Here is a 56,575-nt window from a genome sequence, read left to right on the forward strand (position 1 = left end):
CAGCGGCACACTGCGGCGAGAGCCCAGCCGCACCACCTCGCGCTCCTGCAGGACGCGCAGCAGCTTCACCTGCACCGACAGCGGCAGGTCGCCGATCTCATCGAGAAACAGGGTGCCGCCGTTGGCCTCCTCGAACCAGCCGGCGCGCGCGGCCAGGGCGCCGGTGAAGGCGCCCTTTTCGTGACCGAACAACTCCGCCTCGACCAGGCTCTCGGCGAAGGCGCCGCAATTGACGGCGACGAAGGGGCCGGCATGGCGGTGACTGAGCGCATGGATATGCCGGGCGATCAGTTCCTTGCCGGTGCCGGTTTCGCCGATCACCAGCACGCTGGCGTCGCTCGGGGCGATCTTTTCCAGGTGGGCGAGCAGGTCGCGCGACTTGGGATCGGCGAACACCTGGGCCGTTGCCCGGTAGCGGGGCACCTCGGGTGTGCGCGTCAGGGTCAGCAGGGTCATCGCGGCTCCTCAGGAGTAGAAACTGGGGGTGGGCAGGGTGTCGTTGAGGGCCCAGTCGCCCAGCTCGTACAGCTTGTAATCGACCGGATCGTGCAGGGTCTGGGTGCGCAGGTTGCGCCAGTAGCGATCCAGGCGCAGTGCGCCGGCAGTGGCGCGGGCCCCGCCGACCTCGAACAGGCGGCTGGCGAGATCGAGGCCGTGACGACTGGCGGCGACCTTGGCCGTGGCGATGGCGATGGCCAGTTCGCCCCGTGCCGCGGCGGTCAGCGCCGTGCCCTGCTGCCAGGCCTGGGCGAAGGCGCCGTTGGCGCGCTCCACCAGCAGCCGACTGCTCTCCAGGGCCACCCAGAATTCTCCGTAGTGGCGCAGGATGTAGGGGTCTTCGCTGGCGCTGGCCGCTGTGGACTTGAACCAGGGACGTGCCTGGGTGGTGGTGTAGCGGCGCGCCTCGGCAAAGGCGCCTTCGGCCAGGCCGAGAAAGATATTGGCGAAGATCAGCTGGGCCAGCAGCGGCCGCAGGCAGGCGAAGGGGGTGCTCAGCGGGCCGGGATCGAGCAGCCATTCCTGGTGTTCGACCCGTACGCCGTCGAAGCGCGCGCTGCCGCTGTCGGTCTGGCGCTGGCCGTTGTTGTCCCAGTCGTCGAACAGCTGGATGCCGGCACGGCCGGTGGGTACCACGGCGATCAACAGGCGTCCGCTGTCATCGTTTTCCAGCGCGGAAAGCAGCAACAGATCCGAATCCAGGGCGCCACTGCAAAAGCTCTTCTGGCCATCCACCTGCCAGGCATCGCCGCTGCGGCGGGCGAGGGTACGGCGATCCAGGGGATTGAGGGCATTGCCCCAGAACAGGCCATCGTGCGCGGTGCCCTCCAGCCAGGGTCGCCACTGCGCGGGCTGGCCGAACAGCTGGGCGGTGGCCAGCAGCAGGTGATGGAAGCCGAAGACGTGGGCCAGGGAGCTGTCGACCCGGGCCAGTCGCCGCACCGCCTCCAGCGTCTGTTCCCAGGAGGCGCCGAGGCCGCCCAGTTCCGTAGGAATGCTCAGGGCCAGGAGACCGCTCTGGCGCAGAGCGTCACGCTCGGCCTTGGGCGTGCCGCCCTGACGATCACGTTCCGCCGCGGTGGCAGCGAAGCGCTCCAGCAGGGGAAGGAGGGGGGCCAGCAGGGAATCGGACATGGGGGACTCTTGCAATGGAGAGAGCAGACAGGCGTTAGAACGTAATGCCGGCCAAACCCTGAGTTGAAATATTTTTTTGTTATTAGTTAATGGCCCGCCGCCATCCATCTTGCATTCCGGACATCTGGTCATTGTCCTGCTGACGGCATTAAAGGCCTGACTAATCCCGGTCGATACAGCGGTAACCTAATCTCCCAACCAGGGGCGTGTCATGTTCAACAAAGGCCTAAAACAAGAACTGCAGCGCCTCCGCGAGCAGGTGGACTCCTTCAAGCGGCTGAAGGCCGAGCTCGACGTGGAAATGCTGGGCCTGGAACTGGATGGCCGCGGGTGCATCTCCGCGGTGAACGCCAACTTCGAAAAGGAGATGGGCGTGCGCGCCGCAGATGTGCTGGGACGCCCCCTGGCGGACCTCATTCCGGCGCACGTCCGCAACCAGGAATACAGCCGCCGACTGCAGCAGGCCCTGAGCCGCGGCGAGCCCTACAGCGGTGCCCTGCATCTCTTGCGCGGCGACGGTCAGGAAGCCTGGTTGCGCGGCATCCTGCACCCCTTCCATGACAGCCAGGGCCAGGTGACGCGCTTCCGACTGTTCTGCAACAACCTGACGCGAACCATCGAGACCTCGCGCGAGCACGAGAGCCTACTCAAGGCGCTGCGCCGTTCCACGGCAGTCATCGAGTTCAACCTCCAGGGCGAGGTGCTCGATGCCAACGACAGATTCCTGCAGGCCATGGGTTATTCCCTGGCGCAGATCAAGGGCAAGCACCACCGGCTGTTCTGCGAGCCGGCCGAGGCCAATTCCGAGGCCTACGAGCAATTCTGGGCGCGCCTGCGTCGCGGCGAATTCGTCGTGGATCGCTTCAAGCGCCTGGATGCCCATGGCCGCGACGTCTGGCTGGAAGCCTCCTACAACCCGGTGATCGATGCCCATGACCGGCTGTACAAGGTGGTCAAGTTCGCCACCGTGATCACCGACCAGGTCCAGCAGGAGCAGGCAGTGTCCGAAGCCGCCAGCGTGGCCTTCGAGACCTCCCAGCATACCGACGACACGGCCCGCAAAGGCGCGGCGGTGGCGCAGCAGACGGTGGAAGTGATGCGCGCCCTGGCCACCCAGATGCAGGAAGCGGTGAAGGGCATCGAGGCGCTGGACAACCAGTCCCAGGTGATCGGGACCATCATCAAGACCATCAGCGGCATCGCCGAACAGACCAACCTGCTGGCGCTCAACGCGGCCATCGAGGCGGCCCGGGCCGGTGAGCAGGGTCGTGGTTTCGCCGTGGTGGCCGACGAGGTCAGGCAATTGGCCTCGCGCACCAGCAAGGCGACCGAGGAGATCGTCGGAGTGGTGCAGCAAAACCAGCAACTGGCCGGCGAGGCGGTGACGGTGATCGAGAACGGTCGGCGCCAGGCCGAGCAGGGCCTGGAACTGGCGGGGCAGGCCGGCCAGGTGATCGTGGAGATCCAGGACGGCGCCCAGCGAGTGGTCGGCGCCGTGGGGCGTTTCGCCCGCCAGCTGTCGAACTGATCCGGCGCGCTGAATGCACAACGGCAACCCCAGGGTTGCCGTTGTGCATTCTGGTAGTCAGCCCTGCTTGCTGCCGCCGCCGATCTGCCAGACGAAGGGCGGTTCGCTGCCGTCGATCGCCCAGGCGCCGACGATGCGCTCCTTGTAGATCAGCGGATTGTGCGAGGCGGCGGTACGGGCGTTGCGCCAGTGTCGATCGAGCCCCTTGCGGGTGCTGGTGGCCGACGCGCCCAAGGCATTGAACAGGTCACTGGTGGCCCGCAGCACCAGCTCGGCGACCGCCGACTGCGCCTGGGCCGATTCCAGCTCCGCCGCCACGTTGGCTTCATGCTCGGCGGCGGCATCCCCGGCATAGCGGGCCTCGAAGGCGGCCTGGGCCGCCGCGGCGGCGGCCAGGGTCGCGGCTTCGGCGGCATAGACGAAGGCCGAGGCCTTGCCCACCACCTGCTGCACCTGGGGATCGGCACTGGCCGCGCTGGCATTGCCATGGCTGTAGACCCGCGTGCGCCCGCGCACTTCGCCGGCGAATTCGCGCACGGCGGCCTGGCCGCTGCCGGTGATCACGGCCAGCAGCACCAGCTGGTAGAAGGCGGTCTGGTACTTGAAGCGGGTGGCGAAGTCGATGAGATTCTCGGGCGCCACCCGCACGTCTTCGAACACCGAGGTGCCGCTGGCGGTGGTGCGCTGGCCGAAGCCGTCCCAGTCGTCGGACTGGCGCACGCCCGGCTGGTCGGTGCGGATGGCGGCGATGACGTCGCCGCCGGTGTCGTCGCGCTGGGCGTAGACGTCGATCCAGTCGGCGAACAGGCTGCCGGTGCTGTAGTACTTGGTGCCGTTGAGGCGCCATTCGCCGTCCCGCTGGCTGACCCGGGTGATGACCTCGCCGAGCTTGACCGTGCCGATCTCGGTCCAGGCGTTGCCCACCAGGTCGCCGGCGACGAAGCGCTCGAACCAGACCCGCTGGGAGGTGCTGGCATGGGCGTTGAGGCGGTCCTCGACAAAGGCGAAGTGGCCGCGCAGGGCCTGGGGCAGATTGCTGTCGGCGGCCGCCAGCTCGATCAGCAGCCGAACCAGTTGCGGCAGGCTGGCGCCGCTGCCGCCGAATTCCACCGGCACCCGCACGGCGCCGAAGCCGGCGTCCTTGAGCCAGGCGACGGGCGCATAGGGCAGGGTGCGGTTGCGTTCGCGTTCCAGGGCGCCTTCGGCGATGCGCGCAAAGAGCGGACGGAAGCGGGCGGCCAGTTGTTCGTAGTCGGGGCTGGGCGCAGGGCTGGGCGGCAGATGGCGAGCGGGCAGATTCATGGTGATCCTCGGCGATTGAAAGGTCGACGCCAGAGGCTTTGCAAGAGCGCTGCCAGGGCCTGAAAGGCCGTTTTCTCGGGGTTTGCGGGGCCCGGGGTGCCTGGCCAGCAGCAGGGGTGCCTGGCCACTGTTGCCCGGGCGACAGTGGGGCGGCCGCGCTAGACTGAGCTTTTGCCCGGAGCCCCCATGGACCTCCTGTTTCTCGGCACCTCGGCCGGGGTGCCCACTCGGCGGCGCAATGTCTCGGCCCTGGCCCTGATCGAGGACCAGGGCAAAGACTGGTTTCTCGTCGATTGCGGCGAGGCGACCCAGCACCAGCTGCTGCGTACCCCCTTGTCGGCCGCGGATCTGCGCGCCATCTGCATCACCCATGTCCATGGCGACCACTGCTATGGCCTGCCGGGGCTGTTGGCCAGCGCCGCCATGACCGGACGCAGCCAGCCGTTGGTGCTGATCGCGCCCCAGGCGGTAGCGGACTGGCTCGCCGCCACCCAGGCGCTGACCGCGCTGCACCTGCCCTTCGAACTGAGCTTCCACGCCCTGGAAGACTTCGCGGGCGTCTCCGTCGGGGCCTGGGATATCGACGCCTTCGCGCTTTCCCACCGGGTGCCCAGTCACGCCTTTCGCTTCCGCGAGACCCGCCGGCCGCAGCGCCTCGATCCCGCGGCCCTGGCGGCTGCCGGGGTGCCGCGTGGCCCGCTGTGGGGCCGGCTGCATGGCGGCGAGGATGTGCTGCACGAAGGCCGCCTGCTGCGCAGCGCCGACTTCCTGCAGGCGGCCCATGGCGAACGACGGCTGGTGGTGGCGGGGGACAACGACGCGCCCGCCTTGCTGACAGAGGCCTGCCGGGGCGCTCAGCTGCTGGTCCATGAAGCCACCTATGCCCAGGCGCAGATCGACAAGACCGGGCAGAGCTGGGGCCACAGCAGCGCGGCGGGCGTCGCCCGTTTCGCCGAGGCGCAGGGACTGCCGGCCCTGCTGCTCACCCATTTCAGTCCGCGCTACCAGGCCGAGGCGGGGCGTTCGCCGTCCATCGACGACCTGCGCCAGGAGGCCGCGGCCTGTTACCGCGGCAACCTGCAGCTGGCCGAGGATTTCGCGCGCTTTCGCCTGGATCGCCAGGGCCGGCTGAAAGCCCTGGACCAGAGCGGCGGGGCAGGGGCTGACGACCGGAACCCGATAGGAATTTGAACTCTTTCGGTCTTGTCTGACCTTTGCGCCTTGGGCATAGTGCGAACGTTTATCATTCCAGGATCGATTCGATCCCTCGCACCTCGTCCCTAGGAGAAGCAAATGGCGGTGTCTTTCAACAAGGTCTCGACGCTGGGCGCCATGGCGCTGCTGTCCCTGGCAGTGGCAGCCTGTTCCAATCGCCCGGAGGCACCGACGCCACCGCCACCCGCGCCGGCGCCCGTTGCCGCGCAACCCGCCGCGCCCCAGGCACCGGCCGAACTCAAGCGCATCGAACTGGGCTACGGCGTCTATGAGCTGGCCTACAGCCCGGCCAAGCAGTCGGTCTATGCGGCGACCGCCCAGTTGACCAAGGGCGTCACCGGTGGGGTGATCTATCAGCTGGATCCGGCCACCCTGGCCATCACCGGCCAGATCCACACCGATCTGAAGAACTTCGCCCTGACCACCGATGCCAGTGGCGAGACGCTGTTCGTCACCAACTCTCTGGACGGCGGCCTCAGCCGTATCGACCTGCGCACCGGCAAGGTGGAGAAGCGGCTGAAATTCAACGAGATGGGCCGTGACGGCCATCCGGTCAATCCGCGCCAGGTCATTCTCCACGACGGCTTGCTGTATGTCGGCGGGGTCGGCGATCCGGGCGTGATCTGGGTGGTGGACGCCAAGACCCTGACCCTCAAGGCGCGCATTCCCAATGCCGGCAAGTGGGTGACCGGCCTGCTGTATTCCGAGGACACCGGGCGCCTCTATGCGGCCAACGGCAGCGGCGAAGTGCTGGTGATCAATCCGCGCACCCGCAAGATCGAGCACCGCTGGACGCCGGGCGATGGCGGCAAGTACCTCTTGCTGAACCTGGCCGAGGATCGCGCGAACAACCAGCTGTTCGTGACCGACAACTCCGAAGCCAAGACCGTGCTGGTCTTCGATATCCGCAGCGGCAAGGTGATCAAGCGCCTGCCGGTGGGCGATGCCCTGGCCATCAAGCTCAACACCACCCGCAACGAGCTGTACATCACCCAGCGCGAGACCGGTCGCTTGCTGATCCTCGACGCCACCACCTACGCCGAGAAGAAGGCCTACGACCTCAAGCCCAATCCCAACAGCCTGCTGGTCAGCCCGGATGGCCAGACGCTGTATGCGACGGTGAAGACGCCCTTCGACAAGGAATACATGAACACCGCGCCGGAAAGCGTGGTGCGCATCGACCTCTCCGCGGTGAAGTAAACCGCGCCGCCTGGGCTGCCGCAGCGTCCTGCTGCGGTGGCCCCGGGCTTCCCAATTCCGCTGGCTTGCTCTTGAATGCGGGGGTCCCCCCACCCAGGAGCCGCCGTCTTGTCCGCCACCGATCTCAGCCTGCTGCCGCTGCTGGACGCCTCCTACCGCCACTGGCTCGGTCAGCCGCTGCCGCGTCCGGTCGGCTTGCCTGAGGCCGACGTCCCTGCCTGGTTGCACGAGCGGGCACCCTATACCCTGCTGGCCCACGGTACCGAGAGCGATCCGCTGTTCTGCTACGCCAACCGGCAGGCGCTGAGCTGCTTCGGCTATCCCCGCGCCCAATTCATCGGCATGCCTTCGCGTTACAGCGCCTCGCCCAGGGACCGCGACGAGCGTCAGCGCCTGATGGAGGCGGTGGGGCGCCAGGGCTATGCCTCAGGCTACGAAGGATGGCGCATCGACAAGGCAGGGAAGGCCTTCCAGATCCATGCGGGGGTGGTGTGGAATCTGATCGATGCCGAAGGTACGCGGCGGGGGCAGGCGGCGCTGTTCTGGCCGGATCCGCAGCGGATCGGGCAAGTGGAGTGAGGCCGGATTGTTGGGCTCGGCTGCGTGCGGAAGATCGAATTCGTGGACAAGGCTGCGCCGTTGTCACCCTACGCATGCCCCCGCCGTAGGGTGGAAAACCGCGTAGCGTTTTCCACGCGGGTTAACTGCCCCCTCTCCCTGAGGGAGAGGGTTAGGGGGTGAGGGGGACCACAACCCTCACTCATCCTCGACGATCAGCACCACCAGATCCTTGGGCCCGTGGGCGCCATAGGCCAGCACCTGTTCGATGTCGGCGGTCTTGGACGGCCCGGAGATCAGCAGGGCGTTGGTCGGCATGCCGTCCTGCCAGCGGTGTTGTTGCTGCAACTCGTAGAAGTTGTCCACCACGGTGCTGGCCCTGAGCAGGGCGATGTGCAGCGGGGGCACCAGGCTCATCAGGCGCGGTTCCTGGCGATCCGGCCAGAGCACCAGGCTGCCGGTGGCGGCCAGGGCGCCCAGGGTGCCGGTGAGGCTGGCCGGGGTGTCGTTGAACAGCTCGGCCTTCCATTCTTCCACGGGGCGATCATAGGCCTTCCAGCGCGGTGAGCCGTCGCCCTGCCAGCGCTCCACCAGGCGCGCGCCGTGGGGCGTGCCCGGGGCGATCAGCAGTTGGTCCAGCCCCCGTTCGGCGAGGATGCGCTCGACCAGCGTCGGCCAGTCCGCCGCGGTGGTCAAATGGGTTTCGGTATGCACCGTTTCCATCAGGGTACGCAGGCGGGCGACACGCTCTTCAGGCGGATAGCGCCAGGGTTCGGTCACCAGGGCTTCGTCGAAGGTGTCCGCCAGCGGCTGGGTGCCCTGCAGACTGCCGCGCAGCTTGGCGAGGATGTTGTCGCGGGCGCTCATGGGCGTTTCTCCAAGTGTTCGCGGGCCAATTCGTGCAGCGAGCGGGATGCCGGCCTGGGCGCGCTGTGGTGTTCCGTCCAGGGGCCGAGCTGGCCCGGGGTGAAGCGGCCGAAGCGGGTGGCCAGGTAGCTGAAGCCACGGTAGAGCAGCGGCGAGGTGTAGAGGTTCTGCCAGGCGTGCCAGGTCCAGCGCTCCCGGGCGGAGAACTTGCTGCCCTGGCCGCGCAGCAGGTGCGGCTCGGCTTCGGGGGCCTTGACGTTCTCTTCGCGCAATCGCCGCAACAGCGCCGGAATCGGGATCTTGACCGGGCAGACCTCGCCGCAGGCGCCGCACAGCGAGGAGGCGCTGGGATGATCCGGTGCGCGCTCCAGGCCGACCAGGTGCGGGGTGATGATGGCGCCGATGGGGCCGGGGTAGACCTCGCCATAGGCGTGGCCACCGATGCGGGTATAGACCGGGCAGTGGTTCATGCAGGCGCCGCAGCGGATGCAGTTGAGGGTCTGGCGCAATTCGCTGTCGGCGAAGGCCTGGCTGCGACCATTGTCCAGCAGCACCAGGTGCACCTCGCGCGGGCCGTCCAGTTCCTCGGCCTTGCGCGGACCGGAGATCATGTTGACGTAGGTGGTGATCGGCTGGCCCAGGGCGGAGCGGGTCAGCAGCGACAGCAGCGGCACCACGTCGCGCAGATTCTCCACCACCTTCTCGATGCCGGTCACGGCGATGTGCACCGGCGGCACCGTGGTGGACATCCGCCCGTTGCCCTCGTTTTCCACCAGCAGCAGGGTGCCGGTCTCGGCGACGGCGAAGTTGACCCCGGAGATGCCGATGTCGGCCTCGAAGAATTTCTGCCGCAGCACCCGCCGACCGGTCTGGATGAGTTCGTCGACGTCGGTGGTGTAGGGCTCGGCCAGGTGCTCGTGGAAGAGGGTGCCGACCTGCTGCCGGTTGAGGTGGATGGCCGGCATGATGATGTGCGACGGCTTCTCGCCGGCGAGCTGGATGATGTACTCGCCCATGTCCGACTCCAGGCAGTCGATGCCCTGGGCGCCGAGGACGTGGTTCATGTCCATCTCTTCGCTGACCATGGACTTGCCCTTGATCAGCAGTTTGGCCGCATGGCGCTCGGCGATCTGCTGGACGATGGCGTTGGCCTCGGCCGTGGTCTCGGCCCAGTGCACCTGGACGCCATTGCGCGTGAGGTTGGCCTCCAGGCGTTCCAGCAGCTCCGGCAGCTTGGACAGCGCCCGGGCACGGGTGCGATTGCCCAGTTCGCGCAGGCGCTCGCGCTCGTCGGCATCGCTCATGCTGGCCAGGCGCTTGGTCATCAGCGAATCCATGGCCGTGCGGAAGTTGCGCCTGAGCTGGTCGTCGCCCAGGGCCTGCCGCGCACGGGTCTTGAAGGGAGGCGCTTCGCTGAGGTCGGTGAGGGGGATCTTCAGCATCTCGTTCATGCAGCACCTCCGATACGGCGCCAGAGAAAGCTCGCCAGGTGTTCGCCACGCAGGGCGGCGCGCTGCTTTTCCAGGGCGCCGTTGATGTTCATCAGGCACCCGCAGTCGGCGGTGAGCACCTGGGCCGCGCCGCTGTCCTGCAGGGCACGGGTCTTGTCCGCCACCATGGCACCGGAGATGTCCGGCATCCGCACCGAGAAGGTGCCGCCAAAGCCGCAGCATTCGCTTTCGTGGTCATGGTCGACACGCTCCACGGCCTCTAGCTGGCCGAGCAGGGCGCGGCCGTGCAGGTGGGTCTGCATCTCGCGGCGGGCGCTGCAGGAGGTGTGCAGCGCCACCTTGGTCGGAGCGCCGCGATCCTGGTAGTCGACCTGGCAGACGTGCAGCAGGAATTCCGCGAGCTCGTAGGTGCGCTCGGCCAGATCCTGCACCTGACGCAGGGTCTCGGGTTCGTCGGCGAACAGCTCGGCATAGTGATGGCGGAGCATGCCGGCGCAGGAGCCGGAAGGCACCACCACCGGCCAGGGCTCGGCGAACAGCGCCAGCTGGGTGCGCGCCACGGCGCGGGCCTCCTCGGTGTAGCCCGAGGTGTAGGCCGGCTGGCCGCAGCAACTCTGCGCCTGGGGGAAATGCACGCGCAGGCCTTCGCGCTCCAGCAGGCGGATGCTGTCCATGCCGGCTTCGGGATAGAAGAGGTCCACCACGCAGGTGCCGAACAGATACACCTGGGTCGGCTTCTGCTGCGGATAGGTCCGCGGCGGCGCCAGCGGTGGCGCGGTACGGGTGGCGTTGGGGGCGGCGTTGTAGAAAAGATCGTTCATCAGGCGTCACTCCGGGTTGGCCCGGTAATAAGAGGACCGGCGACGGCCTGAACCGCCGCCGGGAACCACGTGATCAGTGCACCAGCATGCCGGTGAACACATAGGCCTGCGCCAGGGTGATCAACCCGACCAGCACGGCGAAGCCGATGCTGTGGCGCACGGTGAAGCGGAACAGGTCGGATTCCTTGCCCACCATGCCGGTGGCGGCGCAGGCCACGGCGATGGATTGCGGGGAGATCATCTTGCCAGTCACGCCGCCGGAGCTGTTGGCCGCCACCAGCAGGGTGTCGGAAACACCGATCTGGTGCGCGGTGGTGGCCTGCAGCGAGCCGAACAGGGCGTTGGACGAGGTATCCGAACCGGTCAGGAACACCCCCAGCCAGCCCAGCAGCGGCGAGAAGAAGGGGAACAGCGCGCCGGTACCGGCCAGCAGCAGGGCCAGGGTGGTGGACATCCCCGAGTAGTTGACGACGAAGGCGAAGGCCAGCACCAGTCCGATGGACAGGATCGGCTTGCGCAACTCCACCAGGGTCTCCTTGAACACGCCCAGGGCGGTCGAGGGCTTGATGCGGAAGATGGCCATGGAGATCAGCGCCGAGATCAGGATGGCGGTGCCCGAGGCCGACAGCAGATCGAGCTTGTAGACCGCCGGCATGGGCGTCGGCGTGGCCACGATCGGCAGCGTCTTGAGCACCAGCTTGTCCAGGTAGGGCACTGGCACGTTGATCACCAGGGCATAGAGGGCACCGCCGCTGGCGAACAGCGCCTTGAAGGCCTTGGTGGTCCAGATCGTCACCACCACGGTCAGGATCAGGAACGGCGACCAGGCCTTGATCACGGTGCCCAGCGAATGCTCGGGCGGCAGGCGACCGCCGCTGCCGAAGCCCGCGCCGCCGCCCAGCATGGCGGCGCCGCCACCGCCAGCGACCACTGCAGTCGCACCCGCGGTAGCGTGCTGCGGCTGGCGCAGCTTGAGATAGCCGGTGAGGGCGATCATGGCGGCCAGCGACGAGGTGATGTCGGGCAGTTCCGGACCGATGAAGTTGGAGGTCAGGTACTGGAACACGGCAAAGGTGCCGCCGCAGATCAGCGCCGGCTTCCAGGTTTCCCGCAGGCCGCGCATGCCGTCCATCATGAACATCAGCCACAGCGGCACCAGCAGCGACAGCAGCGGCAGCTGGCGGCCGGTCATGGCGCCGATCTTGAAGGCGTCGATGCCGGTCACCTGGCCAGCGACGATGGTCGGGATGCCCAGGGCGCCAAAGGCCACCGGCGCGGTGTTGGCGATCAGGCAGAGCCCGGCCGCCTTCAGCGGATTGTGGCCCAGGCCCACCAGCAGCGCGGCGGTGATGGCCACCGGCGCGCCGAAACCGGCCGCACCTTCCAGGAAGGCGCCGAAGCAGAAGCCGATCAGCAGCACCTGCAGGCGTTGATCGTCGGTGATCGACAGCACCGAGCTGCGGATGATGTCGAACTGGCCGCACTTGACCGTCAGCTTGTAGAGGAACACCGCCGTGACGATGATCCAGGCGATGGGCCAGAGGCCGTAGAGGAAACCGTAGCCGGCCGAGGCCAGCGCCTTGTCCACCGGCATGCGATAGACGAACAGGGCGATGAGCAGGGCGATCGCCAGGGTGAGGGCGCCCGCCACATGGCCCTTGAGTCTCAGACCGGCGAGGGCGACGAAAAAGAACAGAATGGGCAAGGCGGCGACGAAGGCCGAAAGGCCCAGGCTGCCAAGGGGGAGATAGATCTGTTGCCAGGTTTCCATCGGGTGCTCCTTGATTGTTTTTGTAGGGAGGCGGCAGGACGGGGTTGCACAAGATCGCGACCTGTGGCAAAAATTGGTAAGACCAATTTACAAGGGCGACTTCACGCACGTTAAGCGGGGTCTTTGTGCCTGTCAAACCCCTTGATGTGCGACTTTCGTCGGCCCAGCTCTTCCGCCTGGCGGACGGCCGCTGCTGTCCGCAGCATTTTTCGAGGTTTTTCATGGGGTTCGAACCGGTCAAGCAACGTCGTCTGTCCGACGACATCGTCAAGCACCTGGAAGCGCTGATCGCCGAAGGCTCGCTGCGCCCTGGCGAGCGCCTGCCGGCCGAGCGGGTGCTGGCCGAGCGCTTCGGGGTGTCGCGACCCTCGCTGCGCGAAGCCATCCAGAAGCTGATCGCGCGCGGCCTGCTGCTCAGCCGGCAGGGCGGCGGTACCTATGTCACCGAGGCGCTCAACAGCGCCTTCACCGATCCCCTGCTGCCGCTGCTGGAAAGCCGCGAGGAAACCCGCCGCGATCTGCTGGAATTTCGCCACACCCTGGAAAGCGCCTGCGCCTACTACGCCGCCCAGCGCGCCACCGAGCCGGACCTGGCGCGGCTGACCCTGGCCTGGGAGCGCCTGGAGGACTGCTACCGCCGGCGCGAAACCCTCACCCGGGAAGAGGAGGGCGAGGCCGATGCCGCCTTTCACCTGGCCATCGCCGAGGCCAGCCACAACGCCGTTTACCTGCACAGCATCCGCAGCCTGTTCGAATTGCTGCGCCATCACATGGTGACCAACATCGGCGGGATGCACGCCCAACGGGGTGAGACCCGCGAGCGGCTGCTGGAGCAACACCGGGCGCTCTACCAGGCGATTGTTGCGGGGGAAGCGGAGAATGCACGCGAGGCGGCGAGCCGCCATCTGGGCTATGTGAGAGAGGTTCTGGAGGAGGCTGGCGCCATGGCAGGCCGTCTAGCACGGGCCAAACGGCGCGATGAGCTCTAAAAAAAATCTGGCGTGAAATATCATGATGTCATTATGCTAGTAGCATAAAATGAGCGTCCGCGGCTAAAGTTTAGCGTTCCAGAGCTGATAACCCGGTCACACCTTCCCGCCTTCGCTGGCGTCTAGACCGGTACCCTCCTGTGGAACACGCCTCTTCTTCGCCCTCGCTCGTCGACCTTACCTTCACTCCTGCATTGCTCGGTGCATGCAGCACCGGGGCAATCCTGTTCGTGGGCGGCGTGACGCCGACCACCCTGGCCCTGAGTGCCACCCAGGTGGTCCTGGCCGCCGGGCTGGGCTTCTGGCAACTGCGTCACGCCCAGGCGCGCCAGGCAGAGTGCGCCGCCGAGCAGGCCGTGAGCCAGAGCCCCGCCAGCGGTCGAGACGAAGCCCTCGAAGCGCTTTGCGTGGCTGTACTGCCAGTCTGGTCCGAGCAGATCGAAGCCGCGCGGGCCCACACCGAGCAGGAAATCGTCAGCCTGACCAGTCGCTTCGCCGAACTGGCCGACCGCATCCACAGCGTGGCCGGCGCCGATCACGGCAGCGGCGATCGCCTGGTCAACCTCATGGCCAGCAGCCAGAACCAGTTGGACGGCATCCTCCAGGCCTTGCGCGAGGCGCTGTCCAGCAAGGGCGCGCTGCTCAACGAAATCAACGGCCTGGCCGGCCTGACCGAACAGCTCAAGAGCATGGCCAAGGACGTCGGCGACGTGGCGCGCCAGACCAACCTGCTGGCCCTCAACGCCGCCATCGAAGCCGCCCGTGCCGGTGAAGCCGGGCGCGGTTTCGCGGTGGTCGCCGACGAGGTGCGCAAGCTCTCCACCCTGTCCGGCGATACCGGGCAGAAGATCGGCGAAACCGTGGAAACGGTGAACGGCGCCATCGCCCGCACCTTGGAGCTTTCGCAGCTCCACGCCGAGCGCGACACCGGCACCCTGAACCAGTCCGGCGAGACCATCGAACAGGTCATCGGCACCTTTGGCGGCACCACCCGTGACGTGGTCGAGCGCAGCGATGCCCTGGCCGACAACGCCGCAGCCGTGGGCGGCGCCATCGCCGAGGTGCTGGTCGCCCTGCAATTCCAGGATCGCGTCAGCCAGATGCTCGGCCACATCCGTGACGACCAGGCCCGCCTCGAGCGCCTGGTGATCGACCGTCGCGCCCTGGCCGCCAGCGGTCAGCCGCTGCCGACCCTCGACACCCGCGGCTGGCTCGCCGACCTGGCCCGCACCTACACCATGGCCGAGCAGGTCGCCGTGCACCACGGCAAGCGACCGGCCGCCGCCCCCGCCGAATCCGATATCACGTTCTTTTAAGGAAAGCTGTCATGAGCAACAAGACCATTCTGATCGTCGACGACTCCATCTCCATCCGCCAAGTGGTGTCCATGACCCTGAAAAGCGCGGGCTACGACGTCATCGAAGGCTGCGACGGCCGCGATGCCCTGACCAAGCTGGACGGGCGCAAGGTGCACCTGATCATCAGCGACGTGAACATGCCCAACATGGACGGCATCACCTTCGTCACCGCGGCCAAGAAGCTGCCGGCCTACAAGTTCACCCCGGTGATCATGCTCACCACCGAATCCGATGCTGCCAAGAAGGCCGCCGGCCAGGCCGCCGGTGCCAAGGCCTGGATGGTCAAGCCGTTCCAGCCGGCGCAGATGCTGGCGGCGGTTTCCAAGCTGATCATGCCCTGATGGCCCCGGAGGCTGCCCCCATGAACGACATCGTTCGTACCCGCTTGCCCCTTACCGGGCCGCTGACCATCTACACCGCGGCCGACAGCAAGCCGCTGCTGATGGAGCCCCTGACCGCCGGGGTCACCGTGGCGCTGGAACTGGCCGAGGTCGATGAATTCGACTCCGCGGGTCTGCAGTTGCTGCTGCTGGCCCACCGCGAGGCGCAGCGTCTGGGCGGCAGCCTCGAACTGGTCGACCCCAGCCCCGCCGTCACCGAACTGCTGGAGCTGGCAGGTCTTGCCGACTTCTTTACCGCGGCCGCCGCGGAAGGTGTTGCCGCATGAACATGGACGAGATCCTCAAGACATTCATCGCCGAGAGCGAGGAATTGCTGCAGCAGATGGAAGCCGCGCTGCTGCAGATCGAGCAGGCGCCGGATGACGTCGAGCTGATCAATGCCATCTTTCGCGCCGCCCACACCATCAAGGGTTCGGCCGGGCTGTTCGGCCTGGACCATGTGGTGGCCTTCACCCATGTCGCCGAAAGCGTGCTCGACCGCATCCGCAGCAATGAGCTGGCCTTCGACGAGACCCTGTCGGCGCTGTTCCTGGAGGTCTGCGACCACCTCAACGGCCTGATCGCCCGGGTATCGTCCGGCAGCGAGCCGGAGCCCGACTTCCAGGCCGCCGGCGCCGTGCTGGTGCAGCGCCTGGAGCACTATCTGCAGCCGAGCGCCAAGGCGGTCCAGCCGGCCGCCACCGCCCGTAGCCTGGCGGCACCGGTCGATGGTGTCGCCGCCGGCCACTGGCACCTGTCGCTGCGCTTCGGTCCGGACATGCTGCGCAATGGCATGGATCCGTTGGCCTTCGTGCGCTACCTCAACAGCTTTGGCCGCATCGTCAACATCGTCACCCTGACCGACGCCATCCCGGCCGCGGCGGAGATGGACCCGGAGACCTGCTACCTGGGCTTCGAGGTCGCCTTCGACAGCGACGCCGACAAGGCGACCATCGAGGCGGCCTTCGAATTCGTCCGCGAGGACAGCCAGATCCGCATCCTGCCGCCGCACAGCCGCAGCAGCGACTACTGTCAGCTGATCGACGACTTGGCCGAAGAAGACCTGCGCCTGGGCGAGATCCTGGTGCGCTGCGGCACCCTGACCGCCACCGAGCTGGACGAGGTGCTGCGTCGCCAGGCCGATCCGGCGACGCCGCGCCAGCCCATCGGCGAAGCCCTGGTGGAGGCCCAGCTGGTCAATCCGCCGGTGGTGGATGCGGCCCTGAACAAGCAGCGCAAGATCAAGGAGCAGCGCGCGCCGGCCGGCGAAGGCCAGCTGATCCGTATCGACGCGACCAAGCTCGATCAGCTGATCGATCTCATCGGCGAGCTGATCATCGCCGGTGCCGGGACCCAGCTGATCGCCCAGCAGAGCGGTCTGGCGGCTCTGGTGGAATCCACCGGGGTGCTGTCGCGCCTGGTGGAAGAGGTCCGCGACACCGCCCTGACCCTGCGCATGGTGCAGATCGGCACCACCTTCAACCGCTTCCAGCGCGTGGTCCGCGACGTCTCCAAGGAAATCGGCAAGGACATCGCCCTGCGCATCAGCGGCGGCGAGACCGAGCTGGACAAGACCGTGGTGGAAAAGATCGGCGATCCACTGACCCACCTGATCCGCAACGCCATGGACCATGGCATCGAATCCGCCGAGCTGCGCCTGGCGCGAGGCAAGCCGGCCCAGGGCACCGTGGGGCTCAATGCCTATCACGAGTCGAGCAGCATCGTCATCGAGGTCACCGACGACGGCGGCGGTCTGTCGCGCGAGCGCATCCTGCGCAAGGCGACCGAGCGCGGCCTGATCGCCGAGGGCCAGGTGCTGGCCGACAAGGACGTGTTCAACCTGATCTTCGAACCGGGCTTCTCCACCGCCGAGCAGATCAGCAACCTGTCCGGTCGCGGCGTCGGCATGGACGTGGTGAAAAAGAACATCACCGCCCTGCGCGGCAGCGTCGATCTCACCAGCGAGGAAGGCCGCGGCACCACGGTGACCATTCGCCTGCCCCTGACCCTGGCGATCATCGACGGCTTCCTCATCGGCGTCGGCAAGGCTACCTACGTGGTGCCCCTGGAGGCGGTGGAGGAGTGCATCGAGCTGACCGAGGCGGCCAGTGTCCAGGCCAACGGCAACGACTACCTCGACCTGCGCGGCGAGGTGCTGCCGGTGCTGCGCCTGCGCCAGCTGTTCGCCATCGAGGAAGCGCCGCCGCGGCGGCAGAACGTGGTGGTGGTGCGCTATGCCGGCCAGCGCGCCGGTCTGGTGGTCGATCAGTTGCTCGGCGAATTCCAGACGGTGATCAAGCCGCTCGGTCCGCTGTTCGGCCACAACCGCAGCCTGGGCGGTTTCACCATCCTGGGTACCGGCGCCGTGGCGCTGATCCTCAACGTGCCCGGCCTGATAGGAGAGGCCGCGTCTACCAGCGTTACTGCTCCAGTCCACGCTCCCGTGCTGACCTGACCGACAAGGAATTCGAGTCCATGACCGTTACCAAACGTATGTCCCTGCTGGTCCTTTCCGCGTTGCTTGGCATCATCCTGCTGGCAGGGCTGGCTTACTACCAATTGCACCAGGTGTTCGAACGAGCCAATTTCGGCAACGACGATACCGTGCCGGCCATTCTGGGCATCGACGCCGTCGACGCCCATTCCGCCGATGTCATCACCAACATCTATCGCCACCTCGCCGCCGATGGCGAAGCCGCCACCCGGCAGGCCGAAAAGGAACTCGGCGAATCGCAGCGGCTGACCGAAGAGGCGCTCAAGGCCTACGAGGGGCAGATCTCCGACGAGACCGACAAACGCCTGTGGGAAGACGACAAGCAGGCCATCGCCGCGCTTAACCAGCTCGCCGCCAAGGTGATCCCGCTGTCGCGCGCCAGCCTGGATGACGAGGTCAAGCGGCTGCTGGGCGAAAACCAGGAGATCATCACCCATGTCGGGGATGTCCTTGACGCCCATCGCCTCTACAACCAGAAGCTGGGCGCGGAACAATCCAGCCTGGCGGAAGGCACCCTCACTCAGGCCACGCTGCTGTCGATCGGCATCTCCCTGGCCACCCTGCTGCTGATCGGTCTGCTCGGCTTCTTCATCACCCGCAACCTGCTGCGCCAGCTGGGCGGCGAGCCGGCCGAGGTGGCCAAGGTCGCCAACCGCACCGCCGCGGGCGACCTGCCCGATGATCTGCAGCTGCGTGCCGGCGACGAGTCCAGCCTGATGGCCGCCATGCAGCGCATGGTGGTGACCCTGCGCGGTCTCGTGCAGGAGATGAGCACCATGGCCAGCGAGCACGATCGCGGCGAGACCGAGGCGCGCATTCCGCTGGAGCGCTTCCAGGGCACCTTCCGCAACGTCGCCGAGGGCGTCAACGCCATGGTCGCCGGCCACCTCAGCGATTCCGCCAAGGCCATGGCCTGCGTCAAGCGCTTCGGCGAGGGCGATCTGGCTGCGCCGCTGGAGCGGTTCCCCGGCAAGAAGGCGGTGATCAACGACAACCTCGAGCAGGTCCGCGACAACATCCAGCTGCTGGTGGCGGAGATGGTGCAGCTGTCCGCCGCCCATGATCGCGGCGACACCGATGCGCGCATCCCCGTCGAGCGCTTCCAGGGCACCTTCCGTGGCATGGCCGAAGGCGTCAACGCCATGGTCGCCGGCCACCTGAGCGATTCCGCCAAGGCCATGGCCTGCGTCAAGCGCTTTGGCGAGGGCGATCTGTCGGTGGCGCTGGAGCGCTTCCCCGGGCAGAAAGCGGTGATCAACGACAACCTCGAACAGGTCCGCGACAACATCCAGCGCCTGGTCGAAGACGCCAACCAACTGAGCCAGGCGGCCATGGCCGGTCGTCTCGATACCCGCGCCGATGCCAGTGCCCACCAGGGCGATTTCCGCCGCATCGTCGCCGGCATCAACGGCACCCTCGACGCCATCGTGGCGCCAGTCAACGAAGCCATGGGCGTCATGGCCGGGCTCGCCCAGGGGGACCTGAGCCGCACCGTGCGCGGTGACTACCAGGGCCAGTTGCTGGAGCTCAAGGAGTCGATCAACGGCACCGTCGGCAAGCTGAACCAGATCATCGGCGACGTGCGTCTGTCGGCCGACTCCTTGGCCAGCGCCTCGGAAGAGATCTCCGCCACTGCCCAGAGCATGAGCCAGGCCAGCACTGAACAGGCGGCTTCGGTCGAAGAGACCAGCGCCAGTGTCGAACAGATGTCGGCCTCCATCGCCCAGAACACCGAGAACGCCAAGGTCACCGATGGCATGGCCGGCAAGGCCGCGCGGGAAGCCGGGGAGGGTGGTCAGGCCGTCAGCGAGACCCTGGTGGCCATGAAGACCATCGCCGACAAGATCGGCATCGTCGACGACATCGCCTACCAGACCAATCTGCTGGCGCTCAACGCCGCCATCGAGGCCGCCCGTGCCGGGGAGCATGGCAAGGGCTTCGCCGTGGTGGCCGCCGAGGTGCGCAAGCTGGCCGAACGCAGCCAGGTCGCGGCCCAGGAAATCGGCACCGTGGCCAAGAGCAGCGTGGCCCTGGCCGAACGCGCCGGCACTTTGCTGGAACAAATGGTGCCGTCCATCAGCAAGACCTCCGACCTGGTCCAGGAAATCGCCTCGGCCAGCGAAGAACAGAGCAGCGGGGTGAGCCAGATCAACGGCGCCATGCTGCAACTGAGCCAGATCACCCAGCAGAACGCGTCGGCGTCCGAGGAGCTGGCCGGCACCGCCGAAGAAATGAGTACCCAGGCGGAGCAGCTGCAGCGCCTGATGGGCTTCTTCAATACCGGCGAAAGCCGGGTGGTACAGGACCTGGAGCGCGCGCTGGAGGCCTCGCGGCCGAAGGCCATGCAGGTCCCGGGCAAGGCACTGCGTACGGGTACCTCGGGCGTGCCTGACGGCTACGTCCCCTTCGAATCCTGACCCCTATCCTACGGCCACCTGCGGGTGGCCTTTTTGAGACCATCGACATGACCGTCATCAAGAAAATGCTGCTGCTGGTGCTGTCCGCGTTACTGGGCATCCTGGTACTGGCCGGCACCGGGCAATACGAAATCGACCAGGTGTTCCAGGCGGCCAACTACGGCAACGACAACACCGTTCCCAGCCTCAAGGCACTCGGCGAGGTCAATGACAGCCGCTCCGACTACGTGGTGGGCATCTATCGCCACGTGCTGTCGACCAGCAGCGAAGCCATGACCGCCGCCGAGCAGGATCTGGCCACGGCCAAGGAACGCATTGGCCAGAGTCTCGCCAAGTACGAGACGCTGGTCTCGGACGACCGCGATCGTGGCCTGCTGGCCGCCGATCGCGCCGCCTTCACGGCGCTGTTCAACCTGGGCGACCAGGTCATCGCCCTGTCGCGGCAGAATCGCAACGACGACGCCCAGGCTCTGATGCGCAGCCGCACCGACGTGATGCTGGCCATCAACAAGGCCCTCGACGAGCACGTCGGCTACAACGAGAGCCTCGCGCAGCAGGGCGTGCAGGTCGCCCAGAAGACCAAGGTCGAAGCCACCTGGCTGGCCCTGTCCATCGCCCTGGCGACCCTGCTGGCCGTGGCCCTGCTGGGCTTCTTCATCACCCGCAACCTGCTGCGTCAGCTGGGCGGTGAGCCGGCCGCGGTGGCGACCCTGGCCGGCCGTGTGGCCGCCGGGGATCTGCCCGATGACATCAAGCTGCGCGGCGACGACAAGACCAGCCTGATGGCGGCCATGCAGAACATGGTCACCACCCTGCGCGGCCTGATCGGCGAAATGAGCAGCATGTCGGCGGCCCACGACCGCGGCGAAACCGTGGTGCGCATCCCGGCCGAGCGCTTCCAGGGTGCCTATCGCAACATGGCCGAAGGGGTCAACGGCATGGTCGCCGGCCACCTCAGTGATTCCGCCAAGGCCATGGCCTGCGTCAAGAGCTTTGGCGAGGGCGATCTGTCGGTGGCGCTGGAGCGCTTCCCCGGCCAGAAGGCGGTGATCAACGACAACCTTGAACAGGTCCGCGGCAACATCCAGCGCCTGGTCGAAGACGCCAATCAACTGAGCCAGGCGGCCATGGCCGGTCGCCTCGATACCCGTGCCGATGCCAGTGCCCACCAGGGCGACTTCCGCCGCATCGTCGCCGGCATCAACGGCACCCTCGACGCCATCGTCGCCCCGGTCAACGAAGCCATGGGCGTCATGGCCGGGCTCGCCCAGGGCGACCTGAGCCGCACCGTGCGCGGTGACTACCAGGGCCAGTTGCTGGAGCTCAAGGAGTCGATCAACGGCACCGTGGGCAAGCTGAACCAGATCATCGGCGACGTGCGCCTGTCCGCCGATGCCCTGGCCAGTGCCTCGGAAGAGATCTCCGCCACCGCCCAGAGCATGAGCCAGGCCAGTACCGAACAGGCCGCCTCGGTCGAGGAGACCAGCGCCAGCGTCGAGCAGATGTCGGCTTCCATCGCCCAGAACACCGAAAACGCCAAGGTTACCGACGGCATGGCCGGCAAGGCCGCGCGCGAGGCCAACGAAGGCGGCGAAGCGGTGGGTGAGACCCTGGTCGCCATGAAGACCATCGCCGAGAAGATTGGCATCGTCGACGACATCGCCTACCAGACCAACCTGCTGGCGCTCAACGCCGCCATCGAGGCGGCCCGCGCCGGCGAGCATGGCAAGGGCTTCGCCGTGGTGGCCGCCGAGGTGCGCAAGCTGGCCGAACGCAGCCAGATCGCCGCCCAGGAAATCGGCACCGTGGCCAAGAGCAGCGTGGCCCTGGCCGAGCGCGCCGGGTCACTGCTCGACGAAATGGTACCGTCCATCAGCAAGACCTCCGATCTGGTACAGGAAATCGCCGCTGCGTCCGAAGAACAGAGTAGCGGAGTCACTCAGATCAATAGCGCCATGCTGCAACTCAACCAGATCACGCAACAGAACGCCTCGGCCTCGGAAGAGCTGGCCGCGACCGCCGAAGAAATGAGCGGTCAGGCCGAGCAGCTGCAGCGCCTGATGGGCTTCTTCCACACTGGCGAGGGTCGTGCGGTCCAGGACTTGGAGCGTGCCATCGAGCAGACGCGCCCGGTCGCCAGCCGCACGGCCCAGCCAACCCCGCGTCGTCCGCAGATGGCCGCGGGCGGCCTGCCGGACGGTTACGTCCGCTTCCCGGAGTAATGGCGTCATGACAGCCCTGACCCTTGGCGACATCGCCCACGAACACCTCGGCCATCAGCACCTGACCTTCGTGGTCGATGGGGAAACCTATGCGGTGGATACCCTCGCGGTGCGCGAGATCATCGAGTTCGGCCAGCTGACCCAGGTCCCGCTGATGCCGGCCTGCATTCGCGGGGTGATCAACCTGCGCGGCGCCGTGGTCCCGGTGGTCGATCTGGAAGCCCGCTTCGGCGGGCGACCGACCCGGGTCGGCCCGCGGACCTGCATCGTCATCCTGGAAGTGTGCGCCGACGAAGACACCCAGGTGCTGGGCGTGGTGGTGGATGCGGTGAGCGAGGTGCTGGAAATCGCCGCGGCGGACATCCGTCCGGCGCCGGCCTTTGGCAGTCGCCTGGCGCCGCACTTCATCGCCGGCATGGTTAAGTCCGAGGACGGCTTTCTGACCCTGCTCGACGTGGCCCAGGTACTGGATGTGCAGGAACTGGCGAGCCTGGCCCAGGCCGCCAGCTGAGACATCCCCGCCTTGCACGGGCGACGGTAACCGGCGCCTCTAAAACGAAACAGTCGTAACCGGCGCCGGAGGCGCTTCCACCATGCTGAACACTCTTCGCGTCTCGACCAAGCTGGCGATCGGTTTCGGGACCGCCATCCTGATGCTGCTGCTGGTCATGGGCGTCGCCCTGCTCAACATGGGCACCATGAAGGACTCGGCTGACAACATGTCGAAATTCCGTTTCCCCATGACCGTCCAGGCCAACACCCTGGTGCGCAACACCCTGGACAGCGGCCGCCTGATGCGCAACCTGCTGCTGCTGGACGATGAGCGTGCCCTGGCCAAGACCAAGGAAGACATCGCCAAGGTCCGTTCGGGCAACGGCGAGATCCTTGCCGATCTGCAGAAGAAGATCACCAGCGACGAAGGCAAGCAGAAGCTGGCCGCTGCCGTGGATGCCCGTCAGCGCCTGCAGGACAAGTACGGCGAATTCTTTCGCCTGCTGGACACCGACCGCGGCCAGGCTCGTGACTATCTGCTGAACGTCTTCGCCCCCAACAACAACGAGCTGGTGGCCGCCCTTGGCGCCCTGAACGACCTGCAGGCCCAGCGCATGCAGGAAGCTGGTGAAGCGGCGACCGACGCCTATGTAGATGCCCGCAATCTGATGATCGTGATAGGTACGGTGGCAGTCCTGATCTCCATCCTGCTCGGCTACCTGATCACCCGCAGCCTGATCCGGCAGCTGGGTGGTGAACCCGCCTATGCCGCCGAGGTGGTGCAGCGCGTCGCCCGCGGCGACCTGAGCGTCGAGGTAACGACCCGCGAGGGCGATACCACCAGCATGCTGGCCGCCGTGCACACCATGACCACCACCCTGGCGCAGATCATCAGTGACGTGCGCAGCTCGGCCGATGGCCTGGCCAGCGCCTCCGAAGAGGTTTCGGCCACCGCCCAGAGCATGAGCCAGGCCAGCACCGAGCAGGCCGCCTCCGTCGAGGAAACCAGCGCCAGCATCGAGCAGATGTCGGCCTCCATCGCCCAGAACACCGAGAACGCCAAGGTCACCGACGGCATGGCCGGCAAGGCCGCGCGGGAAGCGGACGAGGGCGGCCAGGCCGTGCGCGAGACCCTGGTGGCCATGAAGACCATCGCCGACAAGATCGGCATCGTCGACGATATCGCCTACCAGACCAACCTGCTGGCGCTCAACGCCGCCATCGAGGCCGCCCGTGCCGGCGAGCACGGCAAGGGCTTCGCCGTGGTGGCCGCCGAGGTGCGCAAGCTGGCCGAACGCAGCCAGGTCGCCGCCCAGGAAATCGGTACCGTGGCCAAGAGCAGCGTCGCCCTGGCCGAGCGCGCCGGTTCCCTGCTGAGCGAGATGGTGCCTTCCATCAACAAGACCTCCGACCTGGTGCAGGAAATCACCGCGGCCTCCGAAGAGCAGAGCGCCGGGGTCGAGCAGATCAATGGCGCCATGCTGCAGCTCAGCCAGATCACCCAGCAGAACGCCTCGGCGTCCGAAGAGCTGGCCGCCACCGCGGAAGAGATGAGCGGCCAGGCCGAGCAGCTCCAGCAGATGATGGAATACTTCACCCTGAGCGGTTCGCCGGTGGCCCAGCAGGTCACCCGTCCCGGTGCCAAGCACTCGGGTCCGAGCCTGGCCGAGCGCGCTTCGGCACTGATCGATTCACCCCGGCGTGCGCCCCGTGGCAGCGTGCCGGCCGGTTTCGCCCGTTTCGAGGAGCAAGCCTGATGCTATTGCGCCAGTTTCTGACCTTTCAGCTCGCCGGTGATCTCTACGGCGTGAACACCAGTTGCGTGCGGGAGATCATCGAGTACGGCGCGGTCACCACGGTGCCCATGCTGCCGCCGGCGATCCGTGGCGTCATCAACCTGCGCGGCGCCGCCGTGCCGGTCATGGACCTCGGCGTGCGCTTTCGCAACGAGGTGACCGAGACCTCCCGCCGCAGCTGCATCGTGGTGCTGGAGATCCAGGTCGACGGCGGCCCCCAGGTGTTCGGCATCGTGGTGGACGCGGTCTGCGAGGTGCTGGAGATCGCCGCCGACGGCATCGAGCCGGCGCCGCGCTTCGGCGCCTCGATCCGCACCGACTTCATCCTCGGCATGGCCAAGCAGGGTGCCGGTTTCGTCATCTTGCTCGACATGGATCGGGTCCTGGGCGCAGACGATCTCGCCCAGCTCGCCGCCATGACGGCTGCCTGAGTCGCCGGCCATGGAACTCCCCGCGCTGACCGACAGCGAATTCCGCCAGTTTCGCAGCTTCATCTTCCGGGTCGCCGGCATCAGCATGTCCGATGCCAAGCGCCCGCTGGTGAGCGGTCGCCTGGCCAAGCGCGTGCGCCAGCGCGGCACGCCCAGCTACGACGCCTATTTCCAGCTGATCCAGCGTGACCAGGCGGAATGCCAGATGGCGGTCGATCTCTTGACCACCAACGAGACCTACTTCTTCCGCGAGCCCAAGCACTTCGACTTCCTGCGCGAGCAGGTGCTGCCGAACTGGGACAGACGCCAGCCGCTGCGGCTGTGGAGCGGCGCCTGCTCCTCGGGGGAGGAGCCCTATACCCTGGCCATGACCCTGGCCGAAGGGCTGGGCGAGCGCCCCTGGGAAATCGTCGCCTCCGACCTCAGCACCCGGGTGCTGGCCAAGGCGCGCAACGCCCAGTATCCGCTCGCCGAAGCCGAGAACATCCCGCCGGCGCTGTTGCGGCGCTATTGCTTCAAGGGCGTGGGCGAGAACGACGGCACCTTTCTGGTGGATCCGCGGCTGACCGCGCGGATCGCCTTTCGCCAGATCAATTTGAACAACTCGCTGCCGGAGCTGGGCACCTTCGACATCATCTTTCTGCGCAACGTGATGATCTACTTCGACGTGCCCACCAAGCGCCAGGTGGTGGCCCGTCTGGTTCGCCACCTGCGACCCGGTGGCTACTTCTTCGTCAGCCATTCCGAGAGCCTCAACGGGGTGACCGACGCCCTGAAAATGGTCAGTCCTTCCATCTATCAACGTCCGCTCTAGCCATGGCAGCCGCGCCGGAACTGTTCTTGCGTCCTGGCGACTGGTATTTCGGCCAGGGCGATTTGCGGATCCGGACCATCCTGGGCTCCTGCGTGTCCTTTGTCTTCTGGCAGCCGCAGCGACGCCTCGGCGGCATGACCCATGCGCTGCTGCCCACGCGTCAGCGCGCCGCTCCCGGCGCACCCGCCGACGGCCACTATGTCGACGAATCCCTGCAATTGATGCTGGGGGCGATCGCCCGCCACGGCGGTGATCTCTCCGGCTACCAGGTGCACCTCTACGGGGGTGGCAACATGTTTCCCCAGCTTCTGCGCGGGCGCGTCCGCAACATTGGCGACGTCAATGTCGAGGCGGCGCTGGCGCAATTGGCCCAGGCCGGTATCCACACGGTGCGGACCCACGTCCGCGGCGCCGGCCATCGCAAACTGTCCCTGGACCTCGTCGACGGCCGGGTGCTCATGCAACAGGTGGAGCTACCCTATGTTCCGCCGCTTACGAGACTTACTCCATGAACAAGATCAAGGTCCTTATCGTCGACGACTCCGCCGTGGTGCGGCAGGTGCTCGCCCAGAGTCTCGCGGAGGATCCGGCCATCGAGGTGCTGGGGGTCGCCGCCGACCCGGTGTTCGCCCAAGACAAGATGCGCAAGCAATGGCCCGACGTCATCGTGCTGGACGTGGAGATGCCGCGCATGGACGGCATCACCTTTCTCAAGAAGATCATGGCCGAGCGCCCAACCCCGGTGGTGATCTGCTCGACCCTGACCGAGAAGGGCGCCGCCACCACCCTGCAGGCCATGGCCGCCGGGGCGGTCAGCATCGTCACCAAGCCCCAGGCCAACCTCAAGCAATTCCTCAAGGACGCCTCGGACGACCTCACCAGCGCGGTCAAGGCCGCCGCTCGGGCCAATCTCAAGCGCCTGGCGCCGCGTGGCGTGCCGGTGGTGCCGACGCCCAAGCTCAGCGCCGACGCCATCCTACCGTCCGGCGGCAGCCCGGCCATGGCGCGCACTACCGAGCGCATCGTCGCCCTGGGTACCTCCACCGGCGGCACCCAGGCCCTGGAAGCGGTGCTGACCTCGCTGCCGCGGGTCTGCCCCGGCATCGTGGTGGTCCAGCACATGCCCGAGCGCTTCACCGCCGCCTTCGCCGAGCGCCTGGATCGCCTCTGCGAGCTGGAGGTGCGCGAAGCGCGGCATGGCGATCGGGTCCTGCCGGGACGGGTGCTGATCGCGCCGGGTGGTCGCCACATGCTGCTCAAGCGCAGCGGTGCCCAGTACCAGGTGGACGTGGTCGACGGCCCGCCGGTCAGTCGTCATCGCCCCTCGGTGGACGTGCTGTTCCGCTCGGTGGCGCGGGCCGCCGGCAGCAATGCCCTGGGGATCATCATGACCGGCATGGGCGACGACGGCGCCCGTGGCCTCAAGGAGTTGCGCGACGTCGGTGGCCGTACCCTCGGCCAGGACGAAGACAGCTGCGTGGTCTACGGCATGCCCAAGGAAGCCATGAAGCTCGGCGCGGTGGAGCAGGAGATCGGCCTCAACCAGATCGCCGCCGCCATCCTCAAAGGTGGGGTCTAGACGAACTTGCGGGGCAGGCGGGACTCCAAGCGCGAGCACGCGAGGAGAGCCCCATGTTCGACATCTGCCACTGGATCAACGAGCCTGAAACCTGGCTGGCCGAGCCCGAGCGGCTGCGGGTCATCACCGATCGCCACAGTGACTTCTGGAACCACACCCACGACGGCGGCGAGCGCCACAGTGGCCACTTCTTCGGCGCCCGGGTTACCAGCGGCTTCACCGCCCAGCTGCGGGTGGCGGCGCGCTGCAAGAACCAGGGCGACCATGCCGGCTTGATGGTGCGGATCGACGAGCAGCACTGGCTGCGGGCCGGCATCGGCTACTTCGACGATACCCCGCAATTGCTCAGCGTCCTGACCCTGGGACGCTCGGATCTGGCCGTAGGCGCACCGCTGGGCGAGCGCGAAGAGCTGTGGCTGAGGATTACCCTGACCCAGGGCACCCTGCGGGTCCAGGCCTCGCTCGACGGTCAGCGCTGGCCGCTGCTGCGCCTGGCCAGCCTGCCCGTCGCCGCCGAGTACCGGGTCGGCCCGGTCTGTGGCACCCCGGAGCGGGGTGGCATGGAGGTGGCGTTCAGCGACTTCAGTCTGCAGGCCCCGCTGCAGCGAGGCCTGGCCGATCTGAGTTGAGGTGGGGAGGGCGACTCAGCCGACGGTGACGGGGGGCAGTTCGACCTGCTGCACCTGCACCGGCTTGCGCGGGGCGACCACCTTGGCGACCCCGTCGACGACCTTGTCACCGTGCTGGTTGAACACCCGGGTGGCCAGGTTCACGCGAAACTTCGGCAGCTTTTCCAGCACCTCGATTTCCACCGTCAGGGTATCGCCCAGCTTGACCGGTTTTTCGAAGGTCATGGTCTGGTCGACATAGAGGGTGCCCGGGCCCGGCAGGTTGCAGGCCACCGCGGCGCTGATCAGGGCGCCACTGAGCATGCCGTGGGCGATGGGCTCGCGAAACAGCGTCTTGGCGGCGAATTCGGCGTCCAGGTGCAGCGGGTTGCAGTCCCCGGAGAGGGCGGCGAACAGCAGCACATCGCGCTGCTCGATGGTGCGGGTCACGGTCACCTTCTGGCCGATCTCGAGGGCTTCATAAGGGATGTTTTCGGTCAGGCTCATGACGCGCTCCGGCAGCTGTGACAAGGCGGCGGACGCCGCGAAGCCGGGCATTCTACCCAGGCTCGCCGCCCGAGGCTAATCGACGCCCGGAAAAGCCCCGGGAGAAGGTGACCATAAGTGACTATCTGGTCATTAGGTGACGTTCAGGGCGGATATTGATGCTGTTGCGGGCAGGGCAAAGCTGCTAGGCTCGCAGGGCCGGTTCAGCGCTGATCACGGCACTCCAACGAACAATAACCATAGAGCGGGAGCGGGCTGCATGATGCCGAATTTCTGGAGTGACAAATATCCCGAGGGCATCCAGACAGACATAGACCTGGACCGTTATCGCAACGTCCTGGCGGTATTCCGCGAGGCCTGCCAGACCTACGCCGAGCGCCCGGCGTTCAGCAACCTGGGCCGCACCCTGAGCTACCGCGAACTCTATGAGCTGTCCGGTCAGTTCGCCGCCTACCTGCAAAAGCATACCGACCTGCAACCCGGCGATCGCATCGCCGTGCAGATGCCCAATGTGCTGCAGTATCCGGTGGTGGTCTTTGGCGCCATGCGTGCCGGCCTGGTGGTGGTCAACACCAACCCGCTGTACACCGCCCGCGAGATGCAGCACCAGTTCAAGGATTCCGGCGCCCGGGCGCTGGTCTGCCTGGCCAACATGGCGCACCTGGCCGAACAGGTGCTGCCGCAGACCGACATCCGGCACGTCATCATCACCGAGGTCGGCGACCTGCTGCCGACCTTCAAGCGCCTGCTGGTCAACGCCGTGGTCCGCCACGTCAAGAAGATGGTGCCGGCCTATCGCATTCCCCATTCCATCCGCTTCGTCGATGCCATGACCAAGGGCGAGCACGTCGATTTCGTCGACGCCGACCCGGCGGCCGAGGACGTCGCCGTGCTGCAGTACACCGGCGGCACCACTGGCATCGCCAAGGGCGCCATGCTGACCCACCGCAATCTGGTGGCCAACATGCTGCAGTGCCAGGTGCTGATGACCAAATACCTGGGCGGCGGCGCCCAGGTGATGATCGCGCCGCTGCCGCTCTATCACATCTATGCCTTCACCATTCACTGCATGGCCATGCTGATCCAGGGCAACCACAACGTCCTGATCACCAATCCGCGCGACCTGCCGGCGCTGGTCAAGGAACTGCGGCAGTGGCGCTTCAACGGCTTCGTCGGCCTCAACACCCTGTTCGCCGCCCTGTGCAACAACGAGGATTTCCGCCAGCTGGATTTCTCCCAGCTCAAGGTGACCTTTTCCGGTGGCATGGCGCTGCAGCAATCCGTGGCCCTGCGCTGGGAAGAGGTGACCGGCTGCGGCATCTGCGAAGGCTATGGCATGACCGAGACCAGTCCGGTGGTGAGCTTCAATCCGCTGGAGCGGCGCCGGCTGGGTACCATCGGCGTGCCGGTGCCGGGCACCGACTGCAAGGTGGTGGACGCCGATGGCGTGGCCCAGGGCTTCGATACCCCTGGCGAACTGTGCGTCAAGGGCCCCCAGGTCATGAAGGGCTACTGGCTGCGTCCCGAGGCCACCGCCGAGGTGCTGGACGCCGAAGGCTGGCTGCGCACCGGCGACATCGCCGTGATCGAGCCGGATGGCTATCTGCGCATCGTCGATCGCAAGAAGGACATGATCCTGGTGTCCGGCTTCAACGTCTATCCCAACGAGCTGGAAGAGGTGCTCTCCCAGTTGCCCGGGGTGCTGCAGTGCGCCGCCATCGGTATCCCCGACGAGGTGGCGGGGGAGAAGATCAAGGTGTTCGTGGTGCCCAAGCCCGGTGCGTCCCTCACCACCGAGCAGGTGCTCAAGCACATGCACGACAACGTCACCGGCTACAAGCGACCCAAGCTGGTGGAATTCCGCGACAGCCTGCCGACCACCAACGTCGGCAAGATCCTGCGTCGCGAACTGCGTGACGCCGAACTCAAGAAGGCGTAACAGGACTTCACTATGTCCCCCGCGCCGCTACCTCTCGTCGACTGGTAGCGGTGCCACCGGTTTCCAAGCATGGTTTTCGCAAGAGGTTCGGGTATAAACCGCAGGCGGCATTTTGCCGTCACCTCTCCGACCTCTTTCCTTGAGGACACACCATGCGAATTAGCGTACGCCAGGCCGTGCTGGGCCTCTTCCTGCTGGGCTCCAGCGTGCTCGGTCAGGTCCAGGCCGGTGAACCCATCCGCGTCCTGTTCGTGGGCAACAGCTACACCTTCGTCAACGATCTGCCGGCTATGGTCCGTCAAATGTCCGTCGACGCCGGTCAGTCGCGCCCGCTGGACGTCAAGCATGTGACCTTCAGCGGCGCCAGCCTCGAGGAACACTGGAAGCGCCACGACGTGCAGGACGAGCTGGCCAAGGCCAACTACGACTACGTGGTGATCCAGGACCACAGCATGATGCCGGTGAAGAATCCGGACCTGACCCGTCAGTACGTGCGCCTGATCGCCGACCTGGCGCGCAAGGACGGTGCCCAGCCGATCCTCTACCTGACCTGGGCCCGGCAGAACAACCCGACCATGCAGGCGCAGCTGGACAGCGTCTACACCCCCCTGGCCAAGGAAACCGGCGCGCTGCTGGCCCCGGTGGGCCAGGCCTGGCAGAAGGCCCTGGCCGATCAGCCGCAACCGGGTCTGTTCCTGCCCGATGGCAGCCACCCGTCCTTTACCGGTACCTACCTGACCGCCTCGGTCTTCTATGCGCTGATCTACGGCACCCGTCCGCCGCTGCCGGCCGCCGGCGAAAAGATCAAGTTCGATCACGCCGATCCCGCCGATCTGCAGCAGGACGCCTGGAAGGCCCTACAGTCGCTGGACATGGCCCTACGCACGCCGCCGGCCAAGTTGAACGTGGCCAGCGTCCAGGCCAAGCGCTGAGTCCGTTCCGCCGCTGCGCGCCGTCCGGCCGCGCAGCGGTTTTCCGCCCGCCGTTCTTGTAAAGCCCCGCCGCACCCCCCAACTCTTTTACACTTACCGGTCCAAGCGACCGCCGTCGAAAGAGTTTCATGACCGATACCCCCTCCGTTGCCCGTCTCGCCGCCAACCTGGATCAGGCCTTCAACGCCGATCGCCATCGCCTGAGGCGCCAGCTCCAGGCCCTGCAGAAACAGCCTGATCCGGCCCGCGAAGCCCAGTGGCTGGAGCGTTTCCAGGCGTCCTGCGCCAAGGTCGAGGCGCGGCGCGCCAGCGTGCCGACCATCCGTTACGACGACGCCCTGCCGATCGCCGCCAAGCGCGAGGAGATCAAGCGCGCCATCGCCGGCCACCAGGTGGTGGTGATCGCCGGCGAGACCGGTTCTGGCAAGACCACCCAGCTGCCCAAGATCTGTCTGGAATTGGGCAGGGGTGTGCAGGGGCTGATCGGCCACACCCAGCCGCGCCGGCTGGCGGCGCGCAGCGTGGGTGCCCGGGTGGCGGAGGAACTGGGTTCGCCGCTGGGCGAACTGGTCGGCTATCAGGTGCGGTTCGAGGATCAGAGCACCGATGCCACCCTGATCAAGCTGATGACCGACGGCATCCTGCTGGCCGAGACCCAGCACGACCGCTTTCTCGAACGCTACGACACCATCATCGTCGACGAGGCCCACGAGCGCAGTCTCAACATCGATTTCCTGCTGGGCTTTCTCAAGACCCTGCTGCCGCGTCGCCCCGATCTCAAGCTGATCATCACCTCGGCCACCATCGACCTGGAGCGCTTCTCCCGGCACTTCGACGGCGCGCCCATCGTCGAGGTGTCCGGGCGGACCTATCCGGTGGAGACCTGGTATCGCCCCCTCAGCGCCGAGGTGGACGAAGACGGCGAACGGCTGGTGGACGACCTTTCGGTAGACCAGGGCATCCTCCAGGCGCTGGACGAGATCGAGGCGCACGAGCGCAGCGTCGGTCAGCGTCCGGGCGATGTCCTGGTGTTCCTGCCCGGCGAGCGCGAGATCCGCGACTGCGCCGAGGTCCTGCGCAAGGCCCAGCTGAAATTCACCGAGGTGCTGCCGCTCTATGCGCGCCTGACGCCGGCCGAGCAGCAGAAGATCTTCCAGCCGCGTCCGGGGCGCAAGATCGTGCTGGCGACCAACGTCGCCGAGACCTCGCTGACCGTGCCGGGCATCCGCTACGTGATCGACAGCGGCACCGCGCGCATCAGTCGCTACAGCTATAGAGCCAAGGTCCAGCGCCTGCCCATCGAAGCCATCTCCCAGGCCAGCGCCAACCAGCGCAAGGGCCGCTGCGGCCGGGTCGAGCCGGGCATCTGCATCCGCCTCTACAGCGAAGAGGATTTCCTCGGTCGACCGACCTTTACCGATCCGGAGATCCTGCGCACCAACCTGGCGGCGGTGATCCTGCAGATGCTGCATCTGCGCCTGGGTCGCATCGAAGACTTCCCCTTTATCGAGCCGCCGGATGGCAAGGCGATCAAGGACGGCTTCACCCTGTTGCAGGAACTCTCGGCGGTGGACGTCGAGGGGCGCCTGCTGCCCCTGGGGCGCCAACTGGCGCGCCTGCCCGTCGATCCGCGCCTCGGTCGCATGCTGCTCGAAGCGACCGAGCAGGGCAGTCTCGCCGAGGTGCTGATCGTTACCAGCGCCCTGTCGGTGCAGGACCCGCGCGAGCGCCCCGCCGACCGCCAGACCCAGGCCGATCAGGCCCATGCCCAGTGGAAGGACCCGGATTCGGACTTCGCCGCCCTGGTCAATCTCTGGCACGGTTTCGAAGAGCAGCGCCAGGCGCTGGGCTCCAACGCCCTGCGCAGCTGGTGCCGCAAGCACTTCCTCAACTACCTGCGGCTGCGCGAGTGGCGCGATGCCCATCGCCAGCTGACCCTGCTGTGCCGCGAACTGGGGCTCCAGGCGCGCAAGGCCGACAGTCCGGCGCCGGCACCGGCGGAAGTCGGCAACCGACCTGCGCCGACCACCGACAAGCACGTCAACGCCAAGGCCCAGCAACAGGCCGAAGCCAGCGAGGCGGCGGTACGCGCCCGTGGCTATGCGGCGCTGCACAAGGCCATTCTCGCCGGCCTGCTCAGCCAGATCGGCCAGAAGAGCGAAGACGGCGACTACCTGGGCGCGCGCCAGCGGCGCTTCTGGATCCATCCCGGCAGCGTCATCGGCCGCAAGAAACCCAACTGGATCATGGCCGCGGAGCTGGTGGAGACCACCAAGCTGTTCGCCCGTATGGTGGCCAAGATCGAACCGGACTGGATCGAGCCGGTGGCGGGCCACCTGGTCAAGAAGACGCACCTGGAGCCCCACTGGGAGAAGAAGCGCGGCCAGGTGGTGGCCTATGAGCAGGTCACGCTCTATGGCCTGATCGTGGTCGGCCGCCGCCCGGTGCACTTCGGCCCCATAGATCCGCCTGCCGCCCGCGAGCTGTTCATCCGCGAAGGCCTGGTGCGCGGCGAGATCAACAGCCGCGCCAAGTGCCTGGCCGCCAACCGGGCGCTGCTGGAGCGGCTGGACGAACTGGAAGCCAAGGCCCGCCGCCGCGACATCCTCGCCGATGAGGAAACGCTGTTCGACTACTATGCTGCGCGTCTACCGGCGGACGTCTACCAGACCGCCACCTTCGACAGCTGGTACCGCCGCGAGAGCGCCAGGCAGCCCGATCTGCTGATCATGCGCGAGGAAGACGTCCTCGCCCGCGAAGCCAGTGAGGTGACCGCTGCCCAGTATCCGGACACCCTGCGCCTGGGCGAGCTGATTCTGCCGCTGTCCTACGAATTCGACCCGACCCATCCGCGCGATGGCGTCACCCTGCGGGTGCCGGCGCCGCTGTTGCCGCAGCTGCCGCCGCAACGCCTCGACTGGCTGGTGCCGGGATTGCTCTACGATCGCTGCGTGGCCCTGGTGCGCAACCTGCCCAAGGCCCTGCGCAAGAACTTCGTGCCGGTGCCGGATTTCGTTCGCGCGGCGTTGGACAAGATCCCCTTCGGCGAGGGCTCGCTGCACGAGGCCCTGGGGCGCGAATTGCAGCGCATGACCGGCGCCCGTATTCCCGACGAGGCCTGGCCGGAGGCCGAAGCCGGCCTGGATCCGCACCTGCGCATGAATCTCGAGGTCGTCGATGCCCAGGGCAAGCCGCTGGGCGAAGGCCGCGACCTGGCCGAGGTGACGGCGCGCTTCGCCCAGGAGAGCCAGGCGGCTCTGGCCCTGCCGACCCAGAAACGCCAGGAGCAGCGCCCGGTGGAGGCCAAGGCCTTCGCCGAGGTGGCGGCCAAGACCCAGCAGCAGGTGGCCGGCCTTTCCATGACGGTCTATCCGGCGCTGGTGGACGAGCAGGGCACGGTGCGCGAAGGCCGCTTCGCCACCCAGGCCGAAGCGCGCTACCAGCATCGCCGCGCCCTGCAGCGACTGCTGTTGCAGCAACTGGCGGAGCAGGCCAAGTTCCTGCGCGGCAAGTTGCCCGGCCTCACCGAGTTGGGCCTGCTGCACCGCGAACTGGGTCGGCCGGAGGCGCTGGTGGAAGACATCCTGCTGGCCAGTCTGGACGCGGCCATCCTCGCCGACGACGCCGAGCTGCCCCGCGATGGCGCCGGCCTGGCTTCACTGGCCGAGCGGCGCAAGGGCGGCTGGACCGAGCAGGCCGAACGGATCGCGCGCCTGACCCTGGAAATCCTCAAGCTCTGGCATGGCCTGCAGAAGAAATTCAAGGGTCGCATCGACCTGGCCCAGGCGGTGGCGCTGAACGACATCAAGGCGCAACTGTCCAGCCTGGTCTATCCCGGTTTCGTCCGGGATACGCCGCTGGAATGGCTCAAGGAGTATCCGCGCTATCTGAAGGCCATCGAGCAGCGCTTCGACAAGCTCGGCAGCCAGGTGCAGCGCGATCGCGTCTGGAGCGGGGAGCTGGCCGGGCTCTGGGAGCAGTATCGCGCCCGCGCCGCCAAGCATGGCCAGGAGGGCAAGCGCGACGCCAATCTGGAGCTCTATCGCTGGATGCTGGAGGAATACCGCGTATCCCTCTGGGCCCAGCAGCTGGGCACGCGGATGCCGGTGTCGGACAAGCGATTGAACAAGCAGTGGAGTCTGGTGGAGGCCTAGCGCGGTCATCCATCGGAACCCTCCCAGGCCCGGATCGGCCGCTGGCATAGTGAGGCCATGACCCAGGCCAGCTTTCGCTTCCACGGCGCCCTCGAACGCTTTCTGGCCCCGACCCGTCGCGGCCGGGTGATCCGGGTCGAATGCGCCGCGGTGGCGAGCGTCAAGCATCAGATCGAAGCCCTCGGTGTGCCCCATACCGAGGTGGGTCTGCTGCTGATCAACGGCGAGGCGGCTGCGCTGACGCAGCGACTGGACGACGGCGATGAGGTCATCGTTCATCCGGCGCAGGCCGAGAGCTCAGGCGAATCCGCGCCTGGTCATCCAGGGGCAGGGCGTCCGCGCTTCGTCGCCGATGCGCACCTCGGCGCGCTGGCGCGGCGTCTGCGCATGGCGGGCTTCGATACCCTGTACGACAACGCCTATGCCGATCCAGCCCTGGCCGATCTCGCCCGGCGTGAGGAACGTATCCTGCTCACCCGGGATCGTGAATTGCTCAAGCGACGGCAGGTGCTGCATGGCTGCTATGTGCATGCCCTGCGTCCGGAGGCGCAGCTGCAGGAGCTCTACCAGCGCCTGGGTCTGCGTCCCTGGGCGTTGCCCTTTTCGCGCTGTCTGGCCTGCAACTCGAGTCTGCAGGCGGTCAGCCTGGCGGAGGTCGCCGATCGCCTGCCTCCGCGCGTGCGGGAACGCCACCGGCATTTTCTGCACTGTCCGCACTGCGACAAGCTGTTCTGGGAAGGCAGCCACTGGCGCGCCATGCGCGAGCGGCTGGCGCTGGTCTAACGCGGCAATACCTGGCGCAGCGAGCCACCCACGTCCGGCAGGTCCATCTCGATGCGCCGCCACCAGGCTTCCGCGAAGCTGTAGCAGGCGAAGGCGATCAGGCCGAGGCCGACCACGGACAGCACCAGTCCGCCAAAGGGCAGATTCTGCAGGCCGTTCAGGGCGTCCTTCATGCCCGGCGGATGCAGCGCCTGATAGCGCGAGCCGCTGACCACCAGCAGGACGGCGATCTCGACGAAGGCCACGCCCCGGGCGATCAGCCCGAAGCGGCCGATGGGCCGGATCAATCGCAGCTGCTCCGGACTGGCTTCGAGATAACGCTCGAAGCTGGCCTTCCAGCCCTTCACGAAATGGGCGAGGCCCACGCCCAGCGGAATCAGCGCGGCGACGTACACCAGCAGGTTGGAATAGCGCCAACCGAGGAGCGTTTGCAGTAGATCGTTGGTTTCCCCACCCGAGCCACCGCCCTGGCGCAGACCACTGACCAGCAGGCCGAGGGCGAAGAAGGCCAGGGCGCCATAGGTGATGCCACCCACCAGCAGGCCGGCGCGGATCACCAGGCCCTTGGGCTTGCTGCCATGGTCATCCACATCGCGGATGGCCTGGAGGATGCGCCAGGCCCCGAAGGCGACCAGGCCGACCACCACCAGGCCGACCAGGAAGTGGCCGAAGGGCTGGGCGAGCAGGGCTTCGAGGCTGTCATGGCTGTCCGCTGGTTGGCCGGAGCCGCGTGCAGCCAGCAGCGCCAGCACGCCGATGATGAGATAGACGAGACCGCGGGCGGCATAGCCGCCGCGGGCCAGGAGAGTGAGTCCGGTACGGGTGCGCATCTGTTATGTCCTGTTACATCCTGCCTTGTACTGACCGGCGGCCCGCGTACGGGTTCTGGCGGGCGGACAGGCGCACCGGGGGCGCTGGCGGGACGCGGCGTTAGGCCTTAGGCTCGCACCCTTTGCCTCGGCGACAGTTTCATGGACAAAGCTCGACTGCTCACCCTCATTCTCCAGGCGCTGGAAGCCGACCGCGAGGTCATCAGCCAGCAACTGGCGGCCAGCCATGAAGCGGCCACCCACAGCGAAAGCAAGGCCGAGAACAAGTACGACACCCGCGGTCTGGAAGCGGCCTACCTGGCCGATGGTCAACGCCGCCGTCTGCACGAGATCGAGCTGGCCCTGGCCGCCTACCGTGCGCTGACACCCGTGGCCATGAGCGACGGTGTCCGCGTCGGCGCCCTGATCGAACTCACTACCGCCACGGCCAGCCGCTGGCTGTTCCTCGGCCCGGATGCGGCGGGACTCAAGGTCAGGCTGGACGGTCAGGAGGTGCTGGTGATCTCCCCGCGTGCGCCCCTCGGTCAGGCATTGCTCGGGCGGGAGGAGGGCGACGAGGTGGCGGTGACGGTGGAAGGCAAGGTGCACCGGCAGGAGATCCTGGCGGTGTATTAGCGTAGGGCAGAGGTAACGTCCTATCTCTGTCGTGGCCTTGGCTCGCTCCCATGGACTGGGCAATGGCGGCGGATCGCAGGCTTGCCGGTGCCGATGGAGATGAATGCCCGCTCGGATAGCTCCCTCTCCTCTCGGGAGAGGGTTGGGGTGAGGGTGTCCTTCCACTAAGCCCCAGTGGAAAAGGCTACGCCGTTTTCCACGCTACGACGCCATGAGACGCCGTTGATGATGATCGCGGCCGTGGGCCGCTCCTACGGATCTCGCTTCAGGGCGTCGACCATGTTGTGCCATTAGGACAGTGCTCCATCCATTCAATTTGGCCGTAGGAGCGGTCGCATCGGCGGACCGCCATGGCCGCGATCAAGGGACGATGAGGTCTGTCGTGATTTCGGGATTGCCGCCAGGGCAATCCCTCTCTCAGGTCTCCACCCCTTCCACCGACCGGTTGGCCCTGGGCGGTGCGGTCTCTTCCTTTTCCTGCTTCGGCCGGTGCAGATCGAGCCAGGCGCGGCTCTGCTGCTGGGCCTCGTCGACCTTCCTGTTCAGCTCGTCGAGAGTTCCGCCCAGGGTTTCCCGGGCCTGTTCGCGGGCGGCTTCTTCCACCTTGGTGGCGAAGCTGTCCGCCGCCTTCTCGGCGCTGTCGCAGCCGCCGAGGCCGAGCAGCAGGAGGATGCCGGCGAGTCCGAGGATGGCTTTGGTGCTCATGTTCGTCCGCTCCTTGTCATGAAGGCCGCTTCAGCGAATCGCGCGGCTCATGACCGGCGGCGCTGTGCTTGGCTTCGCCGCGGGTCTTGTACAGCGAGACCAGCACGCCACCGGCCAGCAGGCCCAGGGTCACGCTCAGGGAGATCGCCGGCGGAATCTTGCCGATGATGCCCACCAGGAAGATCTTGCAGCCGATGAACACCAGCACCAGCGCCAGGGCGTACTTGAGGTAGGCGAAGCGATGGATCATCGCCGCCAGGGCGAAGTACAGCGCGCGCAGGCCCAGGATGGCGAAGACGTTGGAGGTATAGACGATGAAGGGGTCCTGGGTGATGGCGAAGATCGCCGGCACACTGTCCACCGCGAACACCAGGTCGGCGCACTCGATCACGATCAGCGCCAGGAACATCGGGGTCGCCCAGAGCACCGCCTTGCCACTGGCATCGGGCTGGCGCACGAAGAAATGATCGCCATGCAGCTCATCGGTCACCCGCATTTTCTTGCGCAGGAATTTGATGAAGACGTTGTCGTCGAGGTTGGGCTCTTCATCCACCTTGGCGAACAGCATCTTGACCCCGGTGATCACCAGGAAGGCGCCGAAGATATAGAGGATCCAGTCGAACTGGTGGATGAGGGCCGCGCCCAGGCCGATCATGATGGCGCGCAGCACGATCACCCCGAGGATGCCCCAGAACAGCACCCGGTGCTGGTACTCGCGGGGGATGGCGAAGAAGCCGAAGATCACCGCCATCAGGAAGACGTTGTCCATGGACAGCGACTTTTCGATGAGGAAGCCGGTGACGTAGTCGAGACTGGCGTCGGCGCCCTTGAGCTGCCAGACGAAGAGGGCGAACAGCAGACCCGCACTGATGTAGCCGGCGGACAGCAGCAGGCTTTCCTTGACCTCGATGGGCTTGTTCTCCTTGTGGAGCACACCCAGGTCGAAGGCCAGCAGGGCGATGACGACGGCGAAGAAGGTCAGCCACATCCAGGTGGCGGTGCCGAGGAAGTCGGCGAAGAAGAATGCATGCAGGGCGTTCATGAGCCCCTCCTTAGTCAAGTTTCAAGACTATGACTCGACATGGCGGCACACGCCGTCAGAGGGGCCCGGGTCACCAGGACAGGATTTCGAACTCGCGCACATTCGGCAAGGATTGCAGTTTTACAAAATGCAACCGCTCTAGCTCAGGCTTCTCGGGAAGAGTGGTGGCCGGTGATCAGCCAGCGGCCGTCGATCTGCTCGAAGGTGAAGAGGAAGCGCGCAGGCACGCTGATGGCCTGCTCGCCTTCCCGATAGTGGAAGACATAGAGCCCGCCGACCACCACGGTGCCGAGCTTGCTGCTGACCCTTTTCTTGAAGATCTGGACGTCGCACACCAGCCCGTCGTTGGCGAGGAAGTTGCGGAAGTACTCGCGGCGGCTTTCCTCGCTGTCGCGCACCTCGTTCGACAGGGTCGGCACCAGGATGGCGTCCGGCGCATAGAGGGCGAGGATGGCTTCCACATCGCGGGTGGCGACGGTCGCGGCCCAGGTGTACAGCGCGGCCTTGGCTCCGGCCAGACAGGCAATCTCTTCGTTGGAACGGGCAGGAGCGGCGATCGACATGACGGAATCCTCGGGCTGATAGGTTATTGTTATAATATAACAGTCAGTCCCGGGTGGTTGCGCCGTGGCGACCTATCGCTCGAGGGTGACGCCTGCGCGAGGCGTCCGGGGCACGGAGGTGTCGCCGCCGGTTGCCGGCGACGGCGGGGGCGAGGTGGGTCAGCGGTTGTCGATCGTCGAGCGCAGCGGAATCTCTTCGCGCGAATCGGTCTGGCTCACCGGCTGGCCGACCATCTCTTCATAGACCGCGGGCTGGGCGATGAACAGGCGCACGTCCTTGACGTCATCGAGGATGCGCCGGGCTTCTTCCACCGAGGCCACGTGCAGGGTGGCGCCCTTGTCATCGGCGACCGGGACCGAGGTGCCTTCCACCAGCGCATGGATGACGTAGGAGCCGCCTTCCATGGACACCAGGTTGACTTCCTTGACCGCGCCGGCCTTGACCTGCTGATTCAGCTCTTTGACATTCATCGACACACCTCGGTTATCACGCTAACGAGCCCTGCGCAGCGGCAGGAGTAGGTAAGGATTCGAGGCGGGAGCGGGGTCGGGAGTTCCGGGGCGAGATGCGTCCGGGAGGCGTCTCTCCGCTTTTGTCAGTACCCCGTCATTTCCAGGTAGCCCATCCCCCTGGCGCTGCCCTCCACCCTGACCGGACCTTCCCAGTAGGGCGTGCCCAGGGCCATCCAGGCATCGGGGTTGACTGCCGCGATATGCAGATCGAGCTGCTGCCCCGGCAGGGTGATGGACCAGCGTACCGGCACCTCGCGGCCGGCGACCCTGTGGGTGGACTCTGGCGCCAGGCGAATATCGCCGGGATGTAGCGGCTGGTTGTGGCCATCGGCAGCGATCAAATTGCCGAACAGATAATGCTGGCCGTCGGCCTGGCGCAGGCGATAGAGCATCAGCTGGCGACCGTCGTCCAGGTGCAGGGAAAACCAGTCCCAGCCCAGTTGGTCGGCGGCCAGGTGCTGGCTGCTCCATTCGCGATCCAGCCAGGCCAGGCCCTTGACCGGCACGCGCCGTCCTTCGATCTCCAATTCGCCCTGGGCCTGGAAGAAGGGCTGACTGTAGTAGTAGGACGCCTGGCCGCTGGCGGACTTGCGGCTGACCCCGCCTTCGCCCTGGAGCACCAGCGGTCCGGTGGCGGCGAGCTCCAGCTGATAGGCGAAGCCCGGGCCTCGTGCCTGGACCTGCGCCCGACCGGCCAGGTCGCCCGCGAGGCGCCAATCGTCGATCCAGGCGGCGAAGGGCGCGGCCGTCACGCCGGCCTGGCCGATGCCGCCGCGACCCTGGGTCTGGGCAGAGAACTGGCGGGTCTCGGTGGTGAGGCCGGCGTGGCCCAGCCAGAGGTTGCCATTGCTCCATCCGGGCTGGTCGGCGCCGGGCCGCAGGGCATTGCGGAACAGCGTCCACTGCACGCCGTAGTGATGACCCTCGGCATCGCTGAGGTTGGCGGTGACGTACCACCATTCGATGCGGAAATCCGGATGAGCACCGTGATCGGCGGGAAAGCTGAAGACCTTGCCGGGCACGACGGGGGCGAAATTCTCGCTGCCCTGGCCGAGGCCGGCGAAGCCTTCGGAAGCCGGTTGCTGGTCGCAACCGGTAAGCAGCAGGAGTGCGACCAGCAGGGCCCTAGCGTTCATTGCCGAGTTCTCGCAGCAGATCCAGCGGTTGACTGCGTTGCAGCCGCAGCAGCGGCCAGGCGGCCGCTACCAGGGTAGCCAGCAGGGCAATGGCGGAAAGCGCCAGCAACTGACCTGGAAAGACCTGCAGCGGCAGTCGCCAGCCAAAGGCCTGGACGTTCACCACCGCTACCAGGCACCAGGCCAGGAGAATGCCCAGCGGCATGGCCAGGGCCAGGGTGAGGAGGGCGAGCCCCAGCAACTGGCCCAGGCTGAGCAGGATCAGCCGCGGTCGTTCGATGCCCAGCGCCCAGAGCGGCGCGAGCTGACCGAGACGCCGCTGCGCCTGGCCGAGCAGGGCGATGAACAGGGCGAGACCGGCCACCGCCAGGGTCAGGGCGTTGAGCGCGGCCGTGGCGCTGAAGGTGCGCTCGAAGACCTGGTCGGCATAGCGCCGCAACTGCCCCTGGTCGATGGAATGACTGGCGTCCAGCCCGAAGCGCTGCTGCAGTTCGCCGCGCAGGGCCTCTACCTGCGCCGGCGCCATGCGGATGACGATGCGCACCAGGGCGGCATCCGGCCACAGCGCCCGCAGGCGCGCCTGGGCTAGCAGCAGGTGGCCACGCGGATTGCCATAGTCGGCATAGGTGGCGAGCACCGGCGCGGACCAGCGCCCCTGGCTGCCCTGCAGCTCCACCCGCTGCCCTTTGGCCACCCCCAGGCGGCGCGCCAGTTGCTCGCTGAGCATCACGCCCTCTCCGGCGAAGAAGGGCGTCCAGGCGTCGCCACCGGCATCGAGCAGCGGCCAGTGCTGGCGATAGAGGTCAGCGTCCAGCACCCCGCTCAGGGTGGACGGCTGGCCTTCAATCCTGGTCTCTAGTTCGTACACCGGGAGCACCGCGCGGACGCTGGATTGCTGGGGTAGCCAGGCGAGCAGGGCCGCGGCCTGGGTAGCATCCTGCGGGCGCAGATAGAGTTCGGCGGCCAGGCGCTGGTCGAGCCAGCCATCGAAAGTGCGGCGGAAGCCTTCGGTCATGCTGCCCGCGCCGACATTGGCCGCCAGCGCCAGCAGCAGCGCCATCAGCGCCTGGGACAGCCCGGGCAGCTGCTGGCGGGCGTCGGCCAGGAACCAGCGTGAAAGCGGGCGCCGGGCCTGCTTGAGGAGCAGATCCAGCAGGGCGCTCAGCAGCGGCGGCAATGCCAGGGCCGCCGCCAGCAGCAGGCAACCGAGCAGGGCCAAGCCGCTGGCCAGGCTGTTGCCGCCCAGCCACAGCCCCAGCGCCGCCAGGCCGACCAGCAGGGCGCCCAGGGCCTGGCGCTGGAGCCAGCGGCCATGGGCGGCGCGCCAGGCCTCACCCTGGGCCAGCGCCAGCAGCGGCAGCCGCGCGGCGCGCCAGAGGCCGTCGGCACCCGCCAGCAGGGCACCGCCCAGGCTGAGGCCAAGGCCGGCCAGCCACCAGGCCGGGCTCAGGGTCAGGCTGCCGGCGATCTCGGCGCCATAGAGGCCGCGCAGGCTGGCCGCCACGTCGGGCAGCAGCAGCGCCGCCAGCAGATAGCCGCTGGCAACTCCCAGGGCGCCCGCCATAAGGGCGATCAGTGCCAGTTCCAGGGTCAGCGCCAGCACCAGGGTCGCGGCCGACAGACCACAGGCGCGCAGGGTGCGCAGCAGGGCGCGGCGTTGCTCAAGCGCCAGACCGGTCGCGGCATGGACGATGAACAGGCCGACGGCGAAGGCCAGCAGGCCGAGCGCCAGCAGGTTGAGGTGGAAGCTGTCGGTCAGGCGGTCCAGTTCGGCGCCCTGGTCGTTCTCCAGCCGTTGCAGGTCGACCCCGTCCAGGGTGGGCAAGGCGCGCTGAAAGGTCTTTGGCAGGATCAGTCGGGAGAGCTGGTCCGGTGCGCCCAGCAGGCGCTGGGCCTGGCCGATGTCCAGCACCAGGGTGCCAGGCGCCAGGCCGGGGCGCGGCTGGAGCGGTGGCAGCGCCAGGCCATCGGCGCGGTGCAGCACTTCACCGGCCTGGAGCCGCCATTCGCGCAGCGTTTCCGGCGCGATCCAGGTGGTGCCAGTCGGACCGAGAAAGTCGAACAGGGCCTCGGGCGAGGCGCTGGCCGCCACCCCCCGGTCACTGGGCAGGCTGACCGGCTCGATGCCCAGCAGCGGCAGGGCGCCCTCGCGCTCGGCCAGGGTCAGGCGGCCCTGCAGGACGGGCGACACCGGCCAGCCCTGACGACGCAATTCGACGAACACCGCCTGGGGAAAGCGTTTGCCGTCACGGGCTTCCAGACTCGACTGGTCGGCACCGAAGAGGGCGCTGGCCTGGGCATAGCTCTGGCGGGCCTGGGCATTGAGCGCCAGCACCCCGATCAGCAGCGCCGTCGCCAGCCACAGCCCGGCGATTAGGCCGGCCAGTTGCAGCGGATGGCGCCGCCAATGGCTGGCCAGGCTGTGCAGACTCCAGTAGAGCAGTCTCATGGCTGGCCCACGGCTGCGCCGCCGAGACGCCCGCGTTCCAGTTGCAGGGTGCGATCCAGATGGCTGGCGATGCGCGCGCTGTGGGTTACCATCAGCAGGCTGCTGCCGGTCTCGGCGACCAGTTCCAGCAGCAGGGCCAGGGCCTGGTCGCCACTGGCTTCGTCGAGATTGCCGGTGGGTTCGTCGGCGAGCAGCAGGGGCGGCCGGGAGGCGAGGGCGCGTCCCAGGGCCACGCGCTGCTGCTGGCCGCCGGAAAGCTGTTCCGGATAGCGCTCCAGCAGGGCGGTCAGCCCCAGGCGCTCGGCCAGCTCGGCTTGCCAGCGCGGATCATGGCGCCCGGCCAGGCGCGCCTGGAAGGCGAGATTGTCGGCCACCGTGAGGCTGGCGATCAGATTGAATTGCTGGAAGATTAGCCCGATGCCCTCGCGGCGCCAGGCGGCCAGGGCCCGTTCGTTGAGACTGTCGAGCGCCTGGCCGGCCGCCTGGATGTGGCCCCGGTCAGGCCGGTCGAGACCGGCGACCAGGTGCAGCAGGGTGCTCTTGCCACTGCCGGATTCGCCCATGAGCGCCAGACTCGCGCCCCGCGCCAGGCTGAGGTCCACGCCGCGCAGGACCGGCAGCGGGCCCTGGGGCGTCGGATAACTCTTGTGCAGATCGGTGATGGTCAGCATCGCGCCTCCAGCGCCGGTCGTGGTCTGCAATCGACCGGGCGGGGGCGGCGACGTTCAGCGCGGCTAGCGGCGCTTGGCCTTGCCCTTGCCGGTCTTCTCGTCTTCCTCGCGCTGCAGACGCTCGCACTTGCGCACCATGGTGAGGTAGTACACGGCGCTGCCGGCGAACAGGATGATGGGCAGTGCCAGGGACATCTGCAGCAGGCTGCCGGGGAAGGCGCTGGGCACCCAGTGGTGATAGAGCAGGATGCCGATCGCCAGCAGCACCGAGTACAGCAGGCCGTAGCCACCGGCCTTGCGCGATTCGCGGGCGAGGTCGAGAGGTGGGCGATTCAGATCGTTGGGCTCGAACATGGAGGTCTCTGGCAGGCTCTGAAGAAGGCGCTAGTTTAGCGCCTGGACTCGCGCCGGTCGCCACTGCCCGGGCACCCCGGACAAGACGTCGCAGGGATAGCCCGCCGCTCGTTCACGCGATGTTCAGGCAGACATAAGCTTGAAATCTTATCCTTTGCAGCCATTTAGAGGCCTGGCGATGGCAAGCGAGCAGGTCTCCTTGTAAGCTCGATCAGTTATTTGAACGCGCACAATGCGCACGGATAAGGAATCAACATGAAACAGTATCGGTTGGCAGCAGCGGTGGCCCTGGTGGGTCTGGTTCTGAGCGGCTGCGACTCCAAGCCCAAGGTCGAGCTGGAAAGCCCGGCCCAGAAGGCGTCCTACGGCATCGGCCTGAACATGGGCAAGAGCCTGGCCCAGGAAGGCATCGACGACCTGGATCCCAAGGCCGTTGCCCTGGGTATCGAGGACGCCGTTGGCAAGAAGGACCAGAAGCTGACCGATCAGCAGCTGACCGAAGCCTTCGCCGCCCTGCAGAAGCGCGCCGAAGAGAAGATGACCAAGGTCAGCGAAGACAACGCCAAGGCCGGCAAGAAGTTTCTCGAAGAGAACGGCAAGAAGCCTGGCGTGATCACCACCGCTTCCGGCCTGCAGTATGAAGTGGTCAAGAAGGCCGATGGCCCGCAGCCCAAGCCCACCGACGTGGTCACCGTGCACTACGAGGGCAAGCTGGTCGACGGCACCGTGTTCGACAGCTCCATCAAGCGTGGCACCCCGATCGACCTGCCGGTCAACGGCGTGATTCCGGGTTGGGTCGAGGCGCTGCAACTGATGCACGTCGGCGAGAAGATCAAGCTGTACATCCCCTCCGAGCTGGCCTACGGCGCCCAGAGCCCGAGCCCGGCGATCCCGGCCAATTCCGTGCTGGTGTTCGACCTGGAACTGCTCGGCATCAAGGACGCCGCTGCCGCGGACGCCGAAGACGCTCCGGCTGCCGATGCGCCGGCCGCTGCCGAAAAGGCTCCGGCCAAGAAGTAAGCCGCACTCTTTGTACCGAACGCCCTGCCTAGCAGGGCGTTTTACATTGGACGGCGGGAAACCCTGCCGCAGCGGTGCGATCCAAGCAAGGGCGCAAAGACCTGTGGTTTACGGGTCTCTGGCCAATGCTCTCTCCTGCTCGAGGTGTCCATGAAGCCGCCGAAGAATTTTGATCGCTACCTTGGTATCGCCCAGCGCTTGCTGATCCGTGGCCGCCTGCCCGCGTTGTTGCTCGGCGTAGCGCGCAAGACCAGCAAGCGCGGCCTCAAGCTGGGCGAGGCCCGCGACACCCTGAGTCTGTTCCATCAGCTGTTGCTGGCCTGGTGGCGAGGCGAATACCGCGGCGTGAGTCGCAAGACGCTGCTGACCGTCGCCGGCGGTCTGGTCTACTTCCTGCTGCCCATCGATCTCATTCCCGACTGGGTGCCCATGTTCGGTCTGTTCGACGACCTCGCCGTGCTGGCCTGGGTCGGCAAGGCCTGCAGCGATGAGCTGGACGGCTTTCGGGCCTGGCGCGCCAACCGCACCGCGAGCCAGCAGGCGGCCCTGGCGGCCCTGCCCGACAAGCACGAGCGGCCGGCGCCCGGCGTCGCCCTCGATCAGTTGCGGGATTGAGCGATTTGAGCGTACGCATCAGTCGCCAGCACTGGCTGGCCTTGCTGGATGAACTGGAGAGCGCGCGGCGCAGCCGCAGTCTCCTGACCTACCGCTCGGTGATCGAACGGCTGGGGCTGCCCCAGCCGGCGATGGTGACCCTGACCACGGCGCTAGAGTATCTGGCCGCCCTCGACCGTCGTGAGGGGCGGCCATTGCGCAGTGCCCTGGTGGTCAGCCAGAGCGGTACGCGTATCCCCCGTGAAGGTTTCTTCGACTGTGCCCTGCGCCTGGGCGCCCTGGAAGGTTCGCCGCCCGTCACCGACGCCATCAGCTGGCATGCGGCCGAAGTGACCCGGGTGTTCGATCACCGCTACCCCGACCATCGCCAGGAATAGGCGTCAGGCCCGCATCAGGTGCAGGCTGTAGCCGGGCACCCTCTTGGCATTGCGCTTGGCCTCCGAGGCCAGCGCCGCCACCCCGCTGGCATCCACCCGCTGGCCGGCCTCCCGGTCCAGTTCCACCACCCCCAGGGACAGCGACAGCAGCGGATACTCGCGCCGGCGGCCGTCCCTGTCGTAGGCCAGGAAACAGCCGGCCTCCAGGTGCTCGCTGCGATAGAAATGTCGGCAGCGCTCCTGGAAGGCCGCCATCAGGCCATTGAGGCGCCGCCGCCAGTCCGCCGACCCCAGCACCACCAGGAAGTCGTCACCGCCGATGTGGCCGACGAAGTCCTGCTGTGGATCCAGGCGCTCGGACAGGGTCTGCGCCAGGCAGAGCAAGACCTCGTCGCCCTTGGCGTAGCCATAGAGGTCGTTGAAGGGCTTGAAGCCGTCGATGTCGACGTAGCAGACCACGGCTTCGCGCTGCTGATCCAGCAGCCGGGTCAGGCACTGCTGGATGGGCACGTTACCGGGCAGTTGGGTGAGGGGGTTGGCATGCTTGGCCTGCTGGATGCGCTGTTCGGTGATCAGGCGCAGCACGTCCATCACCCGTCCGACGCCGACATAGCGACCGCCTTCGGTAATGATGAAATCCTCTTCGATGCGCTGGCGTGCCCGGGCGGTGAGCAGGCGGCTGACCTGCTGCAGCGACTGGCCGGATTCGGTCGCCAGGAAGTCCTGGCTCATCAGTCGGGCGATGGGCTTGCGCGCGAACACCTCGTGGGCGAAGGGTTTGAGCAGCGCCGAACTCAGTTCGTGATGGTGGACGATGCCCACCGGGCGATCGTCTTCGTCCACCACCGCCAGGGTGTTGAGGCTCGGCTGCAGGCGGAAACGCTCCAGCACTTCGGGAATGAGCATGTCCTGGCCGACCGCGACCTGCTCGACCCTGAGACTGGCAACGGTGGTCGATTCTTCGGCAAGCTCGGAACTGCGGACTTCCATCACCGGCAGCAGGGTCTGGATCTCGCGCGGTGGGGCGGCGGTCGGTCGACCCAGCAGATAGCCCTGGACCAGATCCACGCCCATGCTCGCCAGGGTAGAGAGCTCTTCGTGGGTCTCGATGCCTTCGGCGATCACCTGGGCGCGGGAGGCTTCGGCCATCTTCAGGATCGAGCCGACGAATTCGCGCTTCACCGCATCGCGGTGGATGGACTCGATGAAGTGGCGATCGATCTTGACGAAGTCCGGGCGCAATTCCGACCAGCGCCTGAGACTGGAATAGCCGGCGCCCAGGTCGTCGAGGGCGATGGAAAAGCCCATGGCGCGGTAGTGGTGCAGGGCGGTGGCCAGCAGCGCGAAGTCATCGATGGGCGCCTGCTCGGTGAGCTCGATCACCACTTGCGCCGGGGAAAGACCCAGGCGCTGCAGTAGCTTGAGGGTCTGGCCCGACTGGTGCGCCGGTTCCAGCAGGGTTTCCGGACAGACGTTGAGAAACAGCAGGCCATCCAGCGCCAGCTCGCGAAAGGTCTGGCAGGACTGCTGGCGTGCGGCGATTTCCAGTTCGGACAGGCGACCGGCCTGGCGGGCGGTGGCATAGAGGGGCAGGGGGGATTGCAGCGGAGTATTCGAGGCGCCGCGAATGAGGGCCTCGTAGCCGAGGATGCGTCGCTCGCTCAAGGACACTATGGGTTGAAAGAGCGAATGCAACTCGCGATTGGCGAGAATGCGATCCAACACCCCAGCCTGGTCGTTAAGCGTCATGATAAGCCTGCAGGAACCCGGAAACGAAAATGCCCGGGGGTCGCAGGTGGCGACCCCCGGGCATTTCACGACAGAGATGTGACGTTTTGATGTCAGCGCTTGGGCGGCGTCTGGCTCAGGTCCAGGTAGTCCAGCAGCACATGCCCGGACTCCATGAGATAGGCGTCGTCCTGCGGCTTGGTCTTGTCGTCGTCGATCGCCGGGTTGTCCTCGTCGATCTTCTTCAGCTCCTTGAGCGGGGCTTCGCCCTTGCCCTTGCGACGCTGGTTTTCCATGGCCAGCTGGCGCTCGTCCAGCGCGGTCTGCTCGGCGCGGCGCTTCTTCTCGTCGAGGCTGACGGTGGTATCCGCCGCCAGTTCCTGGGCCAGCTTCAGGCGCTCGCGGGCAAAGATGAAGTCGGGATCCTTCTGCACCCGCACGTCATGGCGCTTGACCAGTTCCGGCAGGTAGTTGGCGAAGGGATTGCTCAGACCGGTCACCGCCGGGGCGATGGTGTCCCAGGGCATGGAGTCGGGCAGGGCGCTCTCGCCGATCTGCTTGGTGTCCACCACCGCCGGATAGTCGATGTCCGGCAGTACACCCTGGTGCTGGGTGCTCTGGCCGGAGACGCGGTAGAACTTGGCGATGGTCAGCTTCAGCTCGCCATGGTTGAGCGGCTGGATGGTCTGGACGGTGCCCTTGCCGAAGGTCTGGCCGCCGACGATCAGCGCCCGGTGATAGTCCTGCATGGCGCCGGCGAAGATCTCCGAGGCCGAGGCGGACAGGCGATTGACCAGCACGGTCAGCGGGCCCTTGTAGAAGGCGCCGCCTTCGTCGTCGGCCAGCACCTCGACCTTGCCGTCGCCATTGCGCACCAGCACGGTGGGACCCTGGTCGATGAACAGCCCGGTCAGTTCGGTGGCTTCCTGCAGCGAGCCGCCGCCGTTGTTGCGCAGGTCCAGGACGATGCCATCGACCTTTTCCTTCTGCAGCTCGCCGATGAGCTTCTTCACGTCACGCGTGGTGCTCTTGTAGTTCGGGTCGCCGGCGCGATAGGCCTTGAAGTCCAGATAGAAGGCCGGTACGTCGATCACGCCGAGCTTGTAGTGCTTGCCCTCGTGGGGCACGTCTATCACGTGCTTCTGCGCCGCCTGCTCTTCGAGCTTGACCGCTTCGCGGGTGATGGTGACGATCTTGGTCTTCTGGTCGTTCGGCGCATTGCTCGCCGGGATGACCTCCAGGCGGACCTTGGAGCCCTTGGGTCCGCGGATCAGCTTGACCACCTCGTCCAGCCGCCAGCCGATGACGTCGACCATCTCGCCGTCGCCCTGGGCGACGCCGACGATCTTGTCCGCCGGCGCGATCTGCTTCGACTTGTCGGCCGGGCCGGCCGGTACCAGGCGCAGGATCTGCACGTAGTCGTTGTCGTTCTGCAACACTGCGCCGATGCCTTCCAGCGACAGGCTCATGTTGATGTCGAAGTTTTCCGCGCTTTCCGGGGAGAGATACTGGGTGTGCGGGTCGTAGGACTCGGCGAAGGCGTTGATGTAGGTCTGGAAGACGTCTTCGCTGCGGGTCTGGTTGAGCCGTGCCAGTTGATTCTTGTATCTCTTGGTCAGCTGCTGCTGGATCTGCTGATCGGTCTTGCCGGACAGGCGCAGGCGCAGGACCTCGTCCTTGAGCTTGCGGTGCCAGAGATCGTCCAGCGCAGCGGTGTCCGCCGGCCAGGCCGCCTTCTCGCGATTGGTGTTGAAGGATTCGTCGACGGTGAAGTCGAGCTTGCCGATGCCGGCGTTGAGCAGGCCCAGGCCGTAGTTCAGCCGCTCGGTCATGCGCTGGGCATAACGACGGTAGATGGCGAAGCCCGGTTCGAGGTTACCTTGCTTGAGGTAGTCGTCGAAGCGGGTGCGCGAGGCGTCGAATTCGCGAATGTCGGCGGCATTGAAATACAACCGGCCGGGATCAAGCATCTTCAGATAGCTGTCGTAGATCTTGATCGACTGGGCATCGTTGAGCGGCGGCTTGCTGTAGTGGTGCCGCTTGAGCAGCTCGACGATGTTGAGGCTGGCGATGACCTGGTCGCGATCGGGTTGCAGTTTCTCGGCGCCTACCGGCGCGTTGGGCTTGGCGAAGAGGGGCGTTGCGCTGACGCCAAGCAGGACAACGAGGGCGGTACGGGACAAGAGCTGCTTCATGTGTATTCGACTAATGCACGGAAAGGAATAGGCTATAGGCCCTTCCCGGCCCGGGCGGTTCCGCGGCCAGGGGAAGTATGACGGGCGCTGACGAAAGTCGTCTGACGGCGGTCTGAAGGGTAGCGGCGATCGGAGGGGAAGGCTGTGACAGCCCCGCGTCTTCCGGTCCGCTCGACTCCCGCAGAACCCGCCGGCGCAGGCGCTTTTCGTCAAAGCCTGAGCCACTATGGAGGCACCGTGAACGCATTGCAAGGTATCGAAGGGCAACTGGAATGGCAGTCACTGAGCGCGCGCGCGCTGGCGCCTGGGGAAATTCGCATCAAGGTGGCGGCTGCCGGTCTCAACCGCGCGGACCTGCTGCAGCTGGCGGGCAACTATCCGCCGCCGCCCGGCGCGCCGGCGACCCTGGGCCTCGAATGTGCCGGGGTGGTCAGCGAGACCACTGCGGATTCGCGCTGGCAGGTCGGTGACCGCGTCTGCGCGCTGCTGGCTGGCGGTGGCATGGCCAGCGAGGTGGTGGTGGACGGGCGTCAGGCGGCCTCAGTGCCGGAAGGCCTGTCGCTGATCGAGGCCGCGGCGCTGCCCGAGGTCTGGGCGACCGCCTGGAGCAACCTGTTCGATCTGGCCGCACTGCAGCCGGGCGAAAAGGTACTGCTGCATGCCGGCGCCAGCGGTGTCGGCTCGGCCGCCATCCAGCTGTGCAAGGCCTTCGGTAATCCCTGCTGGGTCAGCGTCGGCTCCCAGGATCGCCTGGCGCATTGCGAGCGCCTCGGTGCCGAGGGCGGGGTGCTGCGCAAGACCGATCTGGAAGGGCTGCGCGATTTCGCCCCCTTCCACGTCATCCTCGATCCGGTCGGCGCGAACTATGCGTCGCTCAATCTGGATCTGCTGGGCCAGGACGGACGCTGGGTGCTGATCGGCCTCATGGGCGGTCGCCAGGCCGAGATGGATCTGGGCAAGGTGCTCGGCAAGCGCATCCGCATCATCGGCTCGACGCTGCGCAACAGATCCGTGGAATTCAAGGCCAAGACCATGAGATCCCTGGAGGCCAAGGTGTGGCCGCTGTTCGCCGAAGGCAAGCTGAACGTCAACCTGGAACGCCGCTTCGCCGCCCAGAACGCCGAAGCCGCCTTTGCCGCCCTGGAAAGCAACGAGGTGAACGGCAAGGTGGTGCTGGTGCTGGACGAAGGGCTGGAGTAGCGCCCACGGCCAGGGTTATCGCGGCCATGGCGGTCCGCCGCTACGGCCGCTCCTACAGATCGAGTCCGCTGTAGGCGCAACTGTCTTTATCGCGGCCATGGGCCGCTCCTACGAGGGGTGATGCTTCTGTAGGAGCGGCCCATGGCCGCGATAACATGCGTGTCTGACTGACTCTACCGCCAGCTGAGGATCGGCCAGCCAGCCTGTGCCGCGCGCTCGCGCAATACCGGATCGGGGTTGACCACGTGCGGCTTGCCCACCGCTTCGAGCAGCGGCAGGTCGTTGCGCGAGTCGGAGTAGAAGCTGGCGCCAGCCAGCAGGCTGCGGTCGCCGCCGAGCAGTTCCAGCAGGCGGGTCAGCTTGCCTTCGCGAAAGGTCATGACGCCTTCCACCTGGCCGCTGTAGACGCCGTGATTGACCTGCAGGTCGATGGCCAGCACTTCTTCCACGCCGAGGCGTTCGGCGATGGGCTCCACCAGATGCACCCCGGAAGCCGAGACTATGATCACCCGGTCGCCGGCCGCGCGGTGGGCGGCGATGCACTTCATGGCGTCGCTGAAGATCAGGGGTTCGATGACGTCCTCGACCCAGGGCCCGACCTCGAAATCCACTTCCTCGGGCGTGCGGCCCACTAGGGGTTCGAGGTGGAAGGCCATGTAGTCTTCCATGGCCAACTCGCCCTGGGCGTACGCCGCCATCAGCTCGCTGTCGCGCCGCACGAAGGACTCGCGGTCGACCCAGCCGAGCACGCCCATCTGCTGGCTCCACAGGCTGGAACAGTCACCGTCGATAAGGGTTTCGTCGAGATCGAAAATCGCCAGGGTCATGCCACTTCTCTCAGGCTGTCGGAGTCGACGGCCAGGGTGACGGCTGTGCCGTTCGGCTGCAAGGCCGTCGGCCCATGGTTGAGAACGTCGACATTGAGTTCGCAGGCTTCGGTGGCGATCCGGTAGCGGATCACGTTGCCCAACAGGCTGTGACCGACGATGCGGCCGCTGAAACCGCCGGCGACGCCGAGTCGGATGGCCTCGGGGCGAATCGCCACCTGCCCCTGGAAGGTCTGGCCGAACAGGCGGCTGGCCTGGTCGGCGCTGAGCAGGTTGTAGTTGCCGATGAAGCCGGCGGCGAAGGCATCCACCGGTGCGGTGTAGAGGGTCTCGGCATCGCCGCTCTGGACGATGCGCCCCTCGCGCATCAGCACGATGCGATCGGACAGGGTGAGGGCTTCTTCCTGATCGTGGGTGACGAACACCGTGGTCAGGCCCAGCTCCTGCTGGATGGCGCGGATCTGTTCGCGCAGGTGGCGACGGATGCGGGCATCCAGCGCCGAGAGGGGTTCGTCCAGCAGCAGCAGCCGCGGCCGCACGATCAGCGAGCGCGCCAGGGCCACGCGCTGGCACTGGCCGCCGGAGAGCTGGTGCGGATAGCGCTCGGCGAAGCCCTGCAGTTCTACCAGGGTCAGGGCCTCGCGCACCCGCTGTTCGATTTCGTCCCGCGCCAGGCGCTGCATGCGCAGGCCGAAGGCGACGTTCTGCGCCACGGTCATGTTGGGAAACAGCGCATAGCTCTGGAACACCATGGCGATGCCACGGCGCTGCGGCGGCAGGTGGGTGATGTCCTGTCCCGCCAGCACGATGGCGCCGCGATCGACCTCGGTGAGCCCGGCCAGGCAGCGCAGCAGGGTGGACTTGCCGCAGCCCGAGGGGCCGAGCAGGGTCACCAGTTCGCCCTGTTCCGCATGGAATTCGATGTCGGTGAACAGGGTATTGGCGCCGTAGCGCTTGTGCAGTCCCTTGACCGCGAGATAGCTCATGTCCGCTCCCGATTCAGGCGATTGGCGATCCAAGTCAGCAGCAGGACCGCGAGGAAGTAGGAGATCACCAGGGCGCTGGTCAGGTGGCCGCTGCCGTTGCGCAGGTTGTAGAGATAGATCTGCAGGGTCTCGTAGCGCGTCCCCACCAGCAGGTTGGCGAAGACGAATTCGCCGATGAGAAAGGAGAAGGACAGGAACAGCGCCACCATCAGGCCGGTGCGCAGATTGGGCAGCACCACCAGCAGGGCGGCGCGCCAGGAGCTGGCGCCGAGCAGGTGGGCGGCGTCCATCAGGTCGCGCAGATTCAGCGCCTGGAGGTTGTTGCTGATGGCGCGGTACATGAAGGGCAGGGCGATGGTGAAGTAGCAGAACACCAGGATCCAGGGCGTGCCGGTCAGCGGCAGCGGCCCGCTCGCATAGAGCTGCAACAGGCCCACCGCCGAGACCACCGGTGGCACGGCGAAGGGCAAGAGGATCAGCACGTTCATCAGCGCATCCAGCCGCGGGAAGTGATAGGCGATGGCGAACATGGCCGGCAGGATCAGCACGCAGGACAGCGCCAGGGCGCCAAAGCAGATCGCCAGGGAGCGACCGAAGGCGGCGAGAAAGCGCGGATCGCTCCACAGCTGCAGGTACCACTTGAAGGTGAAGCCCGCCGGCAGCAGGGTCGCCGACCACTGGGTGGCCAGGGAATATATGAGGGTCGCGGCGAGGGGCGTGAACAGGATCAGGAACAGGATCCAGACCACCAGCCGATGGTAGAGGCGCTCAGCTCTGGACATGACGACTCCGCCGCAGCAGCCATTGATGGACGAGGGTGATCAGGGTCATGAAGGCCACCAGCAGCATGGCCAGCGCCGCGGCCAGGTTGGGTTCCAGATAGATGTCGCCGGAGACCAGGGCGGCGATGCGCACCGGCACCACGTTGAAGTTGCCGGTGGTGAGGGCATAGACCGTGGCGTAGGCGCCCAGGGCGTTGGCGAGCAGGATGATGAAGGTGCCGACCAGCGCCGGACTGAGCACCGGCAGGCCGATGTGCCGCCAGTATTGCCAGGTGCCGGCACCCAGCAGCGCCGCCGCGTCGCGCCAGTCCTGCTTCAGGGCTTCGAAGGCCGGGAACAGCAGCAGCACGCCCAGGGGAATCTGGAAGTAGGTGTAGATGAGGATCAGGCCGCCCTTGGTGTAGAGGTTGAAGCCTTCGATCAGCCCGAATTGCTTGAGCGCCAGGGTCAGGCAGCCGTTGATGCCCAGCAGGATGATAAAGGCAAAGGCCAGCGGCACCCCGGCGAAGTTGCTGGTCATGTTGGTGAAGGCCACCACGAAGCCGCGCAGCCGCGAGTCGACCCGGGTCAGCGAATAGGCGCCGAGCAGCGCGATCAGCAGGCCGCAGACGCTGGACCAGAGCGAAATCTCCAGGGAGAAGCGGATGGCCTGCAGGTAGAAGGGCGAGCCGAGGATTTCGGCGTAGTTGCCCAGGCCCCAGCCGCTTTCGCTGGAGTTGAAGCTGTTGAAGGCGATCCAGGCCAGGGGCGCCAGCTGGAAGGCGCCGAACACCAGCAGGAAAGGCAGGATCAGCAGCAGGGCGAGTCGGGGCCGCTTCATGCCAGCAGCTCCCGACACAGGGGCTTGTCATGGGCGAGGAGGCCCAGCAGCGTGCAGACGGTGCCGCAGAGCTCCACCTGCAGCGGCGTCGCCTCGCCCAGGGAGAAGCCTGCGCCAAAGACGAACAGGGGCACTTCGCGTTCTTCCGGCAGCGTCCCGCCGTGACTGCGGTCGTCGTTCATGCCGTGATCGGCGGTCACCAGCACCTGGTAGCCGGCGTCCAGCCAGGCGGGCAGGTAGTGGGACAGCAGGCCGTCGGCGCGGCGCGCGGCGTTGCGGTACTCGGGGCTGGAGAGCCCGTGCCGGTGACCGGCATCGTCGATGTTCATCGGATGCACCAGCAGGATGTCCGGGTCATGGGCCAGGCGCAGGTGCTCGGCATCGTCGAACAGATGGGAATCCGGATAGTGGTCGGCGTAATAGAAGTGGCCGTGCTGGATCGGCAGGGCGGTGTCGCTGACGTGCCTGTCCCGTGCCCGGTCGAAGGGGCTGCGATTGTAGAGTTCGCTGACCCAGTGATAGGCCGCCGCCGCCGTGGTAAGGCCGGCGGCCCGGGCCAGGTGGAAGAGGCTGGTCTGGTTGGACAGCCGGTCCACGCCGTTGTGGACGATGCCGCTGCGCACCGGGGGCACCCCGGTGAGCAGGCATTCGTAGAGCGGACGGGAGAGCGAGGGCAACTCGCATTCCATCCGGTAAAGGCGACCCCGGCCGGCCAGGCAGAGCGCCTGGAGGAAGCCGAGTCCGTGTTCGGCGACCCTCAGGGCGAGTCCGTCCAGCACGACCAGGATGACCTTCATGACGTCACTGCTGCATGTTGATCAGAACGTGTTCCTGCCAGAGCCGCGGCAGGCGCTTGGAGGTCTCTTCCCACGCCTTGGCGTCGGCAATGGGACGGGCCTTGGCGTAT

50 protein-coding genes and 4 pseudogenes (2 of these 54 only partly in view) are annotated in these 56,575 nt (G+C 66.8%); 29 read left to right on the forward strand and 25 right to left on the reverse strand.

Annotation, left to right across the window (positions count from 1 at the left end; all coding sequences use genetic code 11):
• Positions 1-456, reverse strand: the 5' portion of a protein-coding gene (locus QKY98_RS20965) for a sigma-54 interaction domain-containing protein (RefSeq protein ID WP_284671527.1). The gene continues 630 nt to the left of window position 1, outside the view; the window shows 456 of its 1,086 coding nt (coding positions 1-456); the start codon lies at positions 454-456; its stop codon lies off the left edge, out of view.
• Between the two features lie 9 nt (positions 457-465).
• Positions 466-1,647 (reverse strand): acyl-CoA dehydrogenase family protein, encoded by a 1,182-nt coding sequence (locus QKY98_RS20970; RefSeq protein WP_502945096.1) that lies wholly within the window; start codon positions 1,645-1,647, stop codon positions 466-468.
• 286 nt (positions 1,648-1,933) lie between these two features.
• On the opposite strand from QKY98_RS20970, the pseudogene QKY98_RS24065 reads away from it, so the two are divergent.
• Positions 1,934-2,620 (forward strand): annotated as a pseudogene (locus QKY98_RS24065) (PAS domain-containing protein); the annotation flags it as partial.
• A 144-nt stretch (positions 2,621-2,764) separates the two neighbouring features.
• A pseudogene (locus QKY98_RS24070) lies at positions 2,765-3,160 on the forward strand (methyl-accepting chemotaxis protein); the annotation flags it as partial.
• A gap of 57 nt (positions 3,161-3,217) precedes the next feature.
• Here QKY98_RS24070 and QKY98_RS20980 read toward each other — a convergent pair.
• On the reverse strand, positions 3,218-4,462 hold the full coding sequence (locus QKY98_RS20980; RefSeq protein ID WP_115946803.1) for an acyl-CoA dehydrogenase family protein: 1,245 nt from the start codon (positions 4,460-4,462) through the stop codon (positions 3,218-3,220).
• A 186-nt stretch (positions 4,463-4,648) separates the two neighbouring features.
• Here QKY98_RS20980 and QKY98_RS20985 point away from each other — a divergent pair, with 186 nt between their 5' ends.
• The 3 genes from QKY98_RS20985 to QKY98_RS20995 all read left to right on the forward strand — a co-directional run bounded on the left by QKY98_RS20985 (position 4,649) and on the right by QKY98_RS20995 (position 7,456).
• Positions 4,649-5,653 (forward strand): ribonuclease Z, encoded by a 1,005-nt coding sequence (locus tag QKY98_RS20985; RefSeq protein WP_284671529.1) that lies wholly within the window; start codon positions 4,649-4,651, stop codon positions 5,651-5,653.
• Between the two features lie 102 nt (positions 5,654-5,755).
• Positions 5,756-6,877: a YncE family protein gene (locus QKY98_RS20990; protein ID WP_284671530.1), complete on the forward strand. Its 1,122-nt coding sequence runs from the start codon at positions 5,756-5,758 to the stop codon at positions 6,875-6,877.
• A gap of 108 nt (positions 6,878-6,985) precedes the next feature.
• Entirely contained in the window at positions 6,986-7,456 is a 471-nt protein-coding gene (locus QKY98_RS20995) for an MEKHLA domain-containing protein (RefSeq protein WP_284671531.1), read from the forward strand.
• 177 nt (positions 7,457-7,633) lie between these two features.
• On the opposite strand, the gene QKY98_RS21000 is transcribed toward QKY98_RS20995, so the two are convergent.
• The 4 genes from QKY98_RS21000 to QKY98_RS21015 all read right to left on the reverse strand — a co-directional run bounded on the left by QKY98_RS21000 (position 7,634) and on the right by QKY98_RS21015 (position 12,345).
• Positions 7,634-8,302, reverse strand: a complete 669-nt coding sequence (locus QKY98_RS21000; protein ID WP_027597634.1) for a LutC/YkgG family protein — start codon at positions 8,300-8,302, stop codon at positions 7,634-7,636.
• A complete protein-coding gene (locus tag QKY98_RS21005; RefSeq protein WP_144957253.1) occupies positions 8,299-9,753 on the reverse strand; it encodes a LutB/LldF family L-lactate oxidation iron-sulfur protein in 1,455 nt (484 codons plus the stop codon). Before QKY98_RS21005 ends, QKY98_RS21000 begins: the two co-directional genes overlap by 4 nt.
• A complete protein-coding gene (locus tag QKY98_RS21010) occupies positions 9,750-10,574 on the reverse strand; it encodes a (Fe-S)-binding protein (RefSeq protein ID WP_007162121.1) in 825 nt (274 codons plus the stop codon). The genes QKY98_RS21005 and QKY98_RS21010 overlap by 4 nt, the downstream gene beginning before the upstream one ends.
• A 73-nt stretch (positions 10,575-10,647) precedes the next feature.
• Positions 10,648-12,345: a lactate permease LctP family transporter gene (locus QKY98_RS21015; protein WP_044341349.1), complete on the reverse strand. Its 1,698-nt coding sequence runs from the start codon at positions 12,343-12,345 to the stop codon at positions 10,648-10,650.
• Between the two features lie 221 nt (positions 12,346-12,566).
• Here QKY98_RS21015 and QKY98_RS21020 point away from each other — a divergent pair, with 221 nt between their 5' ends.
• The 15 genes and pseudogenes from QKY98_RS21020 (at position 12,567) to QKY98_RS21085 (ending at position 27,946) form a co-directional block, all read left to right on the forward strand.
• Positions 12,567-13,334 (forward strand): FCD domain-containing protein, encoded by a 768-nt coding sequence (locus QKY98_RS21020; protein WP_027597638.1) that lies wholly within the window; start codon positions 12,567-12,569, stop codon positions 13,332-13,334.
• Between the two features lie 566 nt (positions 13,335-13,900).
• On the forward strand, positions 13,901-14,650 hold the full coding sequence (locus QKY98_RS21025) for a methyl-accepting chemotaxis protein (protein WP_237709571.1): 750 nt from the start codon (positions 13,901-13,903) through the stop codon (positions 14,648-14,650).
• Positions 14,651-14,661: 11 nt separating this feature from the next.
• Complete coding sequence (locus QKY98_RS21030; RefSeq protein WP_007162125.1) at positions 14,662-15,033, forward strand: response regulator; 372 nt, start codon at positions 14,662-14,664, stop codon at positions 15,031-15,033.
• Between the two features lie 20 nt (positions 15,034-15,053).
• Complete coding sequence (locus QKY98_RS21035) at positions 15,054-15,359, forward strand: STAS domain-containing protein (protein WP_027601278.1); 306 nt, start codon at positions 15,054-15,056, stop codon at positions 15,357-15,359.
• The gene (locus QKY98_RS21040) at positions 15,356-17,527 is read left to right on the forward strand and encodes a chemotaxis protein CheA (protein WP_144960515.1); all 2,172 of its coding nucleotides are present in this window, start codon (positions 15,356-15,358) and stop codon (positions 17,525-17,527) included. Before QKY98_RS21035 ends, QKY98_RS21040 begins: the two co-directional genes overlap by 4 nt.
• A 20-nt stretch (positions 17,528-17,547) precedes the next feature.
• A pseudogene (locus QKY98_RS24075) lies at positions 17,548-19,071 on the forward strand (MCP four helix bundle domain-containing protein); the annotation flags it as partial.
• Positions 19,072-19,125: 54 nt separating this feature from the next.
• Positions 19,126-19,843, forward strand: a pseudogene (locus QKY98_RS24080) (methyl-accepting chemotaxis protein); the annotation flags it as partial.
• A 187-nt stretch (positions 19,844-20,030) separates the two neighbouring features.
• Positions 20,031-22,205, forward strand: coding sequence for a HAMP domain-containing methyl-accepting chemotaxis protein (locus QKY98_RS21050; protein WP_284671533.1), 2,175 nt, complete (start codon positions 20,031-20,033; stop codon positions 22,203-22,205).
• A 7-nt stretch (positions 22,206-22,212) separates the two neighbouring features.
• Positions 22,213-22,716 (forward strand): chemotaxis protein CheW, encoded by a 504-nt coding sequence (locus QKY98_RS21055; RefSeq protein WP_027597644.1) that lies wholly within the window; start codon positions 22,213-22,215, stop codon positions 22,714-22,716.
• A gap of 82 nt (positions 22,717-22,798) precedes the next feature.
• Positions 22,799-24,454 carry a methyl-accepting chemotaxis protein gene (locus tag QKY98_RS21060; protein ID WP_284671534.1) on the forward strand — a complete coding sequence of 552 codons (1,656 nt, stop codon included), beginning with the start codon at positions 22,799-22,801 and terminating at the stop codon, positions 24,452-24,454.
• Positions 24,454-24,924: a chemotaxis protein CheW gene (locus tag QKY98_RS21065; protein WP_027601273.1), complete on the forward strand. Its 471-nt coding sequence runs from the start codon at positions 24,454-24,456 to the stop codon at positions 24,922-24,924. The genes QKY98_RS21060 and QKY98_RS21065 overlap by 1 nt, the downstream gene beginning before the upstream one ends.
• 10 nt (positions 24,925-24,934) lie before the next feature.
• A complete protein-coding gene (locus tag QKY98_RS21070; protein ID WP_027597646.1) occupies positions 24,935-25,738 on the forward strand; it encodes a CheR family methyltransferase in 804 nt (267 codons plus the stop codon).
• Between the two features lie 26 nt (positions 25,739-25,764).
• Positions 25,765-26,250: a chemotaxis protein CheD gene (locus tag QKY98_RS21075; protein WP_284671535.1), complete on the forward strand. Its 486-nt coding sequence runs from the start codon at positions 25,765-25,767 to the stop codon at positions 26,248-26,250.
• A complete protein-coding gene (locus tag QKY98_RS21080; RefSeq protein WP_027597648.1) occupies positions 26,247-27,317 on the forward strand; it encodes a protein-glutamate methylesterase/protein-glutamine glutaminase in 1,071 nt (356 codons plus the stop codon). The genes QKY98_RS21075 and QKY98_RS21080 overlap by 4 nt, the downstream gene beginning before the upstream one ends.
• 53 nt (positions 27,318-27,370) lie before the next feature.
• Entirely contained in the window at positions 27,371-27,946 is a 576-nt protein-coding gene (locus QKY98_RS21085) for a DUF1349 domain-containing protein (RefSeq protein ID WP_027597649.1), read from the forward strand.
• Positions 27,947-27,961: 15 nt separating this feature from the next.
• On the opposite strand, the gene QKY98_RS21090 is transcribed toward QKY98_RS21085, so the two are convergent.
• The gene (locus QKY98_RS21090; RefSeq protein WP_007162137.1) at positions 27,962-28,432 is read right to left on the reverse strand and encodes a MaoC family dehydratase; all 471 of its coding nucleotides are present in this window, start codon (positions 28,430-28,432) and stop codon (positions 27,962-27,964) included.
• 259 nt (positions 28,433-28,691) lie between these two features.
• Between QKY98_RS21090 and QKY98_RS21095 the strand changes: the two genes are divergently transcribed.
• The 4 genes from QKY98_RS21095 (at position 28,692) to QKY98_RS21110 (ending at position 36,240) form a co-directional block, all read left to right on the forward strand.
• On the forward strand, positions 28,692-30,371 hold the full coding sequence (locus tag QKY98_RS21095; protein ID WP_007162138.1) for a long-chain fatty acid--CoA ligase: 1,680 nt from the start codon (positions 28,692-28,694) through the stop codon (positions 30,369-30,371).
• 152 nt (positions 30,372-30,523) lie between these two features.
• Positions 30,524-31,303: an SGNH/GDSL hydrolase family protein gene (locus QKY98_RS21100; RefSeq protein ID WP_007162139.1), complete on the forward strand. Its 780-nt coding sequence runs from the start codon at positions 30,524-30,526 to the stop codon at positions 31,301-31,303.
• 128 nt (positions 31,304-31,431) lie between these two features.
• Complete coding sequence (gene hrpA / locus QKY98_RS21105) at positions 31,432-35,457, forward strand: ATP-dependent RNA helicase HrpA (protein ID WP_284671536.1); 4,026 nt, start codon at positions 31,432-31,434, stop codon at positions 35,455-35,457.
• A gap of 57 nt (positions 35,458-35,514) precedes the next feature.
• Positions 35,515-36,240, forward strand: coding sequence for a Mut7-C RNAse domain-containing protein (locus QKY98_RS21110; protein WP_007162141.1), 726 nt, complete (start codon positions 35,515-35,517; stop codon positions 36,238-36,240).
• On the opposite strand, the gene QKY98_RS21115 is transcribed toward QKY98_RS21110, so the two are convergent.
• Complete coding sequence (locus QKY98_RS21115) at positions 36,237-37,070, reverse strand: DUF1206 domain-containing protein (RefSeq protein ID WP_284671537.1); 834 nt, start codon at positions 37,068-37,070, stop codon at positions 36,237-36,239. The two genes, QKY98_RS21110 and QKY98_RS21115, sit on opposite strands and share 4 nt — an antisense overlap.
• A 141-nt stretch (positions 37,071-37,211) precedes the next feature.
• Here QKY98_RS21115 and QKY98_RS21120 point away from each other — a divergent pair, with 141 nt between their 5' ends.
• Positions 37,212-37,685, forward strand: coding sequence for a GreA/GreB family elongation factor (locus tag QKY98_RS21120; RefSeq protein ID WP_027597652.1), 474 nt, complete (start codon positions 37,212-37,214; stop codon positions 37,683-37,685).
• 417 nt (positions 37,686-38,102) lie between these two features.
• Here the strand turns inward: QKY98_RS21120 and QKY98_RS21125 are convergent, their stop codons facing one another.
• The 8 genes from QKY98_RS21125 to QKY98_RS21160 form a co-directional block, all read right to left on the reverse strand.
• Complete coding sequence (locus QKY98_RS21125) at positions 38,103-38,390, reverse strand: hypothetical protein (protein ID WP_284671538.1); 288 nt, start codon at positions 38,388-38,390, stop codon at positions 38,103-38,105.
• A 16-nt stretch (positions 38,391-38,406) separates the two neighbouring features.
• Positions 38,407-39,432, reverse strand: coding sequence for a TerC family protein (locus tag QKY98_RS21130; RefSeq protein ID WP_027601268.1), 1,026 nt, complete (start codon positions 39,430-39,432; stop codon positions 38,407-38,409).
• 143 nt (positions 39,433-39,575) lie between these two features.
• Positions 39,576-39,995: an SgcJ/EcaC family oxidoreductase gene (locus QKY98_RS21135; RefSeq protein ID WP_284671539.1), complete on the reverse strand. Its 420-nt coding sequence runs from the start codon at positions 39,993-39,995 to the stop codon at positions 39,576-39,578.
• Between the two features lie 159 nt (positions 39,996-40,154).
• A complete protein-coding gene (locus tag QKY98_RS21140) occupies positions 40,155-40,466 on the reverse strand; it encodes a DUF6482 family protein (protein ID WP_007162147.1) in 312 nt (103 codons plus the stop codon).
• 125 nt (positions 40,467-40,591) lie between these two features.
• On the reverse strand, positions 40,592-41,644 hold the full coding sequence (locus tag QKY98_RS21145; protein WP_058790807.1) for a lipocalin-like domain-containing protein: 1,053 nt from the start codon (positions 41,642-41,644) through the stop codon (positions 40,592-40,594).
• Positions 41,634-44,093 (reverse strand): FtsX-like permease family protein, encoded by a 2,460-nt coding sequence (locus QKY98_RS21150; RefSeq protein ID WP_284671540.1) that lies wholly within the window; start codon positions 44,091-44,093, stop codon positions 41,634-41,636. The genes QKY98_RS21145 and QKY98_RS21150 overlap by 11 nt, the downstream gene beginning before the upstream one ends.
• Positions 44,090-44,764 (reverse strand): ABC transporter ATP-binding protein, encoded by a 675-nt coding sequence (locus QKY98_RS21155; RefSeq protein WP_027597659.1) that lies wholly within the window; start codon positions 44,762-44,764, stop codon positions 44,090-44,092. The genes QKY98_RS21150 and QKY98_RS21155 overlap by 4 nt, the downstream gene beginning before the upstream one ends.
• A gap of 63 nt (positions 44,765-44,827) precedes the next feature.
• Complete coding sequence (locus tag QKY98_RS21160) at positions 44,828-45,118, reverse strand: hypothetical protein (protein ID WP_007162158.1); 291 nt, start codon at positions 45,116-45,118, stop codon at positions 44,828-44,830.
• A 255-nt stretch (positions 45,119-45,373) separates the two neighbouring features.
• Here QKY98_RS21160 and bamJ point away from each other — a divergent pair, with 255 nt between their 5' ends.
• The 3 genes from bamJ to QKY98_RS21175 all read left to right on the forward strand — a co-directional run bounded on the left by bamJ (position 45,374) and on the right by QKY98_RS21175 (position 47,130).
• Positions 45,374-46,138, forward strand: coding sequence for a BamJ family beta-barrel-assembly machinery protein (bamJ, locus tag QKY98_RS21165; protein WP_284671541.1), 765 nt, complete (start codon positions 45,374-45,376; stop codon positions 46,136-46,138).
• Between the two features lie 150 nt (positions 46,139-46,288).
• Positions 46,289-46,753, forward strand: coding sequence for a YkvA family protein (locus QKY98_RS21170; RefSeq protein ID WP_007162160.1), 465 nt, complete (start codon positions 46,289-46,291; stop codon positions 46,751-46,753).
• Positions 46,754-46,758: 5 nt separating this feature from the next.
• Positions 46,759-47,130 carry a hypothetical protein gene (locus tag QKY98_RS21175; protein WP_007162161.1) on the forward strand — a complete coding sequence of 124 codons (372 nt, stop codon included), beginning with the start codon at positions 46,759-46,761 and terminating at the stop codon, positions 47,128-47,130.
• Between the two features lie 3 nt (positions 47,131-47,133).
• On the opposite strand, the gene QKY98_RS21180 is transcribed toward QKY98_RS21175, so the two are convergent.
• Together QKY98_RS21180 and QKY98_RS21185 are read right to left on the reverse strand one after the other, a co-directional pair.
• Positions 47,134-48,879 carry a bifunctional diguanylate cyclase/phosphodiesterase gene (locus QKY98_RS21180; protein WP_027597661.1) on the reverse strand — a complete coding sequence of 582 codons (1,746 nt, stop codon included), beginning with the start codon at positions 48,877-48,879 and terminating at the stop codon, positions 47,134-47,136.
• Positions 48,880-48,971: 92 nt separating this feature from the next.
• Positions 48,972-51,053, reverse strand: coding sequence for a carboxy terminal-processing peptidase (locus QKY98_RS21185; protein WP_007162163.1), 2,082 nt, complete (start codon positions 51,051-51,053; stop codon positions 48,972-48,974).
• 237 nt (positions 51,054-51,290) lie between these two features.
• On the opposite strand from QKY98_RS21185, the gene QKY98_RS21190 reads away from it, so the two are divergent.
• Positions 51,291-52,253: an NAD(P)H-quinone oxidoreductase gene (locus QKY98_RS21190; protein WP_027597662.1), complete on the forward strand. Its 963-nt coding sequence runs from the start codon at positions 51,291-51,293 to the stop codon at positions 52,251-52,253.
• A 173-nt stretch (positions 52,254-52,426) separates the two neighbouring features.
• On the opposite strand, the gene QKY98_RS21195 is transcribed toward QKY98_RS21190, so the two are convergent.
• The 6 genes in view from QKY98_RS21195 to QKY98_RS21220 are tightly spaced (at most 4 nt apart) and all read right to left on the reverse strand, a layout consistent with a single transcriptional unit that may run on beyond the window.
• Entirely contained in the window at positions 52,427-53,080 is a 654-nt protein-coding gene (locus QKY98_RS21195; RefSeq protein ID WP_027601263.1) for an HAD family hydrolase, read from the reverse strand.
• Positions 53,077-54,066 (reverse strand): ABC transporter ATP-binding protein, encoded by a 990-nt coding sequence (locus QKY98_RS21200; protein ID WP_027597664.1) that lies wholly within the window; start codon positions 54,064-54,066, stop codon positions 53,077-53,079. The genes QKY98_RS21195 and QKY98_RS21200 overlap by 4 nt, the downstream gene beginning before the upstream one ends.
• On the reverse strand, positions 54,063-54,848 hold the full coding sequence (locus QKY98_RS21205; protein ID WP_027601262.1) for an ABC transporter permease: 786 nt from the start codon (positions 54,846-54,848) through the stop codon (positions 54,063-54,065). The genes QKY98_RS21200 and QKY98_RS21205 overlap by 4 nt, the downstream gene beginning before the upstream one ends.
• On the reverse strand, positions 54,835-55,668 hold the full coding sequence (locus QKY98_RS21210) for an ABC transporter permease (RefSeq protein ID WP_027601261.1): 834 nt from the start codon (positions 55,666-55,668) through the stop codon (positions 54,835-54,837). Before QKY98_RS21210 ends, QKY98_RS21205 begins: the two co-directional genes overlap by 14 nt.
• Complete coding sequence (locus QKY98_RS21215; protein WP_077173267.1) at positions 55,665-56,465, reverse strand: alkaline phosphatase family protein; 801 nt, start codon at positions 56,463-56,465, stop codon at positions 55,665-55,667. The genes QKY98_RS21210 and QKY98_RS21215 overlap by 4 nt, the downstream gene beginning before the upstream one ends.
• A gap of 4 nt (positions 56,466-56,469) precedes the next feature.
• On the reverse strand, positions 56,470-56,575 hold the 3' portion of the coding sequence (locus tag QKY98_RS21220) for an ABC transporter substrate-binding protein (protein ID WP_077173268.1). Its footprint extends 956 nt past the window's final position; the window shows 106 of its 1,062 coding nt (coding positions 957-1,062); the start codon falls outside the window, past its right edge; it ends in the stop codon at positions 56,470-56,472.

The sequence above is a fragment of the Pseudomonas sp. HR1 genome, from assembly GCF_030175875.1.
Classification (GTDB): Bacteria; Pseudomonadota; Gammaproteobacteria; order Pseudomonadales; family Pseudomonadaceae; genus Chryseomonas; species Chryseomonas oryzihabitans.

Coding starts and splice junctions, on each gene's coding strand:
- QKY98_RS21135 (WP_284671539.1), bottom strand. CDS start 39,995: ATGTCGATCGCCGCTCCTGCCCGTTCCAACGAAGAGATTGCCTGTCTG.
- QKY98_RS21030 (WP_007162125.1), top strand. CDS start 14,662: ATGAGCAACAAGACCATTCTGATCGTCGACGACTCCATCTCCATCCGC.
- QKY98_RS20990 (WP_284671530.1), top strand. CDS start 5,756: ATGGCGGTGTCTTTCAACAAGGTCTCGACGCTGGGCGCCATGGCGCTG.
- QKY98_RS21170 (WP_007162160.1), top strand. CDS start 46,289: ATGAAGCCGCCGAAGAATTTTGATCGCTACCTTGGTATCGCCCAGCGC.
- QKY98_RS21070 (WP_027597646.1), top strand. CDS start 24,935: ATGGAACTCCCCGCGCTGACCGACAGCGAATTCCGCCAGTTTCGCAGC.
- QKY98_RS21115 (WP_284671537.1), bottom strand. CDS start 37,070: ATGCGCACCCGTACCGGACTCACTCTCCTGGCCCGCGGCGGCTATGCC.
- QKY98_RS21180 (WP_027597661.1), bottom strand. CDS start 48,879: ATGACGCTTAACGACCAGGCTGGGGTGTTGGATCGCATTCTCGCCAAT.
- QKY98_RS21015 (WP_044341349.1), bottom strand. CDS start 12,345: ATGGAAACCTGGCAACAGATCTATCTCCCCCTTGGCAGCCTGGGCCTT.
- QKY98_RS20980 (WP_115946803.1), bottom strand. CDS start 4,462: ATGAATCTGCCCGCTCGCCATCTGCCGCCCAGCCCTGCGCCCAGCCCC.
- QKY98_RS21065 (WP_027601273.1), top strand. CDS start 24,454: ATGCTATTGCGCCAGTTTCTGACCTTTCAGCTCGCCGGTGATCTCTAC.
- QKY98_RS21060 (WP_284671534.1), top strand. CDS start 22,799: ATGCTGAACACTCTTCGCGTCTCGACCAAGCTGGCGATCGGTTTCGGG.
- QKY98_RS21160 (WP_007162158.1), bottom strand. CDS start 45,118: ATGTTCGAGCCCAACGATCTGAATCGCCCACCTCTCGACCTCGCCCGC.
- QKY98_RS21040 (WP_144960515.1), top strand. CDS start 15,356: ATGAACATGGACGAGATCCTCAAGACATTCATCGCCGAGAGCGAGGAA.
- QKY98_RS21110 (WP_007162141.1), top strand. CDS start 35,515: ATGACCCAGGCCAGCTTTCGCTTCCACGGCGCCCTCGAACGCTTTCTG.
- QKY98_RS20985 (WP_284671529.1), top strand. CDS start 4,649: ATGGACCTCCTGTTTCTCGGCACCTCGGCCGGGGTGCCCACTCGGCGG.
- hrpA (WP_284671536.1), top strand. CDS start 31,432: ATGACCGATACCCCCTCCGTTGCCCGTCTCGCCGCCAACCTGGATCAG.
- QKY98_RS21120 (WP_027597652.1), top strand. CDS start 37,212: ATGGACAAAGCTCGACTGCTCACCCTCATTCTCCAGGCGCTGGAAGCC.
- QKY98_RS21210 (WP_027601261.1), bottom strand. CDS start 55,668: ATGAAGCGGCCCCGACTCGCCCTGCTGCTGATCCTGCCTTTCCTGCTG.
- QKY98_RS21140 (WP_007162147.1), bottom strand. CDS start 40,466: ATGAATGTCAAAGAGCTGAATCAGCAGGTCAAGGCCGGCGCGGTCAAG.
- QKY98_RS21215 (WP_077173267.1), bottom strand. CDS start 56,465: ATGAAGGTCATCCTGGTCGTGCTGGACGGACTCGCCCTGAGGGTCGCC.
- QKY98_RS21125 (WP_284671538.1), bottom strand. CDS start 38,390: ATGAGCACCAAAGCCATCCTCGGACTCGCCGGCATCCTCCTGCTGCTC.
- QKY98_RS21085 (WP_027597649.1), top strand. CDS start 27,371: ATGTTCGACATCTGCCACTGGATCAACGAGCCTGAAACCTGGCTGGCC.
- QKY98_RS21010 (WP_007162121.1), bottom strand. CDS start 10,574: ATGAACGATCTTTTCTACAACGCCGCCCCCAACGCCACCCGTACCGCG.
- QKY98_RS21100 (WP_007162139.1), top strand. CDS start 30,524: ATGCGAATTAGCGTACGCCAGGCCGTGCTGGGCCTCTTCCTGCTGGGC.
- QKY98_RS21185 (WP_007162163.1), bottom strand. CDS start 51,053: ATGAAGCAGCTCTTGTCCCGTACCGCCCTCGTTGTCCTGCTTGGCGTC.
- QKY98_RS21020 (WP_027597638.1), top strand. CDS start 12,567: ATGGGGTTCGAACCGGTCAAGCAACGTCGTCTGTCCGACGACATCGTC.
- QKY98_RS21150 (WP_284671540.1), bottom strand. CDS start 44,093: ATGAGACTGCTCTACTGGAGTCTGCACAGCCTGGCCAGCCATTGGCGG.
- QKY98_RS21000 (WP_027597634.1), bottom strand. CDS start 8,302: ATGAGCGCCCGCGACAACATCCTCGCCAAGCTGCGCGGCAGTCTGCAG.
- QKY98_RS21095 (WP_007162138.1), top strand. CDS start 28,692: ATGATGCCGAATTTCTGGAGTGACAAATATCCCGAGGGCATCCAGACA.
- QKY98_RS21145 (WP_058790807.1), bottom strand. CDS start 41,644: ATGAACGCTAGGGCCCTGCTGGTCGCACTCCTGCTGCTTACCGGTTGC.
- QKY98_RS21155 (WP_027597659.1), bottom strand. CDS start 44,764: ATGCTGACCATCACCGATCTGCACAAGAGTTATCCGACGCCCCAGGGC.
- QKY98_RS21035 (WP_027601278.1), top strand. CDS start 15,054: ATGAACGACATCGTTCGTACCCGCTTGCCCCTTACCGGGCCGCTGACC.
- QKY98_RS21205 (WP_027601262.1), bottom strand. CDS start 54,848: ATGTCCAGAGCTGAGCGCCTCTACCATCGGCTGGTGGTCTGGATCCTG.
- QKY98_RS21080 (WP_027597648.1), top strand. CDS start 26,247: ATGAACAAGATCAAGGTCCTTATCGTCGACGACTCCGCCGTGGTGCGG.
- QKY98_RS21005 (WP_144957253.1), bottom strand. CDS start 9,753: ATGAACGAGATGCTGAAGATCCCCCTCACCGACCTCAGCGAAGCGCCT.
- QKY98_RS21050 (WP_284671533.1), top strand. CDS start 20,031: ATGACCGTCATCAAGAAAATGCTGCTGCTGGTGCTGTCCGCGTTACTG.
- QKY98_RS21195 (WP_027601263.1), bottom strand. CDS start 53,080: ATGACCCTGGCGATTTTCGATCTCGACGAAACCCTTATCGACGGTGAC.
- bamJ (WP_284671541.1), top strand. CDS start 45,374: ATGAAACAGTATCGGTTGGCAGCAGCGGTGGCCCTGGTGGGTCTGGTT.
- QKY98_RS21025 (WP_237709571.1), top strand. CDS start 13,901: ATGGCCAGCAGCCAGAACCAGTTGGACGGCATCCTCCAGGCCTTGCGC.
- QKY98_RS21090 (WP_007162137.1), bottom strand. CDS start 28,432: ATGAGCCTGACCGAAAACATCCCTTATGAAGCCCTCGAGATCGGCCAG.
- QKY98_RS21200 (WP_027597664.1), bottom strand. CDS start 54,066: ATGAGCTATCTCGCGGTCAAGGGACTGCACAAGCGCTACGGCGCCAAT.
- QKY98_RS21055 (WP_027597644.1), top strand. CDS start 22,213: ATGACAGCCCTGACCCTTGGCGACATCGCCCACGAACACCTCGGCCAT.
- QKY98_RS21130 (WP_027601268.1), bottom strand. CDS start 39,432: ATGAACGCCCTGCATGCATTCTTCTTCGCCGACTTCCTCGGCACCGCC.